Genomic DNA, 57671 nt, shown 5'->3' with positions numbered 1-57671 from the left:
GTGGAAGCTAGCTCCGGTCATCGCCGCGGGCGACACGAGCGTGCTAAAACCGTCGTCTGAGACGAGCCTGAGCGTGCTAGAGCTAATGCGCCTCATCAAAGACGTGCTGCCAAAAGGCGTCGTAAACGTAATCACGGGCAAAGGCAGCGGTGCCGGAGCGTTTTTGCAAAAGCATAGCGGCATCGACAAGATCGCATTTACCGGCTCGACCGAGATCGGACGCGAGATCGCTATCTCTGCGGCTGAAAAAATCATCCCGGCAACGCTCGAGCTAGGCGGCAAATCAGCCAACATCATCTACGCCGACGCGGACTTTGATCTAGCTTTAGACGGCGTTCAGATGGGCATTTTGTTTAACCAAGGGCAAGTTTGCTGCGCGGGCAGTAGGATATTTGTCGAGGAGAAAATTTACGACAAATTTATCGCCGCGGCAGTGGAGAAATTTAAAAATCTAAAAGTCGGCGATCCTCTGGATCCAAAGACGCAGATGGGCTCTCAGATCAACGCCAAACAAGCAGCCAAGATCGTCGAGTACATCAATATCGGCGTCAAAGAAGGTGCCAAAATCGCCGTCGGAGGCAAACTAGCGGCTGCGGGCGATAGCTTCGTCGAGCCAACACTGCTAGTGGACGTGAGCAACGATATGCGCGTGGCGAGAGAGGAGATTTTCGGCCCGGTGGGCGTCGTGATCAAATTTAAAAACGAGGACGAGCTGATAAAGATGGTAAACGACAGCGAATACGGCCTAGGCGGCGGCGTCTTCACGCAGGACATCACTCGCGCCATCCGCACCGCTCGCGCGATGGAAACCGGCCGCGTGTGGATAAACTGCTACAACCAAATCCCGGCGGGCAGCCCGTTTGGCGGCTACAAGAGCTCGGGCATCGGTCGCGAAACGCACAAAATCATCCTCGAGCACTACACTCAGATGAAAAATATCATGGTAAATTTGACGGGCAAGGTTAGTTCGTTTTATTAAAATTTGCTAGCATAAATTTGGGTCGGGCGGTTTGTTCGGCCCTTTTTTGGATTTGACAAAATTCTTATAAATTCGCACAAATTTAAAACTGATTTTTATCTACTTTTGTTTTAAATTTAATATCAAGCCGGTGATTTTACATTAAACAAAATCACTCCCTGGACTGCAAATTTAGTCAAATTTGGTTTTATGCATTTTGATCGTTAAATTTAGAAGTCGAACTCTCGCGACTCATTACGAATTTCTCCGCAAATTTGCCGAAAAAATGATACCCCGAACCAGCCTGCGCGATCACATCCAAAAGCTCGTCCGCATGCGTAGTGTAGACGCCGCCCACACGACTCACGCCCCTATCAAAAAGCGCTTTAGGCGACATCGAAACCGTCGGTCCGACGACGATGACTTCGGCCCCGCTCTTTTTTAAGCTCAAGATCTCCTCCAGCATGTCGTTTAATAGCGTGACGCCGGTTATTATGAGATTATCGGCCGCTCTGACCGCGTCCGCGGCGCATTCTTGCGGGATAAAATACTTTAGCTCATCGCCTTTTAGAGCGCTCTTATCAAGCTCCAAAATGCGAAAATCCAGGCCGTTTTTTATCATAAATTTGATGTAAGGCACCAGTGCACCCACAATCACGCTAAACGAGCTGCCCTTGATAGCTAACTCGTCAAAAGGATCGGCCTTAAATTTGGTCGCATACGGACTACCAGAGCGCTCATAACACGTCTGCGAAAGCGCGTTTAGGGCGGCTACGGCGATGGTTTTTTTGATAGGGCTATCGCTAGTTATGTCTTTTAAAAGAGTTTTTACGTTTTTACCGCAGATGTTACCGGATTTTGGCATTATCGCGGCTTGCGACGGACAGTAAACGGCCTGCGGAAATGATTTTAGCGGAGTGTAGCTCACGCCGCAAACGCCGTTACTTAGCTTTACGCCCGTAAAAAACAGCCCGACCACAACGCGCTGCACGTTTAAATTTTTTATTTCGTCGCCTAAATTTTCATAAATTTGGCTTAGGGTGTCGTTTAAAATTTGACCCACGGCAATCTCCTTTCGGCTATGCAAGTAGTTAAATTTTATGAAAATTTTACAGCAAAATATTTTAAATTATATTAATCTATGTCAGATTTTATCTAAAGTAGGTAGCATACTGTAAAATTTATCCAAATTTAGTACTAAAAATTTAAAAGTAGATCAAATCAACATATGATAAAACAGATTGTATTGTGGAGATGGGTTACCCAAAGCGGTGCAAAGAATTTTAAAAAGGACTCAAATGTCAATCAGTCTAAGCGAATACAAAAAGACGAAAGTTCCAAATATATACGTGAGTAAAAATCATACGAATAAATTTTTATTCAGAAAAAGAAGTAGTGACGGAAAGCGAGCTACCAAAGTAATTGAAATAGCCGTAAGAGAAAAATGGACCGGGCGAGAATATTTACAAGAAGCTATGGTGGTTTTTGCCGAATGGGTAAAAAGCAAAGATATGGCGGTATCTGCCGTTTCTAGGATCCAGCCAAATATTAAAGTTAAGCAGCTTTGGGATTTATATATGGAAACTAGAGCCAAAACCAAAGCTACGACAGGGCTAGCGGCGATGTTTAACAATCATATCAAAAACAACCCGCTAGGCTCGCTAGCAATAGAAAAGGTAACGCTTGATCATATTCAAATTTTTTATAATTCTATGCGAAGCAAAGGGTTATCGCCAAAAACATACAATAAAACGATAAAGGAAATTTTGCGCCCTATGTTTAAGTATGCGCTTATTCATAGGGCTCTAGCTTTTGAACCGACGTTTGGTTTAAAGCTAGACAAGATTGAGAAAAAATCAAAAGTCATCAACTGTTCGGATAAACTTAGAAATTTGTTTTCCGCCATTAATGAACTTTACGCCGACGACGTTTTTTACTGGATGCTTTTTGTCCTGATTTTTACCGGCAGGCGAAAGTCCGAAATTTTAAACTTAAAATGGAAAAACATAAATTTTAGCAACAACACTATGCTTTTAGAGAGGACAAAAAACTCTAACGACTATATCGTAGCCATCCCAAATTTTATAGCATCCAAGCTACAAGAGATACCGAGGGTAGCCGAGCTAGTGTTTGCCAGCCCCGTAAGCGGCGAGACGATAGTTAATCTAGACAGACAAGTTAAAAAAATCAGAGAACTTTCGGGTGTTGAAAATTTTCACCTGCATACGGCGCGAGATATAGTAGTAGGCGCTCTTGCAGAAGCTAGCGCGGATATCCATACGATGTCGGGCACCTTGCTACACGAAGAACTAGCGACCCTGCAACACTATCTTGGCGTCGATACTTACAAAGCGACCCAGAAAAGCTCGCAAGTGATAGAAAATTTAGTAGCTCCTAAAAGATTGGGGTATAAATGATGCTTAGAGCAAAATACTGGCAAAGCAAAACGAGAGGTTAAATATATAAAATATGTTATAATGAAACAATATAATTGTAAAGAATAAAAAATTGGATAAATTTAACAAACCAAAGTTATCTGTTGCCCAGCAAGTCGTCCACCTGGAAACCAAAGGGGTAAAATTTAATATATGCGACAAAGAATCGGCTATCGATTTTTTAACCAACAATAGTTACCTATTTAAAATAAAAGCTTATGCTAAAAATTATACCAAGCGAGACGATGATACGTATATAAATTTAGAATTTGCCTATTTAAAGGAGCTATCTACTATAGATATGCATCTTCGCAGATTTATCCTAACTCTTACCTTAAACATAGAACACCTTTTAAAAACCAAGCTATTAAGGGACTTTAATGAAGACGAGTGCGACGGGTACGCAATAATAGATAATTATCTTAATGCCAATCCCAAACAGAAAAACTATTTTTTAAATTATAGCAAACACGATTTTACAGCCAAAGACAATATTGTTAATAAATATAGAGCCGATCTATCGATATGGAATTTAGTCGAGATATTGGAGTTTAAAAACTTTACAAATTTTTGCGATTTTTATTATAAAAAATTTCCAAATCAAGAATACATAAAAATAAAAAACATGCTAACATCAGTGCAGTTTATTAGAAATGCAGCGGCGCACAATAACTGCTTGATAAACAACCTAAACCCTATCGACAAATTTAGACCGACTTATCAGATTATGGATTTTTTAAATTTACATCTAAGATCATCGAAAAAAAGCGTTGAAAATAAAATGAAAAATCCATTTATAAATAACTTTTTATGTTCTTTTTTGATATTTAATATACTTTGCAAAACCAAACCCATGAAAAAAGCTACAGTACTAGAGCTAATGAGCCTGCTTAAAAGAGCTAGAAAACATAAAGGATTTTATGAATCCAACAATAAACTAACTAGCATCTATGCCTTCTTGGTAAAATCTTCGGCAATCATAAAAAGAAATTTTATGCGCTTTTAAGAAAATATATTGTAGCATTCATACACTTGTACGCGCCTTACGGCGTAGGTCTTAGGCTACTTCGGTAGCCTTCGCACCTGAACAATATTTTACCAAATATATATAATACTACAATTTCTTTATTATGCAATACACATTAAAATAGTAACCATTACTAATCTTAATATTGTAGGATGGTTGTATTTTTATCTTTTGCAAGAACGGGAAGTAGATTTTACATATCTAAAGCGGGATAGTTTTTTTACTTTTATTAGCCCAATGAGATATTTAGCTGCTTTAGTCCCAATGCTTTTGCGTATTTGATTATCGTCTGAAATTTAAAATCTCCGCTTGCGCTTTCTAGTCTAGCTAGATTGGACTGTTTCATGCCCATCCTCTCCGCTAGCTGCGACTGCGTCAGTCCGCTTTTTATTCTAGCTTTTATCAACTCGCTTTTTAGTTCGTATTCGGGCATCAGTGCTTCGTATTCGGCTCTAAATTCATCGTTTTTCATCATTTCATTAAATACATCATCGAATTTTACTTCAGGCATTTTTTAACTCCTTCAATCTATTTCTGGCGATATCTAGTTCTTTCTGAGGTATTTTATCGCTTTTCTTTACAAACACGTGCAATATATAAATGCGCCTACCCATCATATAACAAAATATACCTCTGCCTATACCTTCCGCACCCTTAGCCCTTATCTCAAAAAGCCCGTCGCCTAAGCTTTTAGTTTGCGGCTCACCGACTTGATTACCGTAAAGACGTAAGAGCTTAAATATATGGGTCATGTTAGCGGAAATTTTAGGAGGCAGGGCTTTAAAATCTTCAGCTACTCGATCGTCCAAAAATATAATTTCCCACAAACTTTATCCTTTGGGCTTATTATATCATAAAAGATATAAAACTTTTTTGTAAATTTGTCTAAGCACCCGACCGCTCCTCTAGTACCACAAAACAAAAAACAGTAAATTATCTTTTGGCGAACCGGCTTTTTGCTGGACTTAAGGCTTGTAACATGCTAGGATGGATACAAAATTTTGTAAAAGGGAAAAAATGCAAATAAATCCTTGTCAAAAAAAATTTATAACGCCCGTGGAATTTGAAGCTCTCTTTAGTGTCGGTACTGATGCCCAATCGATTTGGAGATCTAAAGGTATATTACCATACATAAAGCTAGGCGGCAGAAAAGTTCTATACGATAGAGAAAAGATAGAAAAATGGATAGCCAAACACGAAGTGGCTGGAGATCAAGTGCAGTATATTTTAGATATTGAACCTATTTGATATGTAAATGAGTAAATAATACTCTTTATAAGAAATTTGATATTAAAAATACAACCGCAGTATCCTTGGATAAGTCTAAGAAGTAGGCTATCCATATCTCGCCAAAGCAACTGAGCAAAATCTGCCTTTTGATTCCAGTTAAGGCCTAGAGCACTAAAGAGAATAAGGCTGATTGTCTCCCATAAGACTACATGCTCATCTCCCAGGCATTATCTGGGCTTTCCAACAATTCTTCATCCACATCCAGGGTCGCTTCCTCTACACTTTTAATATTTTGCCTATTGGTCGCTATTCTTGACACTTTCCTTTCAAAGATTCGTATTTTTTTGATAGTTCTTTGAATTCCTCTTGCAAGCTTATTAATTTCTTTTTTAAAAACTCCAAATATTTCTCGTATTTTTCTCTTTGCGCTCGTGACGATTCGCATATTTTGTTCTCGCAATCGTTCATCAAACACTGCATGCGATCTATCAAATTCGTCTTGTCTTGTTGTAAATTCGCTATCTTTTTCTCGTATTTTTCGATCAAGGCCTTCTTCTGCGATTCGTATTCGCTCCTTTCGCTCTTGATCATCTGCGTCAAGCTCTCGTTTTCTTCGAGCAATGCTTCTTCTAATGTCGTCATCTTCTACTCCATTCTCATAGGTATATAGTATTTGTCGTCGCGCTTGATTATCTCCTTGCTCCGAGGGACCGATATATAGTACTGCATCCTTCCGTCCGCTTCTGGCTCCGAATGCCTCCAAACTTGCGGTATCGTCCAAACTCTCATTGATTCCATCTCTTTTTTTTGTTCGTCTAAAAGCACTTGCAGCTCCTTGATCGCATCCGATCTCGTTTTCTTGATTTGCGGCTCCAGTGCATAAGAGCGCATCTGATATCCCGCCGCTATTCCTATTATCAGCGCTATCGTAGCCGTGAGCGCTGATATCCATCTTTTGCTCTTGCTTTGGATCGATATTATCTCTTGGAGGCGAGGCTCTAAATTTCCGCTTATTGAATCTATCTCGCTTTTCAACAAGCTCTTCAAGCTTTCGCCTATTTCTTTCGCGCTCTGCTTGTGTATCTCTATTATGGAACTCTCGAATTCTTCTGCTTGAGCTTTGGCCGAGTTCTCCAAGTCCTTGAGTGCCTGTGAAATTTGCATCGTATATCCCTCCTTTTAAACGATTTTTTGTTTTTTGATTAGGCAACATTACGGTTATACTTTTCTTTGTCGATCTAGTTACTTCTATGCCGCTTTGGTTAAGAAGCTCAATCATATGATCTCTATTTTTGATGTAGCCCTCTTTGACTAGTTCGTGTAGCTTTTTATCTAATTTTTCTAAATTTTGGTAGTGTCCTATGTTTTTCTTGTTACCCGATATAGTTTGCTCTCTTGCGGGATCATCAGGGCTAGAAAGGTTATACTCATCGTTAATCATTCTTTTAATCAAATCAATCCTATGTTGGTCGAATAGAGCCAAGTATGGATTAAACGATTTGCCTGTCGGCATGTCAATCTTTGGGATCAAGAAATTTAACTCGAGTCTTCCATCTTTGTCGGAATGTTCGACCCATAATCTGTTCGTTCTCTCTAGCATATAATCCCCAAGCAGTGCGCGCTCAAAATCTTTTATTATTTTTAGCTTTTGCTCTTCGGTTAAAAAATCATGCTTCTCCTCAAATGACAAAACTCCAAAGCAAGTCTTTTGCCGGAATGAAACCCCCTTTATGATAGCTCGCGTTAAATTCTCGTCGCCCTTTATGACCCTAGCCGTTCCGGCCGCCATTCTTTCGTTTAGTAGATAGTTTATACTTCCAAGACCGCCGCCAGTATATGTAGGAAGGAATTTAACTAGCATAAATAGCCCCCGTCTATCTTTTTTGCGATGAAAATATAACCAAAAAAAGCAAGCCTTACGATAGCTTCCATTACTTTCCCAATGTCTCATAAATTTGACGTAAGACGGCATTGTCATCGGCTATGATTTTTAGACCGACCCTATCTAAACTTTCGTCGCGGTTTAACCTGGCAGCCACTTGGTTTAGGTTGTTTCCTTGTTTAGCCAACTCAGCTAAAAGCTCCCTTTCGATAGGAAGTCTAATTCGCCTGGACAGCATTGAACTTAGGGCAAATTTTGAAAAGGTCATCCCTGTTTCTTTTAGCTTCTTTTCGATAGCCGACCATTCGCCTGGCGTAAGCCTAAGTCTTTTGAATATAGTTTTAGTGATTTTTCTTTTTTTGTGAAAATTCTGATTCATAAATATCTCCGCGTCTTGATAAAATGCATGATATATGTTTAAGGGCGATAGGTCAAGTTAAAACTAGGATCGCAAATAAAAATTCTGAATATTTTGACAGCAATCGCATACAAACGTATTTATACATGTTAAATAGGTACGGGATCAGAAAAGAAACAAACGAGCATTTAGCTACACACTACAAAAATGCTTTAAAAGCCCTATTTTATGTACTATATAGCGCTTTACACTATGAGTTTGGTTAAATTTTACTTAATTTTGGTTTTTCCTTGAATTCCGTTATAAAACGTATAGAAAAACATATTTTTAGTTTATGGTATAAGCAGACAATAACGACAACAGATAACGTTGTTTTTTAAACAAAAAACAAAATAAAGAATTAACCAACAATCACTCCGAGCTCTTACGGAAATATGTCCGTAAGTTTAAATATTTATTAAAAACAGCCTACTTAGTTCAGCTGTTTTCAATAAATACACTCGGAGCAAAAGCGTGGGTCAAGGGAGTGGCAAACTCTCCTTGCGAGCCTCTCGCGGGGCCAAAACGGTAACGTTTTGTGGCCACGTAGAGTATGCTCGCCCTATTAACCCTATTAAGAACAAGCTAACGTAAGAAGACAAGGAATTTTTATAAAAAAGGAACATATAAACCAGCTACTCAAAGATATAAAATTGATATAACTTATCAAGTATTGTAATCAGTAAATTAATCTGGTAACTTAGAAATGACACTAAAACCACACAAATGAAGCTTATAAAGATAATAAATAATATTATAATATTTAATAAATACTTATAGCTACTCCATTTAAAAAGTTTTACTTAAAGTCGCCATTACTATCTATAAAAAACTCCTTCCCCGCCATCTTTATCAAGAACGTGTTTTCATTCATCCTTTGTACTACCTCAAATTCGCCGTAGAGTTTGTTTTTTATGAGAACGTTGTAGTTTGCATCCAAAAGTCCAAATTTACCATCGCTTTTTGACAGCAAGAAGACATTGCCTGATTTGTCTGAAACTTCTTTTATGACTTCTATTTGATTATTGTCTTCGTCAAACACTATAAAATTTCCTTTAGTGTTGATGACAATCCATTGACCGTCTTTCATGACTTCAGTCAAGCCCTTTTTGAAGTCATGAGCATAACCAAACTTACACTCTATAGCCCACTCGCCTTTGGTGTTTATATAACCCCATTGACCATCTTTTAATACCCTAGCCAAGCCTTCACTAAAGCCTCCATTCCACTCAAGTTCACACTCTATAATCTGCTCGCCTTTTGTGTTTATGAATCCGTATTTGCGGTCTTTTCTAACTCCAGCTAAGCCTTCGCTAAAATAATGGGTATCATCAAATTTACACTCTATAACTTGTTCACCTTTGGTGTTTATGTATCCCCATTTGCCGTCTTTTTTAACTCCAGCTAAGCCTGCGCTAAACTCACAAGCCCAATCAAATTTACACTCTATAATCTGCTCGCCTTTGATGTTTACGAATCCGTATTTGCCGTCTTTTCCAACTGCAGCCAAGCCTTCGTTAAAACCCAGATACAAGACACTATCAAATTTACACTCTACTACTTGCTCGCATTTGGTGTTTATGTATCCGTATTTACCGTCTTTTTTAACTTTAGCTAAGCCTGCGCTAAAGCCCTCGGCATCATCAAATTCGCACTCTATAACCTGTTCGCCTTTGGCGTTTATAAATCCCCATTTGCCGTCTTTTTTAACTGCGGCTAAGCCCTCTCTAAAGTCATTTATATAATCAAATTTACACTCTACTACTTGCTCGCCTTTGGTGTTTATAAATCCGTATTTACGATCTTTTTTGACTTTAGCTAGGCCTTCTTTAAAGTCATGAGCCTCATCAAATTTGCACTCTACTACTTGTTCGCCTTTGGTGTTTATAAATCCGTACTTGCCGTCTTGTTCATTTATAAACAATGGTCCGTCTAGCTTATTAGCATTATCTGCCTTATTGGTATCTATCTCTTTAGAGGGAGCATTTATTTTATTTATACTTGTACCTTCGGTGGCTTTTATAGATGCTACCTTTTCGAGTATTTCTTCATCCTTTGTGCCAAATAGCGATTTTAAAAAATCAAACATGCATTATCCTTTTTTATTTAGTGTTTTTACATCGTGATCTCGTAAGCCAAATCAAACGAAGGATTATTTTTATCAAACGGAGACGTTATATCGTTTAGCTCATTGTATTGCTTTAGTCCAAATTCACTCGTGCTTCTATCGTTTACATCCAACCCTGCTCCTACGACTAGCCCAATCTGATTTGTCACCAGATACCTCTCGTGCATCTTTATGCCCCCTTGCTTTTCCTTCCATACATATATGGTTAAAGTGTGTCCGTAGTTAGAGCGTATATGACGGCAAATGCTTCGCCATTTATCTAACCTCTTTTCCCAAGGATTATAATCGCCTATCTGAAATTTACAATGTATTATTATACTTCCTTTAGTTTTATTATTTCTACGCTCGCCGAAGTTTTTAGCAATTATTTCCAAAGTTCTTTTATATCTATAGACATCCGGATAAAAGTAGGGGTCTATTATCGTGAGCTTTTTGGCGTATGATACTACGGCGGAAAAGATTTTTTCTAGCTCTTTTTCCGATTTTAGTCTAGCTATAGATCCGCCATAGCCGTACTTGTCGCCTATATCCATATTTTCTAGATCTTCCAATGCAAAAGTGCGGTCGGTTTTTTTGCAAGAAAAGATAGAATTTATACTTCTAATGCTGTTTATGCTATCGGCGATTTTAAGCCAATCATCTTCGGTTTGCGGCTCTGCTCCGCTTTTGGGCTGAAATTCTATCCTTTCTCTGTCCTTAAGATATTCTATCAGTTTTAGTAGCTGGTCTTTATGTCTAGCGCAAGAAGATATATTTGATAAAACGCATTTAATCCAGTCCCTATTTTCCAAAGATAGGACAAAGCCGCTTCTGCTTATATTTTCCAAAAGAGATTTAAGATTGTAAAAATTACTTACGGACATATTGCTTTCTAAAAACACCTCCGGAGTTAAGAATATCTCTTTTAGCATTTTTACTCGAACCTCTCTTTGTATCCCTCTTCAAAAAAGCCATTAGGCCAGGCATCAAGCAAGGTTCCATCCTCGTCGAGCTCAAGCTCTTTGATGTATGTCTTCTTGCCGTTGTTGTCGACATAAAGCAAACATATATCATCAGGAGTTATGTATAGTTCATCGTTTTTGCTTATTTTACCTTCGCTAGAGTACCTTAACCTTCTCATAATACGAAGCAATATATGCTCACTGTGCGTTTCTATAAAAAAATTATTTTTGTTATTGTTTTTAGACCGTATAAACTCATCCGCCATCTCACACTGAACAGCAGGGTGTAGATGTAGCTCGGGTTGTTCTATAAAGATACTGCTATTATTAAGAGCCATACAACTAGCCAGTATCGGTAAAGACTGGGATATCCCAAGCCCCATATCCCTAGGACTCACAAACACCCCTGTTCTTAAATCCAAAAATTTTAGCTCTTGAATATCCGGCTCTACTAATTCCTTTACATTTTTAGGATTGTCGATTTTATAAAATTTTTCTACTTCTATCTTGTAGGTTGATTTTAGCCTTTTGTCGTCCGATAGCCATACGTTAAGTTTTTCTCTTGAGTCTTTATCAAGTAGAATCTTTTGCCATATCTCTTTACTGGAATGCACCTTGTCGTAGTTTACCGTGTCGCTAAATTTATCAAAGACAAGGTCTTTTCTCTCGGGATAAAATCTAAGCGGAGAGAAATATTGTATCGCTTCCTTGTATCTATAGTTGTTAAGTCCTTGGAATATACAAAGAGCTACATTTCCAAGCAAAGCGCCGATACCTTTACTTTTATCAAATTCGGTTAAGATGTCGTGTATGTTTTTACGTTTTATTTGTTCTTCATTCCACACATACTTACCTTCATCACTTTTACCCAATACAATGCCTTTGTCATCTATAATTGTTTCGCTAACATTCTCATCGTTTTCATTATAATCTGCGATATCTTTTACTGTTTTTACAAAAGGATGCTCTTTATAGGGTTGTATAAGAAAAAACATGCTTGTCGTATCTATTCTTTTAAACGGAGACAAATCATATAAGCATTCGCCTGAATTAAGCATAGGTCGTATTCTTGCGTATTTTTTGGAATTAATCATTATAAATATATCTTGTTTTAAGAAGCCTTGATGCAACCCTGAGTTAACTTTTATTCCAATTTTTTCTATACCATAGTTATTCTCAACTATGCCTCTTAGTTCGTCTATATCTATGTTGGCGTCTATGCTTATGTCTTTATGTTCTCGCATAAATCGTTCCAACCCGCCTTTTTCGCATATAAGCCGAAATAAATATTTTGGATCTAGGTTTTTTGAGCCTTTCTCGTACTGCACTTCAAAGCGTTCAAGGCACTTGGAATACAAAAGATATCTTATAGACTCTTGATCTGTAAATTCATAAGTATAGGTTATTACTCTATCTGTATCGTGTTTATGGATAAAGTTGTCAAGTCCACCTAAGTCTAACTCATCTCCGGCAAAATTTGACCTTTTAAGATTTATATCTCCGCCGCCTAAAAGATATTCTCTATAGAGCATGGCGTGTAAAAAACTTGATTTTCCGGAGCTATTAGGGCCATATACTAAAGTTATCGGCTTATCTGAAAATTTCTACAAATTTTCTCCAAATGCCTTAAAGTTATTAAAACCTACTTCTACCTTTTTGGCCCCTCGCTGTATTTTTTATTTACCGCCATTATACTACAGTTTGTTTTTTGCGTTCTTAAATATTACTAGAATTAAGCGTTATACTTTGCAACGCCTGAGCACTATAGACATAATTACAAAAATAGTATTCAGGCAACCTGTCAAAGCAAAACCTCTAATGGTAAAATGGGCCAATATAGGATACTCTAGAATATTAAATAAATCAGAGAGAAATAAATTTGAAAAATAAAAAATAAGAAGTTTGGGTTACCTTTTGAAAGCTTAAGTCTTGAAGCATCGTATTTTAGGGAATTTTGGATGGTGCGGATGAAAGGACTTGAACCTTCACGCCGTGGGGCACCAGATCCTAAGTCTGGCGTGTCTGCCAATTTCACCACATCCGCACAACAATAATAAAGTGGTACGCCCATCAGGATTCGAACCTGAGGCCTACGGCTTAGAAGGCCGTTGCTCTATCCAGCTGAGCTATGAGCGCATAAAACAAAGTGGCGCGCCCGATAGGAGTCGAACCCATAACCTACAGATCCGAAGTCTGTCGCTCTATCCAATTGAGCTACGAGCGCCCAAGTGGGGTGAGTGATGGGAATCGAACCCACGACCCTCAGGACCACAATCTGATGCTCTAACCGACTGAGCTACACTCACCATCTAACAAATGGTCGGGGTGAAAGGATTCGAACCTTCGGCCCTCTGGTCCCAAACCAGATGCGCTAACCAGCCTGCGCTACACCCCGAGGCATTGCGAGTTTAGCCTACTTATTGAAAAGGCGCATTGTAGCCAAAAAAAAACGCTATGTCAAGAAAAATAAGCTTAAATTTGAAAATTTGCGAAAATTTTTACTTCAAGCCGCACAAATTCGGCCAAGAACAAATTTTGTATAAAAGAAAAAAGTTAACCCGATCAGCCAAACGTTAAAAAACATCGCCTTAAAAATATCTTGCAACTCGCCGCCAAAAACATCTGCCACGAGCGAATAGAGCGCTATTTGTAGCGCTATCTGGCGAGTAAAATTTAAAACAAAAATCGCCGCGGGCCTTTTTACGCCTTGAAGCGTCGAGCCGGAGAGATTTATGAGCGCGTAGCCTATAAACGCTAGCGAATTTACCGCAAAATAGCTCCTTGCCGCGTTTACGACTTCGGGCGTTTCGTCAAAAAACGCAACCAAAATCCCGCCGAGCCCCAGGCAAAAAGCCGCCGCAAAAACGCAATAAACCGCTAGAAATTTGACCGCATAGAAGTAACAGCCGCGCACTCTGGCGTATTCGCGCGCGCCGAAGTTTTGCGACACAATACCCAGCACCGCCGACGCGATGCCAGTCGTGGGCAGCATGACGATCTGCTCGATGCGAAGAGCTAGGCCATAGCCTGCGACCGCGTGCGTGCCGTAGCGGCTGATAAAATGCATAAGCACGAGCCCGCCAAGCGACATCGATAGGTAGTTTAGGCACGCGGGCAAGGCTTGGGCTAAAATTTTGCGGTAGATGGCGAGTTCGGGTGCAAATGAGCGTAAATTTAAAAAATTTATCATGCCGGTTTTTGCGACCTTAATGCCTAAAAATAGCGAGCCCAAAAGCTGCACCGAAGCCGTCGCTAAGGCTATCCCGCCGATACCAAGCCCGCAAACATCCACGTAAAAAAAGCAAAAGCCCAAATTTATAAAAAGTCCCGCAAAAAGCCAGTTTCGCAGGCTCTTCGTGTCGCCTGTAGCCACCAGCACGCCGTTTAGGGATTTTATGAGCAAGAAAAACGGCGAAGCAAGAAATATCACGCGGTTATACGCCATGGCTTCGCGCAAAAACTCATCGTTCGCGCCTAAAATTTTAAGCAAATGCGGCGTAAAAATAAAGCCCGAAAGCCCCATAAAAAACGCGCAAAGAAGCACGAAAAACACGCCCTTTGCGGCGTAAATTTTAGCCAGACGATCCTTGCCGCCGCCAAGTGCGTTGCCCGCAAGCGCCGTTAGCGCCGAACCAAAGCCAAGCCCCATGCCCACGACGCTAATATAGAGCAAAAAACTCATCGAAAAGCCCGCCAACGCCTGCGTCGATATGCGCGCGGCAAAAAACACGCCCGTCACGTTATAAAGCGTATTAAAACTCATCGCGACGCCCGCGGGAGCGGCTAGGCGCAGTACGAGCTTGTTTACTGGCTCTTTAGTGAGATTCACTTGATTTTGAGCTCCAAAAGCGCGTCTTTTACATCTTTTGGCACGCGGTAGCTGTCGCGGATCTTTGAGATCGTTTTGTTGTGGGTAAATTTACTCAGTCGCCCGCTCTCTAGCAGCTGCTGCCCCGCGCCGTCAAATTTGATAAAAACCTCGGCTAAACACCAAGCAGCGGCCATTTGCACGTAGTAGTGCTCGTCCTTTTCCTCGGCGCAAATTTCAAAAAACCGCTCAAGCGGAAGCGCCCCAAAATTGCGCATAAAATAAACGTAAAAAAATCGCTTTTCGTATTCTAAATTTGAGCCTAGAGCCTGCTTTAGCAGCGCATCTACGTAGCGCGCCTCGGTAAATTTAGGCTCAAAGCCGTCCGTCACAGCCCAGTTTGGCATCGTTTTGACAAACTCGCTAGCTAGCTTAAATTTAGCTTCGTCGTCCTTAACGAGCATTATCAAAAAGCCCTTTAGCATAAACTCCTCGTGAAAAAACGGCTCATAAGCTGCGATCTGTTCTAAATTTAACCGAGCGAAATTTTGCTTTGCCAAGCGTCTTAGCTCGGGAGTTTTTACGCCTAAAATTTCGGGGCTTTTGATGAGTTTTTGCGAAAATGCCGCCAGCTTTTCGCTCTTAAGCCCCTCTAAAATCTCTAAAAATTCGCCTTTTACGTCCACGCTAGCTCCTTTGCTCTTTAAATTTACCGCTCAAATTCGTCATGCTTAAATTTGACGCGTCAAAAAGCCGCAGTGTCAAATTTGCCGCCCTGCGCACCCAAAAGCAAATTTAAAGGCTCAAATTTTACTTTTGAGCCTCTTGCACGCGCTTTGCCGACTTTTTGCGAGCGTAGATGTTGATGAGCTCCACGCCCAGTGAAAACGCCATCGCAAAGTAAACGTAGCCCTTAGGCACGTGCATACCAAGCCCCTCTCCCACAAGCGTAAAACCGATCAGGATCAAGAACGCAAGCGCGAGAATTTTGATCGTCGGGTTGCTGTCGACGAAATTTGAGATGCTCTTAGACGCAAACATCATCACGCCCACCGCGATGATGACGGCCAGGATCATGATCTCGATGTAATTTGCCATGCCCACTGCGGTGATGACGCTATCGAGCGAAAAGACGATGTCAAGCACGGCAATCTCTGCGATAACGACCCAGAAATTCGCATGCCCTTTGCTCGCCGAGTGCTCCTCGTGCTCGCCGCTGACGCTTGAGTGGATCTCGAGCGTGGACTTGCCGATGAGGAAAAGTCCACCCAAAATCAGCACCAAATCGCGCCCCGTGATCGTAAAGTCAAACACGCTAAATAGCGGCTTGGTAAGCTTCATAATCCAAAATAGCGAAAGCAGCAGCGCAATCCTCGTTAGCATCGCAAGCGAAAGCCCTAAAATGCGGCCTTTGTCGCGCTGTTCAGGCGGGAGCTTGCCGACTAGGATCGCGATAAATATGATGTTATCGATACCAAGCACGATCTCAAGCCCAGTTAGCGTCACGAGCGACAGCCACGCCTCGGGCGAAAAAATCCAATCGAACATTTTTTTCCTTTTTTATAAATTAGGGCGCGATTATAGCCAAAACGGGTTTAAATTTGATTAAGCGAGCGGGCGTGGGCATTTGGTGATCAAATTTTGCGATTAAATTTGGCTGGCTTTTGTTTATTTGGCGGAGATTAAAATTTGACGCAATGAAATTTGATTTTGCAAAATACACAACAAACGGCTCTGCGGATAAATTTTTAGAAAAACTGAATTTAAGAAAAACTATCTTAGATAAAGGGCGTTTAAGCGATAAGCGGATAAAATTAAAATCTTTTGTGAAATTTAAAATGAAGTGGTGACCCCTACGAGACTCGAACTCGTGTTACCGCCGTGAAAGGGCGATGTCCTAACCGCTAGACGAAGGGGCCACAAATTAGCGGAAATGGGATTTTACATTAAAGATAATAAAAAATAGCTTAAACCAAGGATAAAAAATCATGAAAAAATTTACAAACTTCGCTTTAGCTGCGCTCGCTTGCCTTGCATTTAGCGGTTGCACCGCGCTACAAAGCCAAAAATCATCAGACAAATTTACCGTCACCATCCTCACTCCGCCGCTAAAAATCAACGACGTGGGCTTCCTGCATAAAACCGCAAACCAGCTAAATTTGCAAATTTACAGCTCGGGCGTAAATACGGTAAATCTCAAAATAAACGACAAAATTTGCATAAACGGCGCATGTTTTGAGAAAAAAGAATTTAACAAAAAGTTCTTTTTGGAGGAGAGATACGACGACTTTTTCGCGGAAATTTTGGAGCGCAAGCCGCTGTATGACGGCATAAATGTAATGACAAATTCGTGCGGTTTTATACAAGATATAAGTAAATATTCAATAAAATACGAAGTTTGCGGTAAAAATACCAGTTTTTTCGACGCTAAAAACCGCATAAAAATCATCATAAAAGAGCTTCAATGAAATTTATCGGCGCGCACGTCAGCATCGCGGGCGGCGTAGAAAACGCTCCGCTAAATGCGGCAAATATCGGCGCGAACGCCTTTGCGATGTTCGTCAAAAATCAGCGCCAATGGGAGGCCAAGCCGCTAACCCCAGAAAATATCTCCAAATTTAAGCAAAATTTAAAAGCAGCCGGCATCGAGCCCAGGCACGTTTTGCCGCACAACGGCTACCTTATAAATTTAGGCCACCCAAACGACGAGCAGCGTCAAAAGTCCATTAACGCCTTTTTGGACGAAATTTACCGCGTAGAGGCGCTCGGTCTAGTGATGATAAATTTTCATCCGGGCTCGTATCTAAACGAAATTTCGCCAGAAATTTGCCTCGAAAATATCGCAAATTCCGTAAATTTCCTACTCGAAAACAGCCAAAACGTAAAGCTAGTCATAGAAAATACCGCGGGTCAGGGCTCAAATTTGGGCTTTAAATTTGAACACCTAGCCTTTATCGTCAAAAGCTGTATCGATAAAAGCAGGATCGGCGTGTGTCTGGATACCTGCCATACGTTTGCCGCGGGATACGACATCAGAGATAACTACCGGCGCGTGATGAGCGAATTTGACGAGATAGTCGGACGCGATATGCTGTGTGGCATGCATCTAAACGATACGAAATTTGACCTAGCCAGCAAAAAGGACCGCCACGAGAGCCTAGGAAAGGGCTTTTTGGGCTTAAAAACATTTGAAAGTATCATAAACGACCCCCGCACGGACGATATCCCGCTAGTTTTAGAGACTATCGACGAGAGCATCTGGGCGGATGAGATAAAAATTTTAAGAAACTTTAAAGGAGCATAAATGAGAAAATATATCGGCGTGTGCCTCGCGGCTTGCTGCTGTCTAAATGCGGCGGGCTTTAAAATCCCGGAGCAAAGCGGCGATAGCATCGCGCTTTTAAACTCAAACGTCGCGACGAGCTTCGGTCCCGACGCAGCCTATAACAACCCAGCAAATATGATATTTTTGGACGGCGGACACTACCTTGAGAGCTCGCTAACCTACCTGCGCATGTCAAAGACGAAGTACAGGCACTATAACGGCGACAAACTCACCTCCAAAAGAGCGAACGCGCTCGTACCTACGTTTCACTTCGTGACGCCGCATTTTGGCGACTGGCGCTTTGGCCTATCAGTCGTCGTGCCTGCGGGAATGTCGATGAGATGGGACGAAAATCTACCTAAAGCCACCTCTAAAAAATTCGACCTAAAAGTGATCGAGGTAAATCCTAGCGTCGCCTACGCGCTAACCGATAATATCGCGTTAGGTTTTGGCCTGCGCGCCGTTTACGCTAGAGGAGAGGCTGTACAAGAAGTTACGCCGCCTTATGTCCCAGCAAGAGCAACTCAAGACATTAAGGGCGACCGCGTAAATTTCGGCTATAACACCGCAATCACCTATAAACCTACTTCAAATTTGAGCCTAGCGGCCACCTACCGCTCAAAAGTAAATATGAATCTAAAAGGCGACACGGGCATCAGCGCGCCGGCACACCCGATGGGGCTATTTCCTAACGGCTCATATAGCGGCAGCGCAAAGCTATCCGTACCGCTACCGGCTAGCTTAAATTTAGCCCTATCGTACAAAATCGCAAACACCACGCTGCTATTTGACTTTGAGCGAACCTACTGGTCTGCGTGGAAAGAGCTTGACTTCAACTACCCTGGCGCCTCGGCCGCACACTACCGCAACCCGTTTTTTGCGGCATTTGATGCGTCCAAAAAACGCGACTGGAAGGACAGCAACGCCTACCGCATCGGCGTAGCGCACGACGCTACGGATAAACTCCGCCTAATGGGTGCAGTTACGTTTGACGAAGCAGCTTCTAGGGCCGATACTACGGGCTTTGACCTGCCAGATACCAAAGCCGTCATCTACGCAGCGGGCTTTAACTACAAATTTACAGACGCCTTGGAGCTAGGAGCTAGCTACTTCTACCAAGACAGAAAAGCGCGCGACGTAAACTACTACTCAAACGCGTCGGGACTTTATCCAAACGGCAAATTTGAACGCGGCAACGCTCAGGCGATAAATTTGAACATAAAATATAAATTTTAAGGCGCGGCTATGAACTACCCTTACGAAAATTTCGAGGATATGCTAAACGCCGCAGTAGGTAAAAACGGCGGCGGCATCGCGATCTATACAGAAACTAGCAAGATTAGCTACAATCAGCTACGCGCAAACGCATTTACGCTGGCTGCGTTTTTGCAAGGTATGGGCATAAAAAAGGGCGACCGCGTCGCGATGATCGTAAACAACTCGCCCGAGTTTATCGCTAGCTACTTTGCCATCACGCTACTAGGCGCCGTGGCCGTGCCGATAAATACCTTTTTAAAATACGAAGAATTCGAATACATCATAAACGACTGCGGGGCGAAATTTCTCTTTGCTTCGGCCGAGCTAGCCAAAGAGATACGCGGACTAGAGAGCAAAACCGCAATCAAAAAGATCGTCTGGATCGGCGATAGGGCTGAATTTGACGGAAACAATATCGCCTACGCGCACGCGCTAAACTGCCGTATAGAGCTAAATTTGACCGACCGACCAAAGCTTAATGACCTAGCCCACATCATCTACACCTCAGGCACCACGGGCAAGCCAAAGGGCGCGATGATCAGCTACCGCAACCTCATCTCAAACGTCCAGGGCGCGCAAGAGGTCTTTCACGTACGCACGAAGGATAGATTTGCCGTGTTTTTGCCGATGTTTCACAGCTTTACTCTCACGGCGATGGTGCTGCTACCGATATTTTCGGCGTGTTCGCTTATTTTAGTAAAGTCCATTTTCCCGTTTTCAAACGTCCTAAAACAAGTCCTGCTCAAGCGTGCGACCGTATTTTTAGGCGTGCCGGCGATCTATACAGCTATCGGAAAAGCAAAAATCCCGTGGTATTTTCGCTGGTTTAACTGCATTAGGATTTTCATCAGCGGCGGAGCGCCTTTGGCCGAGCAGACTATCGCGGATTTTCGCGTTAAATTTCCGCGCGCGGTACTGATAGAGGGCTACGGCCTTAGCGAATGCTCGCCTATCGTCTCGGCAAACACGCTACAAAAACAAAAAATCTCAAGCGTCGGCTTGCCGCTGCCGGGCTACAAAGTAAAATGTATAAACGACGAGATGATCGAGCTACCCGCAGGCGAAGTCGGCGAGCTAATCGTAAAAGGCGACTGCGTGATGCAAGGCTACCTAAATATGCCAGACGCCACCGACGAGACGATCGTAAACGGCTGGCTGCGTACGGGCGATCTCGTTAAGATCGACGAAGAAGGCTATATCTTTATCGTCGACCGCAAAAAAGACCTCATCATCTCAAAGGGCATCAACATCTACCCGCGCGAGATCGAGGAGGTGCTGTTTAAACTGCCCCAAGTCGAAGCCGCCGCGGTTATCGGAGTCAGAGACGAACACGCGGACGAGGAGGTTACGGCGTTTATCCAGTTTAAAGAAAATATGAGCTTGGATGAAAAAGATATCCGCGCGCACCTCAAAAAGCACTTGGCGAATTTTAAAATTCCAAAGACGATTTATTTTAAAGACGAACTGCCTAAAAACGCGACGGGCAAGGTGTTAAAGCGCGTTTTAAAAGAGCAGATAAAGGATGAAATTTAGTGCGGTTTTTGATAGAGTTTATCGGCGGCGAGCAAAATTCTAAAATTTCCTCGCTCATAAAATGCAGCCAAAACGAGGCGAAAATTTTACGCCACCTGAGCAAAAACTACGTCGAAGGCACTCCGCAAAGTAGCGTTTACGACGTGCTTTGCGTGGTTTTTGGTAGCGAGGAGTATAAATTTTTAGCAGGCCTTGCGGATGTAAAAAACCTGCTAGAAAGCGGCTGGATCATGCAGGGCTTTTCTATATTTAAAAACCCTAACGCAGACGGCGCGGGCTCAAATTTACTCGGCCTGCTTCACAGCGAGATCTCGCTCTCGCCGCTTTTTCTTAAAATTTTAGAAGAGGGCGAGTTTGGGCTTACGCTGCCCGCAGTCGCGCCCTACGCCGATCATCTTGATTATCTAAAAGATCAGTTTTTACGCGTGGAGCTTTACGGCAAGCTCTCGTTTTTTAGCAAAAACGTATCAAGCGACGCCAAAAACCGCCTCGAAAAAGACGTGAAAGAGCTAGAAGCCATCATCGAAAAACGGTTAAATTTAAGCAAAATTTCGATCTCCGTCGAGCAAATTTTCAAAGATAACGCGCTAAACGACAAAGAGCAGCTGATTTTCCTCGCGCTTTTAAAGGAAGAGTATGTCGGCGAAACGGACGCAAACCGCGATCTAAACGCGCTTGTGGGGATTTTGAGCGCGGACGAATTTGAACGCATCAAAAACCGCGCTCTACTAGACGAGGGCTCAAAACTAATCGAAAACAGCCTCATCGACTACGACGAGTCGCTAAACGCTTACGGCGGCTTTAGCAGGACATTTTACATAACCGACGAAATTTTACAAAGCGTAATGCACCCAAAAACCGAGAGCAAAAGTAAAAAACTAGCACTAGAAACACTCGTAAAAGAGCAGGAGATATTTGAGCTCATCGAGCCATCGACCGACATAAACGACGTCGTGCTGGATGTCAAAGTAAAGGAGCTACTGGACGCGATCCTAAAACAAGTAGATCGCCGCGTGCTGGCGCGCCTATCTAACTGGGGGATCAAGTCGCGTAAAAACGTGGACGCCAAAATCATCTTTTACGGACCGCCGGGTACGGGCAAAACCATGAGCGCGCTAAGCCTTGCAAAGAGCCTAAAAAAGCAGGTTCTTAGCTTTGATTGCTCTAAAATTTTGAGCAAATACGTCGGCGAAAGCGAGCAAAACGTGCGTAAAATTTTCGATACATACAAAGAAATCTGCGCCAAAAGTAAGAGCGAGCCCGTGCTGCTGCTAAACGAGGCCGATCAGTTTCTAAGCACGCGCGTCGAGGGCGGCAGTGGGGCAGATAAAATGCACAATCAAATGCAAAATATATTTTTGGAGCAAATCGAGCGGTTTGAGGGCGTGCTCATCGCCACGACGAACTTCTTGCAGAGCCTAGATGTCGCGTTTTCTCGCAGGTTTGATTATAAGATCGAGTTTAAAAAGCCCGACCTCGCCGCTCGTCTTGCGATCTGGCGCAAAGTGCTGCCCGAAAATGCGAGCTTTGAGGAAAATTTCGACGTCAAACAGCTGGCTAAATTTGAGCTAAGCGGCGCGCAAATCATGCTCGCTCTCAAAAATACCGCGCTAAAAGTAGCCGTCCGCGAGGATGGGATATTTACGATGGGCGACTTTGAAAGCGAGATCAAACGCGAGATGAGCTCAAATTTCGGTGAGGATAAGAAAGTCGGATTTGACGGGTAAATTTGGCTAAATTTGGAGTGCAGCGGATTAAATTTAGTTAAATTTAGCCTAACGTTTTTGTTAAATTTGACTGCGCTTGCTCTAAAATTGAGTTACACGCTCGGCTTTATCGCGCATTCTTGCAAATTTAAGCGTTAAATTTGCAGCTCGGCTAGCGAAAATTTGGCAAGCGATTTAATTTATGCAACCCTAGCTACTCAAATTTGAAAAGGTTATCAAGCATGAGTGATTTTTTACTACGCCAAGTCAAGCTATTTTTAGGTATCGCAGCCGTTTGTGCTCCGCTATGCACGGTCATCTACTTCATATCAAAAGAGTATTTCGACGAAATTTTAGTCGGCATTTTCATCACGTATATTTTCCTGCTCGTTATTTTCGTTTTTAAATTCATCAAGCTACTTTTAGGCTTCAAGGACGAGAACAAAAAGCCCGTTTGGGAGCAAATTTTAACTTGGCTTTCCAATATAGTTTAGATAAGCACGATTAAACAGGATCTTGCCCAACAAACCCCTCGCCCGCTTTTAAAATTTCATCCCTTAGCTTCTCGTGTCCTGCCGATAGAGCCGCGATATTGGCTAGTTTTTCATCCTTTATCTGCGCAAATTCGCTCTTTAATGCCGATAAAATTTTATTTAAAAACGACGCATTGCCGAGCATCTCGTTTTCAAATTCGTATAAATTTAGCGACGTCAAAACGCGGTCTTGCACCTCGTCAAAGCTCGGGATAAAGAGCGCAAAGCCGTTTTGCTCGTGCGCACGCATCGAGCCCGCGATCTTTTCTTTTAGAAAATACACCGCGATTTTAACGGCGTTTTCGTAGTTTGCGGCGACTTTGAGGTTTAGCTTTTCAAAAAACAGCGCCGTTTTTTGCAGTCCTTTAAATTTCGCCGTCTCATAGTCTCGCAAAAACGTCCTATAAACCTGCCCCGCATACGTCCTAACGTCGGCAAATACGGTATCAGAGTGCGTTTCGTCCTCTTTTTGCGCGTTTTCAAATTCGGATTTATAAATCATAAATTCGTGCTCCAGCCGAGCATAAATTTCATCCAGCGCTGTGCCGATCTCCTCTTGCAGCGCGCTTAAGCCCCGCTTATACGTTCTAAAAAATTTGGCGAATTTCACGTCGTTGTAGATGAGTTTTGAAAACACCTCGTCGCTGTCAAAATCCACCGCCTCATACGTGCTAGCTTCAAAATACTCACCCTTTAGTAGCGTTTTTCGCGGCGCGTATTTATACTTTTTCTTGCTTTTTAGGCTAGCTAGGATTTCGTCTGCAACGAGCTTTGCGACGTGCTTTAGCTCGTTAAAGGCTAGCTCGATTTTCGGCTTAAAATTTTCCTGCACGGCTCTTAAATTTGACTCCAGCTCCGCGTCAAATTTCACGATTATCTCGCCCGCTTTTTCGTAAATTTTAGCGATTTTTTCGTGTTGTTCGGCATTTACGGCAACCAGCCTAGCGCACTTTTCGCGCACAAATTTTTCTTTTATCTCTTCGCCGCCAAAAAGTTCGCGGACTGCGCTTATCACCTCGCTAAAATTTGACTCTGCTAAAAGCGCATCGTCGCCGTTTGCCTGCGCCGTTACGGCCTGCTTTGCAGAAACCGCGATGATACGCTCGAAAAATCGCCCATATGTCGTTTGCGCGTGAGTTTTGAGGCGCGCAAGCTCGTCGTTGCTTAGCTTATCTTTTTGATTTAGCAAGCAGATCGCCGTTTTGCCCCCGCCAGCTAAAAACTCCTCGATCTGCGCGGCTTCGCTAGCGCGCGCGGCATTGTCGGCGAGGCTTAGCCAGATGACGCCCGCGACGTCTTTTAGCACCTCGTGCGTGACGGCGGTGTCGGCCTTTGAGAGCGAGTTTAGCCCCGGCGTATCGACGAAATTTACCAACTTTAAAATTTCAGAGGGTGCGTAAACGCAAAGCCTGCTAACATCATCGCCAAACACGCGCTGATCGACGAATCGCCCTATCTCCTCGACGCCTAGATACAGTTCCCTGCCGTTTTCGTAAAGCACGCTAAGAGCTGGCGCGGCACCGTATCTGATAAAGGTCGGCTTGGAGGTCACGGGCGTTAGGCCCGATGGCAAGATTTCGCTACCCAAAAGCGCATTTAAAAACGTCGATTTGCCGCTAGAAAACTGCCCGACTATAGCGACCGTAAGCGGGCTGGATAAAAACAGATCGAGTTTATTTAGCTCCTGTTTTAGCTCGGCGCTCGGGTGAAATTTGGGCTCGGTTAGCTCGTTTTGCAGACGCCTAAATCGCCCGTGAAAATCGTCCGAAAATATCTTAAAATACCGCGTTTTATACGCGTTTATAAACTCCTCAAACACTGTGCAGCTCCAAATTTATAGCATTTATCGCCTCGCTTTGCGAGTTTAGTCGCTCTAGCTCGCGCGAGTCTCGCCCGCTAGTTTTCGCCAGCTGGGCAAGCTCGATTTTTAGCGCCTCTTCGCTGGTTGCGAGCGCCTTTTTTTTGTCTTTTAGCGCGGCTTCGATACGTTTTTTAAACTCGCTTTTTTCAAATTCGCTAAGCTCGAAAACGAAGTTTTTGATCCGCTGGGCGCCTAAAAACTCCTCCGCGGCTACTTTGGCGGCCTCGGCTACGCTTTGCGCGCCCGAGTTTGCCGCGCTAGCCACCGCGTCCGCGACCTGGGCGCACTCTAAATTTATACCTTTTGAGTTCAGATAGTCGTTTATGCTAAAGATCTCGGCGGCCGTCGTTTTACCATCAAATTCGCCGAATTTTAGCGCGATATTTTGCGTGCACGCGGTGATTTGCCGCACGATTTCGTTGCGATTTTGACGCATCAAGGCGGCAACGCCGTCTTTGATCGTCGTTTGCGCGATGCGCGAGAGGCGTTGCGGGTCGATCTTTTGTTTTTTAGAGGCCGCGTAGTTTACGTCGTCTGCGACGCGCTGCTTTAGCGTTTGCGCTAGCGATCTTAGCCCAAGCTCGTAGCTAGCCGCGGTTTTAGCCGTATCTAGGCGCTCTAGCTCCTCTTTTACCGCGTCTCTCACGTCCTCTAGGCGGCTAGCCAGCACAGCTTTTTGCTCGTTTAGTTCAGAAAGCTTTTGCGACAAGCTCAAATTTGAGCCCGTTAGCTTTAAAATCTCGCTTTGCGTATCCGCCGCAAACTGCGCGCAGACGCGGCCGAGCTCCTTTTTATATGCCTCGATGCCAAGGCGAGATTTTTGGCTATTTTGACCAAAAAGCGTCTCGTAAAAATACTCCTTAAACTCCTCGACGCCGCTGTTTTGCCGACCCTCAAAGTAGCTTTTGGCGCTCACGGCAAAAAACTCCGCCCCGACGCCGAGCTCCCGCGTGCGCTCCTCGACGCTCTTTTTGGCGTAGGCGGCGACCTCGTTTAGCTCGCCCTCCTTTAGCACGTCCGCGTGCGTGAGCAGCACGGCGAGCCTCACGGCGTGGGAGTTTTGCAGGCTTGCGACGATGAAGTCCAGATCCTTTTGCGTGGCGCTTTGCGAGACGTTCATCAGGTGTACCATCAGGTCGCACTCCCGCATAAATCGCCGCACCAACTCCTCGCGCAGAGCCACAGCGTCGTCGATGCCCGGCGTATCGATGATGCGCACGTTATCCTTTAAAAGTTCCAAATTTTCGTAAAGCTCGACGCTTTTTACGAATTTAGCGTATTTTGAGTCCGCCGAGGTGTAGCGCTTGATCTCGTCCGTTTTAACGGTCTTGCTAGCTGGCGATTCGGAGCAAATCTCGCTCGCGCTAGGGCTCTCAAATTTAGCCGCCAACTCGCCGTCCGCGTCAAATTTGCCGTTTAAATTTTGCGCCGTTTCGCTCTCAAATTTAACGCTCAAATCGCCGTAGATTTCGGCTATATCATCATCTTGATCTTGCGCTATTCCAAGCTCTTTTAGCTCAGCCTCGCTCCAAAAATTTACCCTTGCAAAAGGCTCGGGCGCATACTTTAGCACGGTCAAATTTACCGTCTCTGGCACGTTTGAAGCGCCTAGGATTTTTTTGCCCAGCAGCGCGTTTAGCAGGGTTGATTTGCCCGCGTTTATGACGCCGGTAACCGCGACGTTAAACTCTAGCTCGTGCGCTTTTTGGCGCGCTTTTGCTGCCGCGTTTGCGACGGTCTCGCCCGGGTTTAGTGATAAAATTCGCTCGCAGATATCGTTTAGCGCGTCTATTTTTTGGTGAAAGACGTCTGATTTTTTAAATTTTGCGCCCTCTTGCTCGTTCCCTGCGGTCAAATCCGCGCCGAGGGTCTGTAAAAACTCCGAAAGCCTCTTAAAATGCGCGGCGGAGATTATGTTTTCGGTTTGCAGGATTTCTAGGGCGGCGAGGAGTTTTGAATTTGAGATTTTAGCGGATTTTAGAGCGTTTATCGCGCCTAGCTGGGCGCACTGCAGGCTGTATATATCGGCCTTTAGCCCAAGCGCGTGAAGGATATCTCTAAACTCCTTTAGTGCCATAAATCTATCGAAATTTGTAGCATCTGCCGCGAGCAAAACGGCGAGGCTTCGCTCGTCTGCGAGAATTTGCGTCTTGGGATCCAAAAATAGCTTAAGAGCGCCCCAAATTTCGCTTAAAAATTTATCCGTATCCACCGCTTCGCCTTTGGTAAAATTTGCGCCCGCAAGGTCGCTTTCGGGGCGAAATTTAGCACAAATTAAATTTAAACAAGCTTGGGCGGGTTATTTTCGTGATAAATTTAAAGCAGTCTGCGTAAAAAGCAAATTTGACGGCAAAATCGCGTCAAATTTACATAGCGACTCGCGGCTGAATGATGTTTTGATCAAATTTTTGCTCGGTGTCTTCGCTCATTATGCGCAAAATTTTGCTGCGTTTGATCTTCGCATCGTCCTTAAATATCGCGCGCACTTTGTCCATGCCTGCGTAAAAGTCACGCATGAGCACGACGCAGATGTATTTGCCAAAAAACGTCGGCTTTATTACGCCGTTTTCTTCGTAGATCGCGTTTACTAGCTTTAGCAAGCTAAGCTCGACAAACAGATCTTTGTTGATGTTTGCGTCGTTTTGCTCGTTGTAGGTTTTGATATCCACGGCGCCGTCAAAAAGCCTTGTTAAAAATGTATATTTTAGTCTCTCTTTCTTGCTAAATGCGCATTTTGCGATGACCGGACTTTGCCTACCCTTGATCTTTCTGCCGTAATCAAGTAGGTTAAATGCGTTTATCACAAGCTCGCCGTCTAGGAAGCTAAACGCACCGCTGCCAACACCAACGTACTCTAAATTTGAGCCCACGTATTCGTCGCGAAGGTCTGCGCTTTTTTCATTTGAAAATGCCCAAGCGTTGCTTTGTCTATAGCTGCTTTTAGCAAATTCGCCCACGATGATCTCGTAAAATTCGCGCTCATTATCGACGTTTGACACGCCCAGCGAGCGAGCGATGTTCTCTCTTGTTAGCTCTGATTTCATGAGCGGATAGAAGGTGATCTGCTGCGCAGAGATCGATTTTGCGACGTTTATGTCGTTTATGAGCTGCTCTTTTGTTTGATTTGGTAGGTTAAAGATGAGATCTAGGCTGATGACCGGGATCTTGCCCAGAGCCTGCTCCAGCTTTCTTTTCGTCTCTTCTGCCGAGCCAAATTTCTCATATCTGCCGACTCTTTTTAGTGTCTCGTTATCAAAGCTTTGCACGCCTACGCTTAAGCGGTCGATAAGCCCGTCAAAACGGCCGAGGCTCTCCGGCGAGATGTGATTTGGATCGCTCTCGGCCGAGATATATTCGATACTAAAAAGCTCTTTTGCAAGTTTTAACGTCTTTTCTAGCTCAGGTTCGTTGATAAGCGTCGTGCCACCGCCCACGTAAAGCGAGCTAAAATCAAAGCCGGCCTCTTTTATCTGCCTCATCTCCTCGCGTAAATTTTCAAAGTAAATTTTGGCAAGCTCCTGCTCGTAGTGGTACTTATGAAACGAGCAGTACGGGCAAAATGTATGGCAAAAGGGCACGTGAGCGTAGAGCATGTACTTTTTGTCTTTTTTTGGAGTTTTGGTGTAAGTCGTGGTCAAAATATCTATATTAAATTCGTTGTATAGTGATTTTTGAATAGAATTATGAGCGTAATTTACTGCAAATTTTTCTATAATATTCTTAAATCCCACAATTAATTCCTCTTTTTAATTTTTATCGCGTATTTTACTTAGGTTTTGCTTAAAATAAAATTTTAAGGGGCTAGTCTAACCTATTTAAATAAATTTAACGTAAATTTCGGTGTGGAAATTTACGGTTGCGCTTATATATCTTTTTTATAGACTGCGTTAAAATTTACCCAGTAGCCGCTCCAAAAATAAGATTTATCCAACGCAGTTTGAGCGATCTTGAGCGGTCGTGCAGCTTTAAACGAAGCTGTTGTTTTAAATTTTAGTCGTTGCACAGCCCCGAAACAAGAGCGGAGAAAAACAACGCCGTAAAGATAAATTTCAAGAATTCTTAAATTTAGGCCAAATTTAGCCAAGCGTCAAATTTGACCTAAAACCAAATTAAGCAAGAGCCTTAACGATATGCCCCCAGCCTAAATGCTCGGCTAAATCAGCCGCAGTCTTGCCACTTTTTGTGCGTACGTTTTTATCCGCGCCGTTTGCCAGCAGTATGTTTATGAGCGCTAGATTGCCCGCGAGTGCCTCGTGGTGCAGCTGCGTAAACCCGAGCTCATCGGCGTCCGTGAGGATACTTGGGTTCTCTTTTACGTATTGCTCAAATTTCTCGCGCACATTTTTGCACATCGGGTGCTCGGTCAAATTTTCCGGGTGTTCTTTTTGCTCGTAAACGACTAAAATATCGTTAAAATCACCAAAATCAAGCCCCCACGCTTTATCATGCTCTTTTAGCTCGCCCTTTTGCATACGTGAGCGCATCGCCTGCACGCTAAAGCCGCCGTACGCGCGTCCGCCCACGGCAAACATCCAGTCGCTCATCTCGTCTATTTTCGCGCTCACGCGGTCGCCGTTTTTTACGTTTTTCACGGCGTCAGGCTCGTTTACGAGCGTGCCAGAGATAGTCTCGCCGTCAAAATCCACGTCGTTTATCCACATGTGCTCGCCCACTTCCTCGCCATCCACGACATCTAAAAAGCAAATTTTAACCATCGCAAAATCAAGCCCGGGCACGACCCTGTGGCGCTCCCAGTAAAGCTCACGCCAAAAATACCTAAAACTCTCGCGTGCCTGCTCGAATGCGCGCTGCATGTAGTCCTCTTCGTTGCTTGCGAAATAAATCGGCATTTGCTCGCCAAGATCCACTTGTTTGCCGAAAATTTTCTTAAAAAAGCCCATTTTTTATCCTTCATTATTTTAGATTGAGAGTTAAAATTTCAATACGTTAAATTTGACGAACCGTCAAATTTTGAATGAAAAAAATAAAGCGACTGTTTCGCAAAATTAGGCGAGGTGATTTAAATTTTTGCGACGGGAGTTACCGAGTGGGTAATGACCAAGCGAAAATTTAAATCAACGACGCATAATGAAGCGAAAATGGCTGCTATTTTAAGTTTTTAAAACTAATCGGTAGCTCTAAATTAAGCCCCTTCACAAGCCTAATACACTCCTGCAGATCATCGATACTTTTGCCGCTTACGCGCACCTCTTCGCCGCGGATCGCCGCAGCTACTTTTAGCTTTGCGTCCTTGATTGCTTTGGTGATTTTCTTTGCATTTTCGCTATCTAGGGTGTCGTTTAGCTTTAGCGTCGCTTTGATATTTCCGCCACTCGCGCTCTCGCGTTTGCTTTCAGTCACGGCTACCGGCGGGATATTTCGCTTGATGAGCTTTGAGATGACGATGTCTTTTAGCGCGTCGATTTTATTGTCGCTAGAGCTTAAAAGCGTGATGATTTTTTCCTTTTCGTTTAGCTCTACTTCAGCCGCAAGCCCCTTAAAATCATATCTAGCAGCGATCTCTTTTTTTGCCGTCTCTAGCGCGTTTTTGACCTCCATCATATCGACCGCCGCGCTTATATCAAAACTATGCTCAGTTGCCATTTTTATCCTTTCATAAATTCTTTTATATTTTCCGCGATCATCGCTACGAGCCGCTCTCTAGCCTCAAAGCTCGCCCACGCCACGTGCGGAGTGAGTATCAAATTCTCCTTGTTTTTGATATTTAGTAGCGCATGATCCGCGCGCATAGGCTCGGTCTCCAGCACATCCGAGGCAAAGCGCAAATTTCGCCCGTCTATCGCGCGAACTACGGCGCTCTCATCCACGATACCGCCTCGACCGAAGTTCATCAGTATAGCGCCCTCTTTCATCAAATTTAGCTCCCGCTCGCCGATCAAATTTCGCGTTTTTTCATTTAGTGGAGCGTGGATACTCACGATGTCACAGCCGCCCAGAAGCTCGTCTAAATTTTGCCTTTTTAACTCGGCGTTTGCGTTCGCACCGCTAGTTGAGTAGTAGCTCACATTCGCGCCAAACGCCTCCGCGATGCGCGCCACGCCCCTGCCGATCTCGCCAAGCCCGATGACGCCAAAGCTCTTGCCCGCTATCTCGCCGATACTGCGGTCTAGATTCGTAAAAATTTCGCTCTTTGCCCACTCGCCGCTTTGCGCGTAATTATCGTAAAATTTGATGCGATTAGTCAGCGCAAAAAGGCAAGCAAAGGTATGCTGCACGACGCTAGCGGTGGAGTAGCCCGCGGCGTTTTTTACAGCGATGCCTTTTGCTGCGGCGTGCGCGAGATCGACGTTGTTCATGCCGGTTGCGCTTATGCAGATTAGCTTTAAATTTGACGCATCCATCGTCTCTTTGTCAATGACGACCTTATTCGTGATGACGACGTCCGCGCCCTTTAGTCGCTCTATGCGCTCGGCCGCGGCGGTCGTCTCAAAGCTAACAAACTCGCCAAACTGCCCAAAAACATCCAAATTTACGTCGCTTCCAAGCGTCGCGGCATCGAGGCAGACTAATTTCATTTTGCGTCCTTATTTGATAAAATGGCCCACAAATTTGGAGTAGTTATCTAAAATTTCGCCGCCTCTGCGATATCCCAGTGCGCACGCTTCGTAGGCGAAAAATACGCCCGCTTGGTAGCTATTTCCGGCGGCGTCTTTATTAAATTCATAAAATTCCTGATAGATCGCGCGGTTTTGTCCGTAGTCGCCGCCGTTTTGCGAGCTAATGCTGCCATCGGCCTCGATCACGCTCACGTTTGCGCCCTCTCGGCCGAAAACCGGCTTTTTCACGCATTTTTTGCCAGCTAATGGCTTGTCGCTAGCTTGCAGCAAAAGCGGGTGATTCGGATATAGATCCCATAAAATTTTCAAGATGCCTTTGCTTTGGAAAAGCAGCGTATATGCGGGATTTAGGATGATGGCTTTTTGATTTTGGACTATGTTTTTTAGGATGATAGCTAGCTCGCCTTCCTCTATGGCGATGTCCTCCCACGGCACGAGCTTGAACCAGTACTCGTAGTTTTCGCCGTCAAAAAATACGCCCTCTTCGTCGTTAAACACAACCTCATCGACGTAGGCAAACGCCGTGTGAAAACCCGCCTCCTCGGCGATATATTGCAGTAGCTTCACGGTCTGCTCGTCCTCGCTACTACCCGCAACCGAGCTAAATAAAATTTTCCAGCCCTCGTAGTGCTCGTTAAAGCTCTCGGTCTCCTCATCTAGCGTCACGAGGCGCTTGAAGTTTTGTTTTAGCGCGTCATAAAGGTCGTTAAACTGCGCGCTCTCATCCATGCGGTTAAACTTAAGCGCCGCCCACTGGATGATCGCCGTCTCAAACACGGCAGTCGGCGTATCGGCGTTAAATTCGATCAGTTTTATCGGTTTGCCATCCAGTCCGCCAGCTAGGTCAAATCTGCCGTAGAGGTGCCAGTGCACGTCGTTTTCCCAGCTTTCACGCACGAGATCTACGAGATTAAACGGGATACCGACCTCGTGGTAGAGGTTGTTGTCGATGACGTGTTGGGCGGCCGCGACGAACATATCGTATAGCTCGTTTACGGCGTTATAATACGCCTCAGCCTGCGCCTCGCTAACCTCTACTAGCTCGTCTGCTACGTAATCGCTGCCGTCCGGATCCGTGTGCCACGTAAAGCCGATCTCGCCTAAAAATTCGTTATTTAACGGGTTGATTTTTTTTAAATTTATCATTCTCAGCCTCCAAAACTTGAGCTCGAGCTCGAGCTTGATTTTGAGCTTGAGCTACTAGACCCGCCGAAAAATCCGCTCTTTCCGCCGCTTGATTTGCCCGCCGAGCTCGTAGCTTTTGCTTTGTTAAAGCTATCGACGCTCCTTGAATAGGCGCTTGGGTTTTTATACGCACTTTGGCGCTGCGACTGATAGCCCGGGTTGTTAAATAGCTTGTTACCGATCCAGCTGCCGATGATCGCGCCTGCAGCCGAGGCTAGAAGCGTCTCGCCAAGGCTCATACCGCCGCTTGAAAGTTGCGCGTTTTGAGCGTTTGGACTCGTCAAATTTGACGTTCCGGCGTCGATTTTAGCGTTTTCCTCGGCGATTAGCTTATCCATCTCCTCTTTGCTTAGCACGCGCTCGGTGCCGTTTATGTCCTTTAGCACGACGCGCGTTTCGCTGCTTGGGTACTCCTCTAGGACTTTATATTTGCCCGGAGCGGTTTCTTCGATGATGACGAAGGCTCCCGTTTTTTGCGCCGCTTCGTTTAGCGCGCTACTTTCGCCGCCGTTATCGCTGCTACCGCAGCCGGCCAATCCCGCCATCACGACCGCGCCAAAGCCGCCCACAGCAGCGTAGCTTGCTACTTTTTTTATGCCTTTAAAAACTCTCATTTTTTATCTAGCTCCTTTGAAATTTTCTTACTTTTTACCATTATCACGCCTTTTTTAAATTTGATAAATTTTGATTTTCCGATATTTTTTATGATTTTATTTTGCGTTTTTTTGAGGCTCTTGCCGCTTAAATTTTGCGATTTTAAAAACTCGGCCAGGCTCGTCCATTTGCCCTCGTTTTCAGGCTTGCTCTCGACAAATTCTACGTCGATGGGCGCTACGTATTCGCCATTTTGGCGAGCCAGTAGCGGACGCTCGAGCATACTTAAAAATCCTCTTAGCTTCTCGTCTCTTTCACGGTAAATTTGAGCTATTTCGGTTTTATTGTTTAGCAAAATTTGCTCTTTTTCGCGAAAAAGCCTATCTTTATCGGCTTGCAAATTTTGATTTTGTTCTTTTAGTTCGCCAATTTGCGAGAGTAGAAATTGATTCACGTCAAATTCGCCCGCTTTCGCAGCTTTTTTTGACTCCGAGCTTTTAGCGGATTTTGAAGTTTTGGGCGCTGATTTGGGTGCGGTTTGAGGCTCGTAGCCTTCTAAAACCACGTATTTTACGCCGTCTTTTTCAAAGGTTTTTAGCGTTCCGCGACGAATGCGGTTGTAGACGGCTTCCTTGGTTACGCCTAAGATTTCCGCGGCCTCGCTCACGGGCACTTTGGACATATTTTTCCTTTGATCGTTAAATTTGGCGTAGATTATGGCAAATTTTGGCTTTGATGCGAGTTAAACGGGAGTTTGAAAAAAGAAAAGGCCGCCGAAGCGACCCTTTTGGTTAGAGCTTCGACTCGTAGCGTCTAAGCATATATAGACGTTTAAGCATTTTCTTGCGAGCCGCGATTTTTTGTTTTTTGCGGATCTCGGTCATAGGCTCGAAAAAGCGTCTTGCGCGAACTTCAGTCACGACAAGGTTCCTGTCGGTTTGCTTTTTGAACTTTCTGTAAGCTTCGTCAAAAGACTCGTTAGGATGTACCTTAATACCAGGCAACGTCCTCACCACCTTTCAATTAAAATAGACGGCGATTATAGCAGAAATTTAGTAAATTTGAGAATTTATAAAAAATTAATAGCATTAACTCTATAATTTATAAAAATTATCACTACTTTGTAATCAGGATGAATTATGACAAAAGAAGAGTATAAAAATTATTTCAAATTTGCTAGCAAACGCTATATCGCCTACATCCTGATCACCTGTACCGCGCTCGTTTTACCGTTTATATCTATCGGCGGAAATCAGTTTTTCCTGCTAAGCTTTGAGCGCAGCGAGCTACATCTGCTTTTTGCCAAATTTAACGTCCAAGAGCTATTTTTGATGCCTTTCGTGCTCATTATTTTTTTTATTTTTATATTTTTTATGACGAATCTAGGCGGCCGCGTCTGGTGCGGCTGGAGCTGCCCGCAGACGATATTTCGCGTGATTTACCGCGACATTATACAAACTAAAATTTTAAAGATTCGCAAGAGCGTTTCAAATAAACAAACGCCTACCGAAAGCGGCGTCAAAAATGCGCTAGCTGTCGCGATATGGAGCGTTTTAGCCTTTGTCGCGGCGGCAAATTTTCTCTGGTTTTTCGTCCCGCCGCAGGATTTTTTGGCTCAAATTTCAAATCCTGCCGAGCATAAAATTTTACTCGGGGCTTGGATCGTTATCGCGGCGTTTTTGATATTTGACGTAGCATTTTTGGGCGAAAATTTTTGCATTTACGTCTGTCCGTACGCTAGAGTGCAGTCCGTGATGATAGATAACGACAGCGTGCAGGTCATCTACGACGAGACGCGGGGCGGTAAAATTTTTGAGGGACAAACCAAACTCTGGAAAAAACCGCCGGGGCCGCAAGACGAGTGCACGGGCTGCGAGGCCTGCGTGAAAATTTGCCCGACGCACATCGACATCAGAAAAGGCATGCAGCTAGAGTGCATAAACTGCCTGGAGTGCGTCGATGCGTGCACGAAAACGATGTCGGGGCTAAATTTGCCTAGTCTAATTAGCTGGACGAGCTCAAATTCGCTAAAAACCAAGCAAAAGGTGCGGTATTTGCGCTTTAAAACCGTCGGCTACTGCGCCGCCATCGCTATCGCCGCCGCAGCACTCGTGCTAATGAGCGCCAAAAAAGAAAACATGCTGCTAAACATAAACCGCACGAGCGAGCTGTATAAGGTGAATAGAGACGGCCAGATCGAAAACGCTTACGTGTTTTTGTTTGAAAATACCGACGCGGCGGCGCATGAGTTTTACTTTGACGTTAGCGCAAACGATGCCGATATCAAAATAAAACGCCCAAAAAGTAACATTGCCTTAAACGCAGGCGAAAAGAAGAAAATCGTAGTCGTATTAACGGCTCCTAAAAATGCCGCTAGAGCCGGTAAAAGCGCAAATGAAAAGATAACTATACGCGCCTATGCCGCAGACGAAAAAGAGAAAATCAACATCGTCAGGGAGACTATTTTTGCATACCCGAGGGACTAAAAATCATATTTTTATTGTATAATCCTTAAATTATAATTTTAATTTTTTAAAGGTATGCAATGAACGGGAAAATCACGCAAAGAAGCGCCGAAAGAAAAGAAAAATTTATCCAAGCCGGTATGGAAATTTTCCTCGAAAAAGGCTATGAAAACACGAGTCTAACGGATATAATCAAAAAAAGCGGCGGGTCGCTGGCTAGCGTTTATAAATTTTTTGAAAACAAGGAAGGTCTTTTTCGCGCTATCGTAGAACGCGGATTTGACGACTTTAGAACGCAGATAGACGAGAAAATCGACCTGAGTTTATCGCATAAATTGGAGGATTTTTTAATCAAATTCGCCTCTATATTTTTCGACATAATCTGCGACAAAGAAACGACGCTAATTTCAAGAGTTATGATGAGCGAGGGCGCGAAAAACGACGGTATGCTCGGCAAGGCGTTTTTGGAGCAAATTTTAAGTAAATTCGATAAAGTTTTGATAGATTTTTTCGAGCGCGAAGACATAAAAAAACAGCTAAATCCCGACATTTCGCCTTACGTAGCGGCTAAGGCGTTTGCCGCGGTCGTCAGAGAGCCTTATCATTATAATGCGATCTTGCTAAACGAGGATATAACGCTAAACGAAAAAGAACGCGAAGAGCACGTAAAAACGAGCATAAATATTTTTTTACACGGTATCAAAAAGCACTAAATTTAACGACTTAAATTTGACTTATCAAGAAAATAAGAGTAAAATTATCTACTTGTTTTGTAACATACATTACAAACGCTAAATTTAAATAATCTCCGAAACAAAAGGCAAATTTATGAGAAATTTTAAAAATATCTCGGTTTTATTATTAGCATCGTTACTTTTTACGGCATGCTTTGACGGTAACGATAAAAAAGGCGCGGCCGCAGCCGGACAACAACGACAAATGCCGCCATCAAAAGTCGACGTATTCGTAGCTAAAAAATCAGACGTGCCGATCAGCTTTGACTACGCCGCGACTCTAACGAGCCAGCAAGACGTAATCGTCTATCCTAAAGTAAGCGGCACGATAATCAAGCAGTTTTTTAAACCGGGAGATAACGTAAAAGCAGGCGATAAGCTATTTTTAATAGATCCCGAAAAATACCAAGCAAGCTACGACGCGCTTGAGGCCGCTATCGGCGTAGCAAACGCAAATTTAAAAAACGCTCAGACCGAATTTAATAGAATCTCAAATTTATATAAGAAAAACGCCGTTTCGCAAAAAGAGTACGATGCGGCCGTTTCGGCGCTTGAAATCGCAAATGCAAATTTACTAAGCTCCAAAGCCAGCGCCAAAAGCGCGAAAATAGATCTGGGTTACACGAGTATCGCCGCGCCTTTTGACGGCGTTTTGGGCGATAATCTCGTAGACGTAGGCTCGCTGGTTGCGGCAAACACGACCCAACTAGTGCGCCTAACCAAAATCAATCCGATCGAGGCGCATTTTTATATCTCGGACGTCGATAACCTAAACCGCGTTAAAATGCAAGAAAGCAGCCTCTGGGTGCAGACAAACTCGGACGCCGTGCTAAAAGTAGGTCCGGGCGAATTTGACGGCAAGGTAAATTTCATCGATAACGTCGTAAATACAAACATGGGCAGCGTTTTAGCCAAAGCTGAATTTAACAACGACGAGGGCAAGCTGCTACCTGGCATGTTCGGCCACGTGACGATGGGAGGATTTTATCAAAAAGACGGCTTTAAAATCCCTCAACTAGCGCTCCAGCAAACCGACGTCAAGACCTACGTACTAGTCGTAGAGGACGGCAAAGTAGCCTCAAAAGACGTAAAGGTAACCTACCAGACGAAAGACGCCGCGGTCGTTAGCCAGGGGCTAAACGAAAATGATAAAATCATCTTAAATAACTTCCTAAAAATCGGCGTAGGCGCGCCTGTAGAGATAGATAAGGATCTAACCGCAAGCTTTGGCAAGGGCGTAAATTTAGAGCCTAAGGCCGAGCAAGAAAAGGCTAAGTGATGTTTTCTAAATTTTTCATTGACCGCCCGATATTCGCCACCGTCGTATCTATCATCATAGTTATCGCGGGCACGATGGCGATAAAGGGGCTTCCTATCGAGGAGTATCCTAAGCTAACCCCGCCTCAAATTTCAGTTAGCGCCACCTACACGGGCGCTGACGCCCAAACCATTGCCGACTCCGTAGCTAGCGCGATAGAAGATCAGATAAACGGCGTAGAAAACATGCTCTACATGCAAAGCACCTCAAGCTCGAGCGGCTCGCTAAGTATCAATGTTTATTTTAAAATCGGCACCTCAGCCAAACAAGCCACGATCGACGTAAACAACCGCGTCCAAGCCGCGCTCTCAAGGCTACCCCAAGAGGTGCAAAACATGGGCGTAACCGTGCGCGAACGCAGCGGCTCGATCCTAGAGGTTATAGGCTTTACCAGTCCGAAAATGAACTCTATCGAGATGTATAACTACGTAAATTTAAACATAGCAGACGAGGTTAAAAGGGTTAACGGCGTGGGCGATACCGTGCTAATCGGCAGCAAAGAGTACTCGATGCGAATTTGGCTAAAGCCCGATTTGCTCGCCTACTACAAGCTAACTCCTAGCGACGTAATCGCTCAAGTAAAAATCCAAAACAGCCAATACGCCGCCGGCAAAATAGGCGAGCAGCCCTCAGACGGCGACAATCCTTACGTTTATTCCGTTCGCTCGGACGGTCGTCTAAAAAATGCGGCGCAGTTTGGCGATATAGTAATCAAAAGCGCCGACGGAGCGGTGCTAAAGCTAAAAGACGTAGCGACCGTGGAGCTAGGAGCGGCCAGCTACGCATCTGACTCGATGCTAAACGGCCAAGACGCCATCCCGCTTTTAATCTTTATGCAAAACGACGCCAACGCTCTAGCTACGGCACAAGCTGTAAACGCAAAGCTTGACGAGCTAAGTAAAAATTTCCCGGCGGGCTTTAAGCACACGATCGCATATAATCCGACCGAATTTATCGAAGTTTCTATCCAAGAGGTTATAAAAACTTTCATCGAGGCCATGATCCTAGTTATCATCGTTATGTATATGTTTTTAAGGAGCTTCCGCGCTACTATCATCCCGATGCTAGCCGTTCCAGTGTCCATCATCGGCACTTTTGGCGGACTATACGCGATGGGATTTAGCATAAATTTGATCACGCTTTTTGCGCTCATACTTGCTATCGGTATCGTCGTGGACGACGCCATCATTGTTATCGAAAATGTGGAGAGAATTTTACACGAGGAAAAAGACATCACCGTCAAAGAAGCGACCTATAAAGCGATGGAGGAGGTGCAAACGCCAGTCATCTCTATCGTTCTCGTTCTCTCGGCCGTTTTTATCCCCGTTTCTTTTATGGAGGGCTTTGTCGGCGTGATACAGCGCCAGTTCGCGCTCACGCTGGTTACTTCGGTTTGTATCTCGGGCTTTGTCGCGCTTACGCTTACTCCTGCGCTTTGCGGCGTTATGCTAAAAAAACAAGAGAGCAAGCCGTTTTGGTTCGTGCAGAAATTTAACGACTTTTTCGACTGGAGCACGAAAATTTTCACCGCGGGCGTCGCAACGGTGCTTCGCCACGTTATCATCAGCCTTATTTTGATAGGCGTAATGGGTTTTGCGACTTACGAGCTGTTTAAAAAAGTTCCGAGCGGCCTCGTACCGTCCGAAGATAAGGGCGCGTTGATGGTTATCACTTCGCTGCCGCCGTCGTCAAATATGCTAAAAACCAAAAAAGAAGTTCAAAATATCAATCAAGCCATCCTTAGCAACCCAAATGTCGAGTTTATGATGAGTTTTGCGGGATACGATATGCTTGCGGGCGCGCTTAGAGAAAACTCAGCCATCAGCTTTGTCAAGCTAAAAGACTGGAGCGAGAGAAAAACGCCAGATAGCCAAGCAGGCGCGCTAACTGGGCCTTTTAACGGTATGCTTTGGGGCTCGAAGGAGTCGATGAGCTTTGTCGTAAACGTCCCGCCTATCATGGGTCTTTCGATGACGGGCGGCTTTGAGATGTATCTGCAAAACAAAAGCGGCAAAACCTACGCCCAGATCGAAGCCGACGTAAAAAAAGTAGTCGCCGCGGCAAACGCTCGCCCGGATCTAACCAGCGTGCGCTCGACGCTAGAGACTAATTACCGCCAGTTTAAAATCGACGTCGATAGGCAAAAAGCCCAGATGTTTGGCGTGAGCGAGAGCGAAATCTTTAGCGCGATAGGTTCGACTTTCGGCTCTTACTATATCAACGACTTTAGCCTTTTCGGTAAATCCTACCGCGTCTATGCCAGAGGCGAGGACCGCTTTAGAAACAACCCCGAAGACTTGCGTAAAATTTACGTCCGCTCAAAAGGCGGCGAGATGATACCACTAAACTCTGTCGCCACTCTAACTAGAATTTTAGGCCCGGATATCGTGGATAGATTTAACCTTTTCCCGGCGGCTAAGATCCAAGGCGACCCGAAACCTGGCTACACATCGGGCGATGCGATAAAAGCGATACAAGAGGTTGTCGAGCAGACGCTAAATATGGAAGAATACTCCATCAGCTGGGCGGGCACGGCGTATCAGGAGGTTAGCTCGCAAGGCACGGGCTCTACTGCGTTTATATTCGGTATGATTTTCGTGTTTTTGATCCTAGCGGCGCAGTATGAGCGCTGGCTCATCCCGCTAGCCGTTATCACGGCCGTTCCGTTCGCGGTTTTTGGCTCACTAGTCGCCGTTTGGGCTAGAGGGCTAACAAACGACATTTACTTCCAGATCGGACTACTGCTTCTCATCGGTCTATCGGCTAAAAACGCGATCCTCATCGTAGAATTTGCGATGCAAGAAAGACTGGCGGGCAAGAGCGTATTTGACGCAGCCGTTAATGCAGCCAAACTTCGCTTCCGCCCGATCGTCATGACCTCGCTCGCATTTACCCTGGGCGTTTTTCCGATGGTTATCAGCACGGGTGCTGGCGCTGCGTCTCGCCACTCTCTAGGTACGGGCGTGATCGGCGGCATGATAGCGGCCACTACGATAGCGATATTTTTCATACCGATGTTTTACTATCTACTAGAAAAGCTAAACAACAAAGTCTGGGACAAAAAACCAAGCGGAGCACAGGAGGTCAAAAATGTATAAAATTTTAACTTTAGCCGCGGCGCTATTTTTAGCTGGCTGCTCGTTTCGACCCGAGATCCCAGAGGTCGATACGAAATTTGAATCTACGTATAAATTTGAAACTAGCGACATCAGAGACGAGTGGTGGAAGGAGTTTGGCGACGAAAATCTAAATGCCCTCGTAGCTAGCGCGCTAGAGAAAAACACCGACCTTCGCACGGCTTATTTAAATTTACAAAAAGCCGCCGCAAGCCTAGGCATCTCTGAGGCAGATCTTTTTCCTAGCGTAAATTTAAACGTCGGCTACACCAAAGCAAAAAGCAGCGGCGAAACCTACACCAAACAGCCTCAAACGCGCTACCGAACCTCGCAGGTAAATTTGGGCCTTAGTTATGAGATAGACCTGTGGGGCAGAGTGAGAAACAGCGTCGAGTCGGCTAAAGCCAGTCTAAACGCGACCAAGCTCGACTACGCCACCGCGCGCCTTAGCATAAGCTCTAGCGTGGCTAAAAGCTACTTCGCGCTCGTGGCTCTAAATATGCGCGAAGCCGTGCTAAAAGACACGCTAAAAACCTACGAGGAGACGCTAGCGCTTCGCAAAACGCAGCTTGATCTAGGCGGCATAAACGAGACGACCTATCTACAAAGCAAAGCCGCCGTCGAAAGCGCAAAAGTAAGCCTGCTAGAGGTGCAAACCTCGCTGTCTCAGGCTCTAACGTCCGTAGCGATACTAACGGGCAAATCAAACGACGAGATCCTAAGCGGCGCCGTGCAGAGCGCTAAAATGCTACCTAAAGAGCCTGAAGTGAGTGCTGGCGTGAGTGCGGACATACTACTGCGAAGGAGCGACGTAGCTAAAGCATACGCCGATCTAAACGCCACTAACGCGCTAATCGGCGTCGCAAAGGCCGATTATCTACCGTCCATCTCGCTAACGGGACTTTTCGGATTTTCTAGCGTGGATTTTGAAAATATCTTTATCAGCAACGCAAACACGTGGAGCATAGGCGGATCTTTGGTGCAGAAAATTTTTGACTACGGCAGAACCAAAAACAACGTCCGCATGGCAGAAACCAACGAGCAAATCGCGGCCGTAGCCTACGAAGCGGCAGTCAAAAAAGCCCTGGGCGAAGTTAGAGACGCGCTAAATAATCGCAAAAACGCCAAACTAACGCTAAATCAGGTCAAAGAACTCCTGCACTCGCAAGAAAAAATCTATAAGCTAGCCAAGGATCAGTTTGAAGAGGGCTATACGGGGCACCTGGAGCTACTCGACGCACAGCGCAACCTACTATCGGTTAGACTACAAGTTATCGCGGCGAATTTGAGCCTCATCGACTCGGTCGTTGACGTTTATAAGGCATTTGGCGGTGGATTTAAAGCCGAATAATTTTATTTTTTGGCGGAGATTCTCCGCCTCTTTCTTTTTGAATTTCCTTTTGCTTTTTGGTTTTAAATTTGACGCAACGTCGTCTGTAGATTTTAAATATTTCGCTCGTTTTATTACCGCAGCTTATCTTGTTTTATGCCTTCAAATTTCAAAATTTGGCGCTTGCTTTTGCTATTCGCGCGACTCCCATAAACCTGTTTTTAGGCGCCTGATACTTTGGATAAATTTTCGTTGCGACTTTTGAGATAAATTTGCATTCAAAGACGTAAGTTTATTTCAAATTTTGAATAACGCGGCAAGTCGGTCAAATTTACATCATTTTATCCAGAGTACACATTTTGCGGATTTTACGAATTTTCCGTTTCAAATTTACTGTTTTGGCAATATTTGCAAGCAAGAAGGCAAATTACGATCAAAATTATAGAGGTATTTCGAGATCAAATTTAGCGCAAACACCCGCCGCTAAATTTCATTTTTAATTTTAGCAAGCGGCGCGAAAGTACTGTATTAGAGCAAAATCGGCCCAATTTAACGTTTCTGATGTTTTAACCGCCAAGCAAAATTTGCAACGCGCGAAGATTTCGCAAATTTACATTCTTAAATTTGACGTAGCGTAAAAAACAGGTGCGAAAATTTGAAATTTACAAGTCGAAATTTGGCTAAATTTGTACCCTACTTCACAAAAATCATAAATTTGACTCAAATTTAGACGTGAAATTTTACTCTTTGTCGGTTAAAATTTGCACGATAGTTTCGGGCAAAACTTCATGCTCTATCGCGTGGATTTTTGCTTCAAAATCCTCAAGGCTCATTCCCGCGCTCTTTTCAAACGCGCGCTGAGCGATGATCTTGCCGCCGTCTAGCTCCTCGCCCACCCAGTGCACGCTCACGCCGCCTACCTTCATATCGCTATCAAAGCTCTCTTTTATCGCATGCGCGCCCTTAAAAAGCGGCAACAGCGACGGGTGTAAATTTATCGCGCGAACTTGGCTTGTAAAAACGGGCGTGAGGATACGCATAAAGCCTGCAAGCACCGTTAAATCGACGTTTGTGCGTTTGATTTCCTCTACGACCGCGGCGTCAAATTCCTCGCGCGATGCAAAATTAACATGCTCGATGACGACGCTTTTTAGGCCGTATCTTGCGGCTTTTTCTATACCGCCGGCGTTAGCTTTGTTAGTTAGCGTTAGCGCGACTTCGATCCTGATTTCACCAAAAACCTTGCCGTGCAGCCTCTCTAAAATCGCCTCTAAATTCGAGCCGCCGCCGCTAAATAAAACCGCTATTTTTTTCGTAAGCATTTGAGTCCTTTGATGACGTCCGCGGCCGTGAGCGCGTAGTCGTTGATTTTGATTTCTCGGGCGGCTAGAGCGTGAGCTAACGTACCCGAGATCGCGGCGTTTAGCGGGTCGTAACCCTGCGCGAGCAGTCCCGCGACGATACCGCTTAGCGCGTCTCCGCTGCCGCCTTTTGCTAGCGCAGCGCTGCCATGCGTCATGACGTAACCCTCGCCGCCTTGCGCGATTAACGTATTTGCGCCCTTTAACACAAGCACGCATTTAAAATTTCGGCTAAAAATTTGAGCGAGTTTGAAGCGGTTTTTTTGCACTGCGCTGGCGTCAAATTTGCCCAGATTTGCAAGCTCTAGCAGGCTCGCAAACTCTTTTGGGTGCGGCGTTATCACAATGTTTTTGCTGTTTAAAAGCTCAAGCGTGCGCGGCTCGTAGCAAAGATCGGCGTCGATAACGAGCGCGTCTTTTGTTTTTAGCTCGCTAAATAGCTCGTCTTTTTGTGCCTCGTTAAGCTCGCCAAGCCCCATTCCGACGGCTCCGACTCGCATTTTAGGCGTTATGCGTGCGCTTTGCATCAAAACGGGCTCAATATTTAAATTTTCGCCCACGACGCTAACGAGTCCCGCACCGATAGTTAGCGCAGCAAGTCCCGCTATACGCGCTGCTCCACACTTTTCGCCGCTAACGACAAACATGTGGCCAAAGTCACCCTTGTTAGCGTTTTGCTTAGTGCGAAAGGGCAAATTTAAATCGCTTTTCCCAAGCTTATAAAAGCTCGTCCCCGCCTCGTAAAGCTCGCGAGAAAGGCCTAAATTTGCGACTTTTATGCGTCCTACGAAATCCTTTGCAAAGTCGCTATAAAGCGCTAGCTTTAACGCACCCATGGTCACGGTCATATCAGCCTTAAAAATCGCTCCTTGCGACAAACCGTTTTTATCAAGCCCGCTTGGGATGTCGCAGGCGAGCTTGTAGCCGGGCTTTGCGTTTAGCAGATTTATCAAATTTATCGTTTTTTCGTCTAGCTCGCGGCCAAGGCCAGTACCGAAAATACCGTCGATGATGCAGTCAAATTCGCCGCATTCCGTAAAATTTGAGATCAAATTTACGCCGCACTTTAGCGCTCTGGTTAGCTCTGTTTTTGAGGTTTCGTTTTGTTTGTCGCCGGCCAAAAAAGCATAGCAATCAAATTTATCTTGCAAAAGCCGAAGTGCGGCGAGTACGTCTGCGCCGTTGTTTCCGCTGCCGACTACGCCTAAAATTTTACGTCGTTTTTTTGAGCATTTTTTAAACCTAGTTCGCACGGCGTTAGCTAACGCGTTAGCCGCGTTTTGCATCAAAATTTCGGCGCTAAGCCCAAACTCGCTCATGGCTCTAGCGTCAAGCTCTGCCGTATCCCAAAATAGCTTTTTCATACGCCCTCCTGCTTCACTCGGTAGCTCAAAGCCTCTAAAATATGTGGCTTTTTGATGATGCGCGAACCCTCGATGTCGGCGATCGTGCGAGCGACTTTTAGGGTTTTATTGATGGCGCGGCGGCTGAGCGAAAACCTCTGCGTTGCATTATCTAGCACGCCGCTCGCCTCGTCGTCGCAAATGCAAAATTTAACTATCTCTTCGTCGCCAAGCTTGCCGTTTAGCTCGCTTTGAGCGCGCGAAATTTGCGTCTCAAACACGCGCAGCACGGTCTGCCACATTGCTTCGCTCGTGACGTCGCTTTTGTCGCTTGCAGCCACCTCGTCCATCTGTACGTGAAGGTCGATGCGGTCTAGTACGGGTGCCGAGATACGAGATTTATAGCGCTTGATCTCGAGCTCCGAGCATTTGCACTCTAGATTTTTTGAGAGTAGATTACCGCATGGGCAAGGGTTCATAGCGGCTACGAACATAAATTTGGTCTCATACGTGACCTTTGAATTTACGCGCGAGATGTTGATTTTATAGTCCTCCAGCGGCTCGCGCAGGCTCTCTAAAATTTGCGGCGCAAAGTGCGGAAGCTCGTCGAAAAATAGTATCCCGCCGTTAGCTAGCCCAACCTCGCCGATCCTAGCCGAGCTCGATCCACCGCCAAATATCGAGCTGCGAGTGCTCGTATGATGGGGCGAACGAAAGGCGCGGAGTGCGGAAAATTCGCTCTCCTGCTGATTTAGCGAGCTATAAGCGCAGCTGAGCAAAATCTCATCCAAGCTTTGCGGCGGCAAAATGTATCGCAGGCGCTTGGCGCTCATGCTTTTGCCGCATCCGGGGCTTCCCTCAAAGATAATATTGTGCATACCGCAAGCGGCCACCAGGCAGGCTCTTTTTGCCCTACTCTGGCCTTTTACGTCGCTAAAATTTAGCTCGAAATTTTGATTTTTTACGAAGCTTTTTTCGCCGATTTTGATCAAATTTGAAAAAAGCGGATGAACGGCGCCAACTCTGCACGAAGCAGCGAATTCGGGCTCTAGGAAAAATTTGATCGCCTCGGCTAAATTTGAAACGGCGTAAATTTCTAAATTCGGTATCGCGCCCGCTTTTTGCGCTATCTCTTGCGGGATCAGCACGCGAGAACCCGGCGCTTTCGCGCTCAAAAAAAGCAAGATAGAAAACAGGCTCGCCGTACTTTTGACGCCGCCGTCAAGCCCCAACTCGCCGAATGCAAAAATAGGCTCGAAGTCGCGCTCTTTTTGCAAAGCGATTAAAAGCGCGATGGGTAGGTCGAAGTGGCTACCGGATTTTGGCATGTCGGATGGGGATAAATTTATGATGATTTTTTGCGCGGGAAAGGAGAAATTTAACGATAAAAGCGCTGATTTTACGCGCTCGGCGCTCTCTTTAATAGAAGCTCCCGCAAGACCAACGATATTAAGTGCGGGCAAACCACGGTTAAAGCTGGACTCGACGTCCACAGGCCGTAATTCGTCATTATAGGTGGCGCATTTTAGGGCTTTCATGCGTTTTTTTGCTTTTTATACTCTTTGTCAAATTTTTTGCGTTTGTTGTAGCCGATGCGCTCGATAAAAAGGTGTCCGTCGAGATGATCCATCTCGTGCTGGATCGCGACCGACAAAAGCCCATCCGCCTCGAGCTCTTTACGCTCGCCGAAGCGATCTTGATACTCAAGCGTTATAAACTCGGCTCTTTTTACGTCCTCGTAATATCCAGGTACGCTCAGGCAGCCTTCTTGGTAGATTATCTCCCCCTCTTTGCGTAAAATTTTGGGATTTATGATTTCTAGCAGATCCTCTTTGCGCTGTTCTTTACTCTCTTCGTCTACTAAATTTACGATCAAAATTCGCTTAGCCTCGCCCGTCTGGATAGCAGCTAGTCCGATGCCGTTTTTAGCGATCATCGTTTCATACATATCGTCTAAAAATTTATGCAGTTCGTCGCCAAAGACTTTAACTTCAAGCGATTTGACGAAGAGTTTTTTGTTCGGATAGGTTAGGATTTCTAGTATCATTTTTCAGTCTTGTCCTCTAGTACCAAAAAGTGTTCGCCGTCTCTACCGGTGTTTACAAGCGAATCAAGCGCCAAAGAAAGCATCTCCTCGATAGTTTTTGTCATGTTTAGATCAAAAGTGACCACTTCCATATCAAACTCGTATTTCTCTCCATTTAGCATGAAAGAGGTGTCATAAAACATATCGGTTATACGTTTGCAGGCTTTTTGTGCGCCGCTTATGTCGGTATGCTTCATCAGCATAGCAAAACATCCTCCGCCGTAGTGCGACAAGATATCGCTGCGCCTCGACGTGCGAAGTAACATGCGAGATATATTTTTTAAAACGGCCAGCTTACCTTTTGACCCGATACCGTCCAGCGCGCTATCCTTTGGTTTTAGCAACATTACGGAGGATTTATAGTCGTATTTTTTTATATTTTCAGACTCGATACCGAGCGTCTTGAGGAAAAATTTTCTATTATATACGTCAAATTTTTCATCATATATAGACTGTTCTTCAACCAGCTTAAAAACCTTACTAATCTCTTCGTAGCTCGTTTTGATAACTTCGATATGCTTGTCCATTAGCGAATTTAGCTTGTTTAAGTCTTCGTTAAAAGAGTTAAAGACGCTTTGTATCGTGATCAAATTTACATTTGGATCTAGGCTTTCCGAGCGTTTTTTGATGATAGTTTTTAAAACTCCCAAATTTTTATAGATGAGCGCAACGGCCTGAAGCATGCTTTTTATCTGCATAAAGCTATTTTTGACCTCGCGCTCGATATTGATTTGTCTATCGTCCTCGAGTTTGCCGATCTCGTCTTCGATCTTTATGATCTCGCCGACCTTTTTCTTAAAATCATCAGACTGCTTTTCGAGCATCTTTTCAAAAAAAACGGTGTAGTTTTTCGGGATCGAGGGGATATTTTCCTCGGTAAGTTCTTTTATAATCGCCTCGGAAAAACCGTAGATGTTAAACTCGTCCTTTTTGGCTTTTGCGCCTACTTTTTGAGTAGGCGCGCTATTTGCCGCTACGTTTTCGCTTTTTTTGTTGTCTAACTTTATCAAATTCTACTCTTTACTTAAAGCTTTTCTCCAAAACTTTATCTATAAGCCCGTACTCTTTGGCTTCGACAGAGCTCATGAAAAAGTCCCTGTCGGTATCTTTTTGGATTTTAGCTAGTTTTTGACCCGTATTTTTAGCTAGGATCGCGTTTAAAATTTCTTTCATACGCAAGATTTCCTTCGCCTGGATCTCTATATCCGTCGCCTGTCCGCGCGCGCCGCCTAAAGGCTGGTGGATCATAATACGCGAATTTGGCAACGCATAACGCTTGCCCTGCGCGCCGCAGCTAAGCAAAAACGCGCCCATAGACGCCGCCTGACCTATACAGATCGTGCAGACGTCAGGCTTGATGTAGTTCATCGTATCGTAAATGCTAAATCCGCTCGTTATCACGCCGCCCGGACTGTTTATATATAGATATATGTCTTTGTCCGGATCTTCGGCCTCTAAAAACAGCATCTGAGCCACGATCGCAGACGCCATGCCGTCCTCGATCTCGCCACTAAGCATTATTATGCGGTCTTTTAGCAGGCGCGAGTAGATGTCGTAGCTTCTCTCGCCCTTGCTCGTGCGCTCGATGACGTAGGGGATGTAGTAGCTCATTACTCCGCCTTTTTCTCTTTCTTATCGCTCTTTAGCGCAAACATCTCGTTAAATAGCCTCTCCTCGATCATCGACATTTTGATCGCAGGTAAAATTCCTTGATTTTTATAGTTTTCAAGGTGCTGTTTCGGATCTACACCCGAGCGATATGCCTCAAAGTACACCGCTTGGATCAGCTCTTGGTCGCTTACTTTGATATCTCTGCGGCGCGCTAGCTCGTCTATTATAAACGTCAGCTTCACGCTTTTTACCGCGTCGTCGCGGTATGTCTCGCGCTGTTTAGTTAGAGCGTCTTTGTCCTCTCTAAATTTAGCCATCTGCTCAGGCGTAAAGTTGCTCCAAGCGCTGCGGAATTGCATATCCATCTCTTGCTCTACGATGTTTTTCGGCACGTCGAAGTTAAATTTAGCCACGATCGCGTCGGCAAATTTAGGCTTTAGCTCCTCGTTTACGTTTTTAGCGTGCTTCTCGGCTTTGATCTGCTCTTTTAGTCTCTCTTCAAACAGCTCGACGCTTACCTTTTCCTCGCCCGGCATGATGCGTTTTAGTGTCTCTTCGTCGATCTCTTCAGGCACTTTTTTACCTTGGATTTCGTGTAGTTTTACTTTAAACGTCGCGTCTTTGCCAGCGAGGTGCGCAGCGCCGTACTCGGCAGGGAATTTAACCTTCACGTCGCGCTCTTCACCGACTTTTAGCCCGATCATACCGTCCTCAAAGCCCGGTATAAACTGGCCCGAGCCGATTTCTAGCAGGTAGTTTTCGGCTTTGCCGCCCTCAAACGCCTCGCCGTCCACGAAGCCCTCGAAGTCAAATTTAGCAAAATCGCCCTTTTCAAGTACGGCTTTTTCTATTTTTTCTAGCGGAGCCATCATTTTTAAAATTTCATTTTTTCTCTCGTCGATCTCTTTTTTGGTTACGCGCGGAGTGCTGACGCTTTCTATCAGCTCCTCGTAGCCGTCGATGTTTATAACGGGTTTAAACGAAAGCTCGATCTCAGCGTCTATCTCGTTCTCGCCTCTATCAAATTTAGTCACGATCGGCTCGCCGATAACCTCTTCAAATTTTCTATTTAGCTCTTTTAGTCCAGCATCTATCACGTCTTTTAGTGCGTCTTGCTCGGCATCGGCAGTTAGTTCTTTTTCGTAACGTTTTAGCACTACGTTCACAGGCACTTTGCCCGCTCTAAATCCGTCTATTTTCATATTTTTCGCAGCTTTTTTAGCAGCGTTTTCGAGTTTGGCTTTTACGTCCGCGCTCGGTATTTTCGCACTTAGCGAAGCATTTACGGCGTCGATCGCCTTGGTTTTGATTTGCATTAAATTCCTTTAAAAAATAAAAATTTCCTAGAGTGTAGCAAAATTTTCCTTATTCATAGTATAAATTTAAGCGAGCGAAAGGCGAATTTAAGTAAAATCATTTATCAAATTTAAATAGTGAAATGAATCAGGAACGCAAATGCAAGAAAATTTAAAAAATGAGAATTTAAAAAAAGAAAAGTTTGAAAGCTGCGTCGAGCAGATGCTAAATTTAGTCGGCGAAGACCCGAACAGAGAGGGGCTGGTTAAAACTCCCGAGCGCGTTTTTAAAGCTTACGAGTTTTTAACGAGCGGCTACTTTCAAGACCCCAAAGTCGTGCTAAACGACGCGCTGTTTGATAGCTCAAATAACGAAATGGTGCTCGTGCGCGATATCGAATTTTACAGCCTTTGCGAGCATCATTTGCTACCGTTTTTCGGGCGCGTGCACGTGGCCTACATCCCAAATCACAAGGTCGTAGGCCTTAGCAAAATCCCACGCATGGTAAATATCTTCGCTCGCCGCCTGCAAATCCAAGAGCAGCTCACCGAGCAGATCGCAGAAGCCGTGCAAGAGGTCATCAAACCAAAAGGCGTTGGCGTCGTCATCGAGGCGCGCCACATGTGCGTGGAGATGCGAGGCGTGGGTAAGATCAACTCGACCACTACCACTTCGGCGCTGCGAGGATGTTTTTTAAGTAGCAGCGAGACTAGGCGCGAATTTTTCTCTCTCATAAATTCGCACAAAGAAGTGAGATTTTAGTGAATTTAGATAGCTTAAAATCAAAACTGGGCGCAAATTTATCGCTATCTAGCGTCTTTGGCGTGATAGAGCGAATTTCTGCTACGACGATAGAGATCTCTGGCCTGCGCCCCAGTATCGGCGACATCGTGCAAATTTGCGCTAAAGACAAGAGCAAGAGCGGACTAGCGATGGTGACCGAGGTGCGGCAAAATACCGCGCTAATCTCGCCTTTTGGCTTTGTAGAAGGCTACAAGATCGGCGACTTCGTCTATCAGAGCGACCAAGGTATGAAAATCCCCGTCGGCGACGCTCTTTTGGGGCGCGTAGTCAATCCTTTTATGAATCCAAAAGACGGCAAAGGCGCGATTACTACGACCGAGTACGCTCCGATCATGCAAGCTCCGATCGATGCGATGAAGCGCGGACTGATAGATGAAATTTTTAGCGTCGGGGTTAAAAGCATAGACGGACTACTAACCTGCGGCAAAGGCCAAAAACTTGGCATTTTCGCGGGTTCTGGTGTAGGCAAAAGTACGCTCATGGGCATGATCGTGAAAAACTCGCAAGCTCCGATCAAGATTGTCGCGCTCATTGGCGAGCGCGGCCGCGAGGTGCCGGAGTTTATCGAGAAAAATTTGCACGGCGATCTAAGCGGCACCGTCGTCATCGTAGCAACTAGCGACGATAGCCCGCTGATGCGAAAATACGGCGCCTTTTGCGCGATGAGTGTGGCCGAATACTTCAAAAACCAAGGTAAAGACGTGCTTTTCATCATGGATAGTGTGACGAGATTTGCCATGGCACAGCGAGAGATCGGGCTGGCGCTGGGCGAACCGCCGACATCTAAGGGCTACCCGCCATCCGTGCTAACCCTACTGCCTCAGCTCATGGAGCGTGCGGGCAAAGAGGAGGGCAAAGGAAGCATAACGGCCTTTTTTACCGTGCTAGTCGATGGCGACGATATGAGCGATCCGATAGCCGATCAGAGCCGCTCGATCCTAGACGGCCATATCGTGCTTAGCCGCGAGATGACGGACTTTGGTATCTACCCGCCTATAAACATCCTAAACTCTGCCTCGCGCGTGATGAGCGACATCGTCAGCAAAGAGCACAAGGCAAACGCGACTAAATTTAAACGCCTCTACTCGCTACTAAAAGAAAACGAAGTCCTGCTACGTATCGGCGCGTATCAAAAGGGCAGCGACAAGGAGCTAGACCTCGCCATCGCAAAGAAAGAATTTATCGATAAATTTTTAAAACAAGACGCCGAAGAGGGCTTTAGCTTTGAGCAAACGCAAGAGCTACTTGGCGGAGTGAATGCGTAAATTTGGTGTAAATTTACGCTTTGATATCGATCGTTTTATTACTAAATTTGTAGCCATCAGTTAAATTTATAAACGCCGTTTTTACTTCGTTTATGTCTAAATTTACGCCGTGTTGCTTTGACATTTTACTTAGAAATTCAAGCATTTCATTTAGTGTGTCTTTTGAGGTTTGAGCTACATTTTTGATAGTTTGCGTATCTAAATTTTGTTGCATAGCTTTTCGCTGTTCGAGTCTCGCTTTTTGGGCTCTTTCTTGCAGCTTTTTAAGCATCTCTTTAAAATCTTTATCCATTTGCTCGAATAAAATTTGTAAAGGGTCTTTTTGGGTGTCTGCCTCTTCTTTCTTGGATGTATTTTTAGCTCTTAGATTGATACTATCAAATGTGCGATGAAATTTTATAAATTCTTTCATTGGCTCACTGAGTGCGTTAAATTCTTCATCTGAAACTCTATCAGGGTCATGGTTTAAAAGCCAAAGCTGTATTTGCTTACTATATTCATCGCCACTTATATTTTTATCACTTGAATGTAAAAAGCCAAGATACGTCGGCTTTCCTTCGGTCGCATGAAAATTTGAATTCAAGATGCCAACTAGTAGCCCGCCTTTCGTAACGGAGCCGTCATCGTTCGTATATCTTTCGCGCGTGGTGTTAAAGTTGAGCCCGTATGCACTAAATTTCTCCTTGCCACCATTTTCACTATCAAATATATCTGTTGATGGTTTTAGCTTGTTGCCATTTGTATAATAATCAATGGTGGAGCGATTGTAAAAAGTAGTAGCTATGGTTTTATTTTTATCCCTTTTACCGTTTTCAAAGGTAGCAGACATATAATCTGCCACAGTACCATATTTTTTAGTGATTTTTAGCGTCTTTTTATCATATTCGTAACCTTGTGGAAATTTTGAGATCTCGTCTGTCGTAAAGCTCTCTTTTGAATTTAGAGTATTTTCATCTACAAGTTGGGTTAATAGCTTATATGCGTTGCCAACTGTTTTTGCAATATCGATTTCTCTAAAAGCAATATAGGAAAGATCCTTATTGGCTCTTACTGCGACGAAAGATTTAATTGTATCTGAGTGAATCTTGTAATCATCTGGTATGCCTGCAGCTTTATTGAATTCGTTCGTAAAGTAGCCATCCTTATCAACCTTGTAGCCTAGTACACTGCCAGTGTCATCGCTCTCATCGGGCTTGGTTAAAATTTCTTTTTGCGTTGTTACGGCAGATTTGATAGTCATATTTTCTGAAGAAAAAGAGGTAAAATTTGAGCTTAGGGCATTAAAATTCATTTTTATCCTTTTAAAGCATTTTATAATATATCGGATATTTTTGGGAATTTTTAATAGGAGGTTGCAAAAATCAGTTTCCTTAAAAATTTCAACTAAGTTTAGGATATTTTTTATCTTTTTTGGTCAAATTTCACCCAAATAGCGTTATATTGCTAAGTTGATAAAGAATTTCAATATATTATCTTTATCAAAATTTGGCTAAATTTGAAAAAATTAACCTAAAATTTTAACCTGAAATTTATAAAATTTGTTATATTATCGTCGCGAAAATAAAAGGGATAAAATATATCCTAATTGATAAAGGTCAAGCGTGAGAGTATATCTAGACAACAATGCCACGACGATGGTCGATCCCGAAGCTTTCGAGCTTATGAAGCCATTTTTCTGCGAAAAATACGGCAATCCAAACTCGCTTCATAGATTCGGCTCCGAGACGCACCCTGCGCTTCGCCGCGCGATGGATCAGCTCTATGCCGGCATAAATGCGAGCGATAGCGACGATATCGTGGTAACAAGCTGCGCCACCGAGAGCAATAACTGGGTGGCTAAAGGCGTATTTTTCGATCATATATTAAATAAAGAAAAGGATCACGTCGTAATCAGCGCCGTCGAACATCCGGCGATTGCGGCGACTTTTGAGTCGCTCAAAAAATACGGCGTGCGCGTGAGCTACGTACCCGTAAATGAAAACGGTCTGCTTGATCCAAACGACCTAAGAAAGCTCATCGACGACAAAACCGCGCTCGTTAGCATCATGTGGGCAAATAACGAAACCGGCACCATTTTCCCGATCAAAGAGTGTGCGGCAATCGCTCACGAGCACGGCGCGCTGTTTCACACCGACGCGACGCAAACCGTGGGCAAGATCAAGATAAACGTGCGCGAGATGGGCATGGACTTTATGAGCTTTTCGGCGCATAAATTTCACGGACCAAAGGGCGTGGGCGGCCTGTATATCAAAGACTCGCAAAAGCTAACCAGCCTGCTTCACGGCGGCGAGCACATGGGTGGCAGACGCAGCGGAACGCTCGACGTCGCAGGCATCGTTGGCATGGCGCAAGCGCTGGAAAATAGCAACAAACTAATCGAGTTTGAAAATTTGCATGTTAGACGCCTGCGCGATAAGCTCGAAGACGCGCTGCTGCAAATCCCTGATATATCGGTCGTGGGAGACCGCGCTCATAGGCTGCCAAACACGATACTAGCCGCGGTCAAAGGCGTCGAGGGCGAGGCGATGCTATGGGATCTAAATCAGGCCGGTATCGCGGCATCTACAGGCTCGGCGTGCGCATCCGAGACACTAGAGAGCAACCCGATAATGGAAGCCATCGGCGCTAGCAGCGATCTGGCGCACACGGCGCTAAGGCTGTCGCTATCGAGGTTTAACACCGAAGAAGAGATCGACTACGCGATAGAGCATATCAAAAAGGCGGTGGTGAGGTTACGAGCTATTTCAAGCACGTACGCCTACAACCCTAACGGCAAGTAACGGCTTGTCTTTTGAGCGCCTTTGAATGAGTTTGAAATTTTCGCCCTGCGGCAGACTATATGTCTAGCCTTGGGACGGAAATTTCCGCGCAACATTCAAATTCATCTCAAAACAAGCGTAGCGTTTTTGCGAAGCAAAATGTTTCTACAAAATACTTCGCCTTATGTTTTGCAGTCAAATTTGAAGTTAAATTTAATTGAAATTTTAGCTTTAAAAGCCCAAATTTGAGTTAAATTTAAAAGGAAGCAGGCGGCCGTATCGCGAGATGGATTTGAATGGTGTAAAGCAAAAATGAGCAAAGCTAACCACGTAGGTTGCAGCAACGATATTTTTGCAAACTCATTCAAAGACGCTCGCGAGACAACGCCTCTAAAAAGGAAATAAAATGGCAAAAAATAATTTAATCGGCGGCTCCATCTGGGACGAATACTCCCAAAACGTCCAAAACCGCATGAACAATCCCAAATTTATGGGCGAGATCACCGAGGACGAGGCAAAAGCAAGAGGCGGCAAGCTCATCGTAGCTGACTTTGGCGCAGAGAGTTGCGGCGACGCGGTGAGGCTATATTGGCTCGTGGATGAGAAAACCGACCGCATCATGGACGCTAAATTTAAGAGCTTTGGCTGCGGTACGGCGGTGGCGAGCTCCGATACGATGGCTGAGCTTTGCATCGGTAAGACCGTGGACGAAGCGGTCAAAATCACCAACATCGACGTGGAAAAAGCCATGCGCGATACCCCGGACGTCCCTGCCGTCCCACCGCAAAAGATGCACTGTTCGGTCATGGCCTACGACGTCATCAAGGCAGCCGCAGCGCAGTACAAGGGCGTGGATCCGGAGCATTTCGAGGACGAGATCATCGTGTGCGAGTGTGCGCGCGTGAGCCTAGGCACGATCAAAGAGGTCATCCGCCTAAACGATCTACACACGGTCGAAGAAATCACGCAATACACCAAAGCAGGCGCCTTTTGCAAGTCCTGCGTACGCCCGGGCGGACACGAAAAGCGCGAGTATTATCTCGTGGACATCCTCGCAGACACCAGAGCCGAGATGGAGCAGGAGAAAAAGCAAGCCATCATCGACGCGCAAGTTTCTGGCAAATTTGACGATGTGAGCTTTGAAAATATGACCGTCGTGGGCCAGCTAAAAGCCATCGAGAGCGTCATAGATAGAGATGTTCGCCCGATGCTGATGATGGACGGCGGTAATATGGAAATCCTCGATTTGCAAAAAGACGCCGAGGGTAAATTTGACGTCTATATAAGATATATGGGTGCTTGCAGCGGCTGTGCGAGCGGTGCGACCGGCACGCTATACGCGATCGAAAACGTGCTTCAAGAAAACCTCAGCCCAAATATCCGCGTTTTGCCTATCTGATCTACTTTATACGGCAAATTTGACGCGGATTATGGCTCAAATTTTTACTAAATTCGGGCGGTTAATTTAGCCGCCCCTACTCTATTTATTTACAAATTTAAACATCGAGTTTAACCTCGCCGTTTTTAAATTTCACTCTTTTATTTCCTTATAAAAGCTTAAGTTACGAGCCAAACAAACAACGGTCGTTATCAACAGTATCGGTATCAGCGGTATATATAGATAGACAAAAATTAATGCCGATGCGTCTCTATGAACAGCCTTGCCTTCCAAAAACAACGAACCCACTGGATAATACAAAACCAGCGTCATGATCGCAAAATTTTCTATCGCAAAAATCGTATTGCTTTTTTCGGGATTTTCGACGAAAAGTTTGCTATACCTGCGCCCCGAAGCAAAAAATGCGCCTACGCAAATGGCGCTAAATATGAACGCTCCAGATAATCCCTTGTCAGGGTTTGAAGATATAATCAAAAAAGCCATCGCAGCAAAGCTCACGAAGGCAAATCTAACTAAAAGATGAATCTGATATCTGAGCTTTAAATTTTTAGGGATTTGCGCCAAGGCTTTGCCGTATTCGAGCGCTTCGGCATCCTCGTCGCTTTGGCCTGGCTCGGTTTCATGGCTCGCGCCCTCAAATTTGCGCTCGGATTCAGCCGCTTCGCTTTGGGCGGCTTGCACTTGGCTTAAATTTTGCCCATTAGTCGTCTCGTCTGCGGCTAGCTCGCTGATTTTCTCTTGCGATTTTAGTACTCTTTGCGGCAGATATACGGTCTCATCGGAGCCAAATTCGTCGTTGGCGTTATGAGATATGATTGCTATAGGAAGCATAATTATTATAATAAAGATCGCCTGCACGGTCGCTTGCGTACTAAAAGCCGCATCCAAAAATAACGCATATAAGCTCGCCGCAATGAAAAAAAGAGCGATGGTTTCAGTACATATCAAGGCAAAGGCCTTACCCTCGTCGCCAAACAAAAATACACTATACCGCTTGCGTCTAGGCGAGCTCAATGAAAAGAGTATTAACGCAACAGACGTAACAAGCGCCACAGCAAATAAAAAAGGTGATGATGGGTGCGTAGGATCTATCAAGAAAGAAAAAAGAAGCACTATAAAAGTTGCGGAAAGTCCGATAAAAAATTCTTACCAAAACGCCAATTATCGTAACTTTTTAAAGCGTCTTGCGGAATTTGACTGATGTCGACGGCGACTTTATCTTTTTGAGTTTGCATTTTTCGCCTCCTTTTTTGTTATTTTAGCCTAAATTCACCTTTTTGCCCCTCAAATTCCGCCCTCAACCCACCTGCCCCAAATTTGAATTTACATAATTTAAATTTTCTATTTCTCCTATCAAAATACCTAAAATTCCGATAATCGTTAATGTAGAATATTTTAGTGACAAA

The 57671-nt window shown here is 44.7% G+C and carries 50 protein-coding genes and 6 tRNA genes (1 of these 56 running past the window's edge); 20 read left to right on the top strand and 36 right to left on the bottom strand.

Annotated elements, in window-relative coordinates; translation table 11 throughout:
* On the top strand, positions 1-979 hold the 3' portion of the coding sequence (locus Q0386_RS03830; RefSeq protein ID WP_002951991.1) for an aldehyde dehydrogenase family protein. It extends 482 nt beyond the left edge of the window; 979 of the gene's 1461 nt are visible here — the last part of the coding sequence; its start codon lies beyond the left edge, outside the window; its stop codon occupies positions 977-979.
* A 187-nt stretch (positions 980-1166) separates the two neighbouring features.
* On the opposite strand, the gene Q0386_RS03825 is transcribed toward Q0386_RS03830, so the two are convergent.
* Positions 1167-2021, bottom strand: coding sequence for a DUF364 domain-containing protein (locus Q0386_RS03825; protein ID WP_299027310.1), 855 nt, complete (start codon positions 2019-2021; stop codon positions 1167-1169).
* Between the two features lie 235 nt (positions 2022-2256).
* Here Q0386_RS03825 and Q0386_RS03820 point away from each other — a divergent pair, with 235 nt between their 5' ends.
* Together Q0386_RS03820 and Q0386_RS03815 are read left to right on the top strand one after the other, a co-directional pair.
* The gene (locus tag Q0386_RS03820) at positions 2257-3375 is read left to right on the top strand and encodes a tyrosine-type recombinase/integrase (protein ID WP_299027307.1); all 1119 of its coding nucleotides are present in this window, start codon (positions 2257-2259) and stop codon (positions 3373-3375) included.
* 91 nt (positions 3376-3466) lie between these two features.
* Positions 3467-4399: an Abi family protein gene (locus Q0386_RS03815; RefSeq protein WP_299027304.1), complete on the top strand. Its 933-nt coding sequence runs from the start codon at positions 3467-3469 to the stop codon at positions 4397-4399.
* A 250-nt stretch (positions 4400-4649) separates the two neighbouring features.
* On the opposite strand, the gene Q0386_RS03810 is transcribed toward Q0386_RS03815, so the two are convergent.
* Positions 4650-4931, bottom strand: coding sequence for a helix-turn-helix transcriptional regulator (locus Q0386_RS03810; RefSeq protein WP_169766221.1), 282 nt, complete (start codon positions 4929-4931; stop codon positions 4650-4652).
* Entirely contained in the window at positions 4924-5247 is a 324-nt protein-coding gene (locus Q0386_RS03805) for a type II toxin-antitoxin system RelE/ParE family toxin (protein WP_299027298.1), read from the bottom strand. Before Q0386_RS03805 ends, Q0386_RS03810 begins: the two co-directional genes overlap by 8 nt.
* A gap of 160 nt (positions 5248-5407) precedes the next feature.
* Between Q0386_RS03805 and Q0386_RS03800 the strand changes: the two genes are divergently transcribed.
* A complete protein-coding gene (locus Q0386_RS03800; protein WP_299027295.1) occupies positions 5408-5668 on the top strand; it encodes a hypothetical protein in 261 nt (86 codons plus the stop codon).
* Between the two features lie 187 nt (positions 5669-5855).
* Here the strand turns inward: Q0386_RS03800 and Q0386_RS03795 are convergent, their stop codons facing one another.
* The 14 genes from Q0386_RS03795 to Q0386_RS03730 all read right to left on the bottom strand — a co-directional run bounded on the left by Q0386_RS03795 (position 5856) and on the right by Q0386_RS03730 (position 16725).
* Positions 5856-7601, bottom strand: coding sequence for a relaxase/mobilization nuclease domain-containing protein (locus Q0386_RS03795; protein ID WP_299027292.1), 1746 nt, complete (start codon positions 7599-7601; stop codon positions 5856-5858).
* Complete coding sequence (locus Q0386_RS03790; protein ID WP_299027289.1) at positions 7582-7911, bottom strand: hypothetical protein; 330 nt, start codon at positions 7909-7911, stop codon at positions 7582-7584. The genes Q0386_RS03795 and Q0386_RS03790 overlap by 20 nt, the downstream gene beginning before the upstream one ends.
* Positions 7912-8728: 817 nt before the next feature.
* Entirely contained in the window at positions 8729-10018 is a 1290-nt protein-coding gene (locus Q0386_RS03785) for a WG repeat-containing protein (RefSeq protein ID WP_299027286.1), read from the bottom strand.
* Between the two features lie 26 nt (positions 10019-10044).
* Positions 10045-10968, bottom strand: a complete 924-nt coding sequence (locus Q0386_RS03780; RefSeq protein ID WP_299027283.1) for a hypothetical protein — start codon at positions 10966-10968, stop codon at positions 10045-10047.
* A 2-nt stretch (positions 10969-10970) separates the two neighbouring features.
* Complete coding sequence (locus Q0386_RS03775) at positions 10971-12584, bottom strand: DUF3696 domain-containing protein (protein ID WP_299027317.1); 1614 nt, start codon at positions 12582-12584, stop codon at positions 10971-10973.
* Between the two features lie 373 nt (positions 12585-12957).
* Positions 12958-13042: transfer RNA gene (locus Q0386_RS03770), tRNA-Leu, on the bottom strand.
* 15 nt (positions 13043-13057) lie between these two features.
* Positions 13058-13134: transfer RNA gene (locus Q0386_RS03765), tRNA-Arg, on the bottom strand.
* Positions 13135-13145: 11 nt separating this feature from the next.
* Positions 13146-13222, bottom strand: a tRNA-Arg gene (locus Q0386_RS03760).
* Between the two features lie 5 nt (positions 13223-13227).
* Positions 13228-13304, bottom strand: a tRNA-His gene (locus Q0386_RS03755).
* An 11-nt stretch (positions 13305-13315) separates the two neighbouring features.
* Positions 13316-13393: transfer RNA gene (locus tag Q0386_RS03750), tRNA-Pro, on the bottom strand.
* A gap of 108 nt (positions 13394-13501) precedes the next feature.
* Complete coding sequence (locus Q0386_RS03745) at positions 13502-14827, bottom strand: MATE family efflux transporter (protein ID WP_299027280.1); 1326 nt, start codon at positions 14825-14827, stop codon at positions 13502-13504.
* On the bottom strand, positions 14824-15492 hold the full coding sequence (locus Q0386_RS03740; RefSeq protein WP_299027277.1) for a DNA alkylation repair protein: 669 nt from the start codon (positions 15490-15492) through the stop codon (positions 14824-14826). Before Q0386_RS03740 ends, Q0386_RS03745 begins: the two co-directional genes overlap by 4 nt.
* A 124-nt stretch (positions 15493-15616) precedes the next feature.
* Entirely contained in the window at positions 15617-16354 is a 738-nt protein-coding gene (locus tag Q0386_RS03735) for a TerC family protein (RefSeq protein WP_299027274.1), read from the bottom strand.
* Positions 16355-16650: 296 nt separating this feature from the next.
* Positions 16651-16725: transfer RNA gene (locus Q0386_RS03730), tRNA-Glu, on the bottom strand.
* Between the two features lie 69 nt (positions 16726-16794).
* On the opposite strand from Q0386_RS03730, the gene Q0386_RS03725 reads away from it, so the two are divergent.
* The 6 genes from Q0386_RS03725 (at position 16795) to Q0386_RS03700 (ending at position 23121) form a co-directional block, all read left to right on the top strand.
* Positions 16795-17274, top strand: coding sequence for a hypothetical protein (locus Q0386_RS03725; protein ID WP_299027272.1), 480 nt, complete (start codon positions 16795-16797; stop codon positions 17272-17274).
* Positions 17271-18110: a deoxyribonuclease IV gene (nfo, locus tag Q0386_RS03720; RefSeq protein ID WP_299027269.1), complete on the top strand. Its 840-nt coding sequence runs from the start codon at positions 17271-17273 to the stop codon at positions 18108-18110. Before Q0386_RS03725 ends, nfo begins: the two co-directional genes overlap by 4 nt.
* The gene (locus Q0386_RS03715; protein ID WP_299027265.1) at positions 18111-19367 is read left to right on the top strand and encodes an OmpP1/FadL family transporter; all 1257 of its coding nucleotides are present in this window, start codon (positions 18111-18113) and stop codon (positions 19365-19367) included.
* A gap of 9 nt (positions 19368-19376) precedes the next feature.
* Entirely contained in the window at positions 19377-20921 is a 1545-nt protein-coding gene (locus Q0386_RS03710; protein WP_299027262.1) for a fatty acid--CoA ligase, read from the top strand.
* Complete coding sequence (locus Q0386_RS03705) at positions 20921-22648, top strand: ATP-binding protein (protein ID WP_299027259.1); 1728 nt, start codon at positions 20921-20923, stop codon at positions 22646-22648. Before Q0386_RS03710 ends, Q0386_RS03705 begins: the two co-directional genes overlap by 1 nt.
* 221 nt (positions 22649-22869) lie before the next feature.
* Positions 22870-23121: a hypothetical protein gene (locus Q0386_RS03700; protein WP_298057551.1), complete on the top strand. Its 252-nt coding sequence runs from the start codon at positions 22870-22872 to the stop codon at positions 23119-23121.
* 10 nt (positions 23122-23131) lie between these two features.
* Here Q0386_RS03700 and Q0386_RS03695 read toward each other — a convergent pair whose 3' ends face one another.
* From Q0386_RS03695 to rpsU, 10 genes are all read right to left on the bottom strand, one after another.
* On the bottom strand, positions 23132-24979 hold the full coding sequence (locus tag Q0386_RS03695) for a dynamin family protein (protein WP_299027256.1): 1848 nt from the start codon (positions 24977-24979) through the stop codon (positions 23132-23134).
* Positions 24972-27233 carry a dynamin family protein gene (locus Q0386_RS03690; RefSeq protein WP_299027253.1) on the bottom strand — a complete coding sequence of 754 codons (2262 nt, stop codon included), beginning with the start codon at positions 27231-27233 and terminating at the stop codon, positions 24972-24974. Before Q0386_RS03690 ends, Q0386_RS03695 begins: the two co-directional genes overlap by 8 nt.
* Before the next feature lie 154 nt (positions 27234-27387).
* Positions 27388-28752, bottom strand: a complete 1365-nt coding sequence (locus tag Q0386_RS03685; protein WP_299027250.1) for a coproporphyrinogen III oxidase family protein — start codon at positions 28750-28752, stop codon at positions 27388-27390.
* A 378-nt stretch (positions 28753-29130) separates the two neighbouring features.
* Complete coding sequence (locus tag Q0386_RS03680; RefSeq protein ID WP_299027248.1) at positions 29131-29922, bottom strand: DUF2314 domain-containing protein; 792 nt, start codon at positions 29920-29922, stop codon at positions 29131-29133.
* 205 nt (positions 29923-30127) lie between these two features.
* On the bottom strand, positions 30128-30625 hold the full coding sequence (locus Q0386_RS03675; protein ID WP_299027247.1) for a YajQ family cyclic di-GMP-binding protein: 498 nt from the start codon (positions 30623-30625) through the stop codon (positions 30128-30130).
* A 2-nt stretch (positions 30626-30627) separates the two neighbouring features.
* Positions 30628-31557, bottom strand: a complete 930-nt coding sequence (locus Q0386_RS03670) for a D-2-hydroxyacid dehydrogenase (RefSeq protein ID WP_299027245.1) — start codon at positions 31555-31557, stop codon at positions 30628-30630.
* A gap of 9 nt (positions 31558-31566) precedes the next feature.
* The gene (locus Q0386_RS03665) at positions 31567-32742 is read right to left on the bottom strand and encodes a glutathionylspermidine synthase family protein (RefSeq protein WP_299027314.1); all 1176 of its coding nucleotides are present in this window, start codon (positions 32740-32742) and stop codon (positions 31567-31569) included.
* A 5-nt stretch (positions 32743-32747) separates the two neighbouring features.
* Positions 32748-33398: a UPF0323 family lipoprotein gene (locus tag Q0386_RS03660; RefSeq protein ID WP_299027243.1), complete on the bottom strand. Its 651-nt coding sequence runs from the start codon at positions 33396-33398 to the stop codon at positions 32748-32750.
* A complete protein-coding gene (locus Q0386_RS03655; RefSeq protein WP_122872916.1) occupies positions 33395-34060 on the bottom strand; it encodes a helix-turn-helix domain-containing protein in 666 nt (221 codons plus the stop codon). The genes Q0386_RS03660 and Q0386_RS03655 overlap by 4 nt, the downstream gene beginning before the upstream one ends.
* A 109-nt stretch (positions 34061-34169) precedes the next feature.
* Entirely contained in the window at positions 34170-34382 is a 213-nt protein-coding gene (gene rpsU / locus Q0386_RS03650) for a 30S ribosomal protein S21 (protein WP_002951513.1), read from the bottom strand.
* Positions 34383-34517: 135 nt separating this feature from the next.
* Between rpsU and ccoG the strand changes: the two genes are divergently transcribed.
* The 5 genes from ccoG to Q0386_RS03625 all read left to right on the top strand — a co-directional run bounded on the left by ccoG (position 34518) and on the right by Q0386_RS03625 (position 42362).
* Positions 34518-35864, top strand: a complete 1347-nt coding sequence (ccoG, locus tag Q0386_RS03645) for a cytochrome c oxidase accessory protein CcoG (protein WP_299027239.1) — start codon at positions 34518-34520, stop codon at positions 35862-35864.
* Positions 35865-35923: 59 nt separating this feature from the next.
* Positions 35924-36556 (top strand): TetR/AcrR family transcriptional regulator, encoded by a 633-nt coding sequence (locus tag Q0386_RS03640; protein ID WP_299027237.1) that lies wholly within the window; start codon positions 35924-35926, stop codon positions 36554-36556.
* A gap of 115 nt (positions 36557-36671) precedes the next feature.
* Positions 36672-37856, top strand: coding sequence for an efflux RND transporter periplasmic adaptor subunit (locus tag Q0386_RS03635; protein ID WP_299027235.1), 1185 nt, complete (start codon positions 36672-36674; stop codon positions 37854-37856).
* Positions 37856-40993 carry an efflux RND transporter permease subunit gene (locus Q0386_RS03630; RefSeq protein ID WP_299027234.1) on the top strand — a complete coding sequence of 1046 codons (3138 nt, stop codon included), beginning with the start codon at positions 37856-37858 and terminating at the stop codon, positions 40991-40993. The genes Q0386_RS03635 and Q0386_RS03630 overlap by 1 nt, the downstream gene beginning before the upstream one ends.
* Positions 40986-42362 carry an efflux transporter outer membrane subunit gene (locus tag Q0386_RS03625; RefSeq protein WP_299027233.1) on the top strand — a complete coding sequence of 459 codons (1377 nt, stop codon included), beginning with the start codon at positions 40986-40988 and terminating at the stop codon, positions 42360-42362. The genes Q0386_RS03630 and Q0386_RS03625 overlap by 8 nt, the downstream gene beginning before the upstream one ends.
* A 719-nt stretch (positions 42363-43081) precedes the next feature.
* Here Q0386_RS03625 and purN read toward each other — a convergent pair.
* The 7 genes from purN to tig are packed head-to-tail and all read right to left on the bottom strand — an operon-like array spanning position 43082 to position 50058.
* Positions 43082-43663 (bottom strand): phosphoribosylglycinamide formyltransferase, encoded by a 582-nt coding sequence (gene purN / locus Q0386_RS03620; RefSeq protein WP_299027232.1) that lies wholly within the window; start codon positions 43661-43663, stop codon positions 43082-43084.
* Positions 43645-45066 carry an NAD(P)H-hydrate dehydratase gene (locus Q0386_RS03615; RefSeq protein WP_299027231.1) on the bottom strand — a complete coding sequence of 474 codons (1422 nt, stop codon included), beginning with the start codon at positions 45064-45066 and terminating at the stop codon, positions 43645-43647. The genes purN and Q0386_RS03615 overlap by 19 nt, the downstream gene beginning before the upstream one ends.
* A complete protein-coding gene (locus Q0386_RS03610; protein ID WP_299027229.1) occupies positions 45063-46583 on the bottom strand; it encodes a YifB family Mg chelatase-like AAA ATPase in 1521 nt (506 codons plus the stop codon). Before Q0386_RS03610 ends, Q0386_RS03615 begins: the two co-directional genes overlap by 4 nt.
* Positions 46580-47092 carry a peptide deformylase gene (gene def, locus Q0386_RS03605; protein WP_299027227.1) on the bottom strand — a complete coding sequence of 171 codons (513 nt, stop codon included), beginning with the start codon at positions 47090-47092 and terminating at the stop codon, positions 46580-46582. Before def ends, Q0386_RS03610 begins: the two co-directional genes overlap by 4 nt.
* The gene (locus Q0386_RS03600) at positions 47089-48141 is read right to left on the bottom strand and encodes a diguanylate cyclase (RefSeq protein ID WP_299027225.1); all 1053 of its coding nucleotides are present in this window, start codon (positions 48139-48141) and stop codon (positions 47089-47091) included. The genes def and Q0386_RS03600 overlap by 4 nt, the downstream gene beginning before the upstream one ends.
* 10 nt (positions 48142-48151) lie before the next feature.
* A complete protein-coding gene (clpP, locus tag Q0386_RS03595; protein WP_299027223.1) occupies positions 48152-48742 on the bottom strand; it encodes an ATP-dependent Clp endopeptidase proteolytic subunit ClpP in 591 nt (196 codons plus the stop codon).
* Positions 48742-50058 carry a trigger factor gene (gene tig, locus Q0386_RS03590; protein ID WP_299027221.1) on the bottom strand — a complete coding sequence of 439 codons (1317 nt, stop codon included), beginning with the start codon at positions 50056-50058 and terminating at the stop codon, positions 48742-48744. Before tig ends, clpP begins: the two co-directional genes overlap by 1 nt.
* A 139-nt stretch (positions 50059-50197) precedes the next feature.
* Here tig and folE point away from each other — a divergent pair, with 139 nt between their 5' ends.
* Positions 50198-50800: a GTP cyclohydrolase I FolE gene (gene folE, locus Q0386_RS03585; RefSeq protein WP_299027219.1), complete on the top strand. Its 603-nt coding sequence runs from the start codon at positions 50198-50200 to the stop codon at positions 50798-50800.
* On the top strand, positions 50800-52107 hold the full coding sequence (gene fliI, locus Q0386_RS03580; RefSeq protein WP_299027217.1) for a flagellar protein export ATPase FliI: 1308 nt from the start codon (positions 50800-50802) through the stop codon (positions 52105-52107). The genes folE and fliI overlap by 1 nt, the downstream gene beginning before the upstream one ends.
* Before the next feature lie 13 nt (positions 52108-52120).
* Here fliI and Q0386_RS03575 read toward each other — a convergent pair whose 3' ends face one another.
* Complete coding sequence (locus Q0386_RS03575; protein ID WP_299027212.1) at positions 52121-53398, bottom strand: Cj0814 family flagellar-dependent secreted protein; 1278 nt, start codon at positions 53396-53398, stop codon at positions 52121-52123.
* Positions 53399-53708: 310 nt separating this feature from the next.
* Between Q0386_RS03575 and Q0386_RS03570 the strand changes: the two genes are divergently transcribed.
* Together Q0386_RS03570 and Q0386_RS03565 are read left to right on the top strand one after the other, a co-directional pair.
* On the top strand, positions 53709-54887 hold the full coding sequence (locus Q0386_RS03570) for a NifS family cysteine desulfurase (RefSeq protein ID WP_299027209.1): 1179 nt from the start codon (positions 53709-53711) through the stop codon (positions 54885-54887).
* A gap of 385 nt (positions 54888-55272) precedes the next feature.
* Entirely contained in the window at positions 55273-56265 is a 993-nt protein-coding gene (locus Q0386_RS03565) for an iron-sulfur cluster assembly scaffold protein (protein ID WP_299027202.1), read from the top strand.
* 132 nt (positions 56266-56397) lie between these two features.
* Here Q0386_RS03565 and Q0386_RS03560 read toward each other — a convergent pair whose 3' ends face one another.
* Positions 56398-57153: a hypothetical protein gene (locus Q0386_RS03560; protein ID WP_299027199.1), complete on the bottom strand. Its 756-nt coding sequence runs from the start codon at positions 57151-57153 to the stop codon at positions 56398-56400.
* Between the two features lie 25 nt (positions 57154-57178).
* Here Q0386_RS03560 and Q0386_RS03555 point away from each other — a divergent pair, with 25 nt between their 5' ends.
* A complete protein-coding gene (locus tag Q0386_RS03555; RefSeq protein WP_299027196.1) occupies positions 57179-57466 on the top strand; it encodes a hypothetical protein in 288 nt (95 codons plus the stop codon).
* The last annotated feature ends 205 nt before the right edge of the window (positions 57467-57671 follow it).

The organism is uncultured Campylobacter sp., from assembly GCF_938045625.1.
In the GTDB taxonomy this organism is placed as follows: Bacteria; Campylobacterota; Campylobacteria; order Campylobacterales; family Campylobacteraceae; genus Campylobacter_A.
The sequence above is the reverse complement of the archived record's forward strand: the minus strand, read 5'-3'. Positions and strand labels throughout refer to the sequence as shown.

Excerpts from the sequence above, each read along its gene's own strand:
- Q0386_RS03820 (WP_299027307.1), top strand. The coding sequence starts at position 2,257 with ATGTCAATCAGTCTAAGCGAATACAAAAAGACGAAAGTTCCAAATATA.
- Q0386_RS03810 (WP_169766221.1), bottom strand. The coding sequence starts at position 4,931 with ATGCCTGAAGTAAAATTCGATGATGTATTTAATGAAATGATGAAAAAC.
- Q0386_RS03800 (WP_299027295.1), top strand. The coding sequence starts at position 5,408 with ATGGATACAAAATTTTGTAAAAGGGAAAAAATGCAAATAAATCCTTGT.
- Q0386_RS03795 (WP_299027292.1), bottom strand. The coding sequence starts at position 7,601 with ATGAGACATTGGGAAAGTAATGGAAGCTATCGTAAGGCTTGCTTTTTT.
- Q0386_RS03790 (WP_299027289.1), bottom strand. The coding sequence starts at position 7,911 with ATGAATCAGAATTTTCACAAAAAAAGAAAAATCACTAAAACTATATTC.
- Q0386_RS03785 (WP_299027286.1), bottom strand. The coding sequence starts at position 10,018 with ATGTTTGATTTTTTAAAATCGCTATTTGGCACAAAGGATGAAGAAATA.
- Q0386_RS03780 (WP_299027283.1), bottom strand. The coding sequence starts at position 10,968 with ATGCTAAAAGAGATATTCTTAACTCCGGAGGTGTTTTTAGAAAGCAAT.
- Q0386_RS03735 (WP_299027274.1), bottom strand. The coding sequence starts at position 16,354 with ATGTTCGATTGGATTTTTTCGCCCGAGGCGTGGCTGTCGCTCGTGACG.
- Q0386_RS03725 (WP_299027272.1), top strand. The coding sequence starts at position 16,795 with ATGAAAAAATTTACAAACTTCGCTTTAGCTGCGCTCGCTTGCCTTGCA.
- nfo (WP_299027269.1), top strand. The coding sequence starts at position 17,271 with ATGAAATTTATCGGCGCGCACGTCAGCATCGCGGGCGGCGTAGAAAAC.
- Q0386_RS03715 (WP_299027265.1), top strand. The coding sequence starts at position 18,111 with ATGAGAAAATATATCGGCGTGTGCCTCGCGGCTTGCTGCTGTCTAAAT.
- Q0386_RS03710 (WP_299027262.1), top strand. The coding sequence starts at position 19,377 with ATGAACTACCCTTACGAAAATTTCGAGGATATGCTAAACGCCGCAGTA.
- Q0386_RS03700 (WP_298057551.1), top strand. The coding sequence starts at position 22,870 with ATGAGTGATTTTTTACTACGCCAAGTCAAGCTATTTTTAGGTATCGCA.
- Q0386_RS03680 (WP_299027248.1), bottom strand. The coding sequence starts at position 29,922 with ATGGGCTTTTTTAAGAAAATTTTCGGCAAACAAGTGGATCTTGGCGAG.
- Q0386_RS03675 (WP_299027247.1), bottom strand. The coding sequence starts at position 30,625 with ATGGCAACTGAGCATAGTTTTGATATAAGCGCGGCGGTCGATATGATG.
- Q0386_RS03670 (WP_299027245.1), bottom strand. The coding sequence starts at position 31,557 with ATGAAATTAGTCTGCCTCGATGCCGCGACGCTTGGAAGCGACGTAAAT.
- Q0386_RS03660 (WP_299027243.1), bottom strand. The coding sequence starts at position 33,398 with ATGAGAGTTTTTAAAGGCATAAAAAAAGTAGCAAGCTACGCTGCTGTG.
- Q0386_RS03655 (WP_122872916.1), bottom strand. The coding sequence starts at position 34,060 with ATGTCCAAAGTGCCCGTGAGCGAGGCCGCGGAAATCTTAGGCGTAACC.
- ccoG (WP_299027239.1), top strand. The coding sequence starts at position 34,518 with ATGACAAAAGAAGAGTATAAAAATTATTTCAAATTTGCTAGCAAACGC.
- Q0386_RS03640 (WP_299027237.1), top strand. The coding sequence starts at position 35,924 with ATGAACGGGAAAATCACGCAAAGAAGCGCCGAAAGAAAAGAAAAATTT.
- Q0386_RS03635 (WP_299027235.1), top strand. The coding sequence starts at position 36,672 with ATGAGAAATTTTAAAAATATCTCGGTTTTATTATTAGCATCGTTACTT.
- Q0386_RS03630 (WP_299027234.1), top strand. The coding sequence starts at position 37,856 with ATGTTTTCTAAATTTTTCATTGACCGCCCGATATTCGCCACCGTCGTA.
- Q0386_RS03625 (WP_299027233.1), top strand. The coding sequence starts at position 40,986 with ATGTATAAAATTTTAACTTTAGCCGCGGCGCTATTTTTAGCTGGCTGC.
- purN (WP_299027232.1), bottom strand. The coding sequence starts at position 43,663 with ATGCTTACGAAAAAAATAGCGGTTTTATTTAGCGGCGGCGGCTCGAAT.
- Q0386_RS03615 (WP_299027231.1), bottom strand. The coding sequence starts at position 45,066 with ATGAAAAAGCTATTTTGGGATACGGCAGAGCTTGACGCTAGAGCCATG.
- Q0386_RS03610 (WP_299027229.1), bottom strand. The coding sequence starts at position 46,583 with ATGAAAGCCCTAAAATGCGCCACCTATAATGACGAATTACGGCCTGTG.
- def (WP_299027227.1), bottom strand. The coding sequence starts at position 47,092 with ATGATACTAGAAATCCTAACCTATCCGAACAAAAAACTCTTCGTCAAA.
- clpP (WP_299027223.1), bottom strand. The coding sequence starts at position 48,742 with ATGAGCTACTACATCCCCTACGTCATCGAGCGCACGAGCAAGGGCGAG.
- tig (WP_299027221.1), bottom strand. The coding sequence starts at position 50,058 with ATGCAAATCAAAACCAAGGCGATCGACGCCGTAAATGCTTCGCTAAGT.
- folE (WP_299027219.1), top strand. The coding sequence starts at position 50,198 with ATGCAAGAAAATTTAAAAAATGAGAATTTAAAAAAAGAAAAGTTTGAA.
- Q0386_RS03575 (WP_299027212.1), bottom strand. The coding sequence starts at position 53,398 with ATGAATTTTAATGCCCTAAGCTCAAATTTTACCTCTTTTTCTTCAGAA.
- Q0386_RS03565 (WP_299027202.1), top strand. The coding sequence starts at position 55,273 with ATGGCAAAAAATAATTTAATCGGCGGCTCCATCTGGGACGAATACTCC.
- Q0386_RS03555 (WP_299027196.1), top strand. The coding sequence starts at position 57,179 with ATGAAAAAAAGAGCGATGGTTTCAGTACATATCAAGGCAAAGGCCTTA.